The 57,671-nt window shown below is 34.4% G+C and carries 59 protein-coding genes and 1 other RNA gene (1 of these 60 running past the window's edge); 5 read left to right on the forward strand and 55 right to left on the reverse strand.

Features of this window, described 5'->3' with window-relative positions; genetic code table 11:
• The 29 genes from H964_RS02325 to nth all read right to left on the reverse strand — a co-directional run.
• Window positions 1-1,760 (reverse strand): DNA polymerase (locus tag H964_RS02325; protein WP_039764334.1); only part of this gene is annotated, 1,760 nt, incomplete at its 3' end.
• The gene (locus H964_RS02330; RefSeq protein WP_039764335.1) at window positions 1,757-3,055 is read right to left on the reverse strand and encodes a hypothetical protein; all 1,299 of its coding nucleotides are present in this window, start codon (window positions 3,053-3,055) and stop codon (window positions 1,757-1,759) included. The genes H964_RS02330 and H964_RS02325, both read right to left, overlap by 4 nt.
• Window positions 3,056-3,162: 107 nt before the next feature.
• A complete protein-coding gene (gene rd, locus H964_RS02335; RefSeq protein ID WP_011917510.1) occupies window positions 3,163-3,321 on the reverse strand; it encodes a rubredoxin in 159 nt (52 codons plus the stop codon).
• Window positions 3,322-3,401: 80 nt separating this feature from the next.
• Complete coding sequence (gene purD / locus H964_RS02340; protein WP_039764336.1) at window positions 3,402-4,664, reverse strand: phosphoribosylamine--glycine ligase; 1,263 nt, start codon at window positions 4,662-4,664, stop codon at window positions 3,402-3,404.
• A gap of 32 nt (window positions 4,665-4,696) precedes the next feature.
• On the reverse strand, window positions 4,697-6,238 hold the full coding sequence (gene purH, locus H964_RS02345; RefSeq protein ID WP_039764337.1) for a bifunctional phosphoribosylaminoimidazolecarboxamide formyltransferase/IMP cyclohydrolase: 1,542 nt from the start codon (window positions 6,236-6,238) through the stop codon (window positions 4,697-4,699).
• Window positions 6,235-6,891 carry a phosphoribosylglycinamide formyltransferase gene (gene purN / locus H964_RS02350; protein ID WP_039764338.1) on the reverse strand — a complete coding sequence of 219 codons (657 nt, stop codon included), beginning with the start codon at window positions 6,889-6,891 and terminating at the stop codon, window positions 6,235-6,237. The genes purH and purN overlap by 4 nt, the downstream gene beginning before the upstream one ends.
• Window positions 6,888-7,913 carry a phosphoribosylformylglycinamidine cyclo-ligase gene (gene purM / locus H964_RS02355; protein ID WP_039764339.1) on the reverse strand — a complete coding sequence of 342 codons (1,026 nt, stop codon included), beginning with the start codon at window positions 7,911-7,913 and terminating at the stop codon, window positions 6,888-6,890. Before purM ends, purN begins: the two co-directional genes overlap by 4 nt.
• Window positions 7,914-7,915: 2 nt before the next feature.
• The gene (purF, locus tag H964_RS02360) at window positions 7,916-9,340 is read right to left on the reverse strand and encodes an amidophosphoribosyltransferase (protein WP_039764340.1); all 1,425 of its coding nucleotides are present in this window, start codon (window positions 9,338-9,340) and stop codon (window positions 7,916-7,918) included.
• On the reverse strand, window positions 9,322-11,514 hold the full coding sequence (gene purL / locus H964_RS02365; RefSeq protein ID WP_039764341.1) for a phosphoribosylformylglycinamidine synthase subunit PurL: 2,193 nt from the start codon (window positions 11,512-11,514) through the stop codon (window positions 9,322-9,324). Before purL ends, purF begins: the two co-directional genes overlap by 19 nt.
• Before the next feature lie 6 nt (window positions 11,515-11,520).
• Window positions 11,521-12,216: a phosphoribosylformylglycinamidine synthase subunit PurQ gene (gene purQ, locus H964_RS02370; RefSeq protein ID WP_039764342.1), complete on the reverse strand. Its 696-nt coding sequence runs from the start codon at window positions 12,214-12,216 to the stop codon at window positions 11,521-11,523.
• Between the two features lie 3 nt (window positions 12,217-12,219).
• Window positions 12,220-12,468 (reverse strand): phosphoribosylformylglycinamidine synthase subunit PurS, encoded by a 249-nt coding sequence (purS, locus tag H964_RS02375; RefSeq protein WP_039764344.1) that lies wholly within the window; start codon window positions 12,466-12,468, stop codon window positions 12,220-12,222.
• Window positions 12,469-12,506: 38 nt separating this feature from the next.
• Complete coding sequence (gene purC, locus H964_RS02380) at window positions 12,507-13,217, reverse strand: phosphoribosylaminoimidazolesuccinocarboxamide synthase (protein WP_039764346.1); 711 nt, start codon at window positions 13,215-13,217, stop codon at window positions 12,507-12,509.
• A gap of 126 nt (window positions 13,218-13,343) precedes the next feature.
• Window positions 13,344-14,732, reverse strand: coding sequence for an NCS2 family permease (locus H964_RS02385; protein ID WP_039764347.1), 1,389 nt, complete (start codon window positions 14,730-14,732; stop codon window positions 13,344-13,346).
• 223 nt (window positions 14,733-14,955) lie between these two features.
• Window positions 14,956-16,179 (reverse strand): S1C family serine protease, encoded by a 1,224-nt coding sequence (locus tag H964_RS02390; RefSeq protein WP_039764349.1) that lies wholly within the window; start codon window positions 16,177-16,179, stop codon window positions 14,956-14,958.
• Between the two features lie 94 nt (window positions 16,180-16,273).
• Window positions 16,274-17,677 carry a sensor histidine kinase gene (locus tag H964_RS02395; protein WP_039764351.1) on the reverse strand — a complete coding sequence of 468 codons (1,404 nt, stop codon included), beginning with the start codon at window positions 17,675-17,677 and terminating at the stop codon, window positions 16,274-16,276.
• A gap of 25 nt (window positions 17,678-17,702) precedes the next feature.
• Entirely contained in the window at window positions 17,703-18,374 is a 672-nt protein-coding gene (locus H964_RS02400) for a response regulator transcription factor (RefSeq protein WP_039764352.1), read from the reverse strand.
• A 16-nt stretch (window positions 18,375-18,390) separates the two neighbouring features.
• Complete coding sequence (locus H964_RS02405) at window positions 18,391-19,368, reverse strand: AIR synthase family protein (protein ID WP_039764353.1); 978 nt, start codon at window positions 19,366-19,368, stop codon at window positions 18,391-18,393.
• 26 nt (window positions 19,369-19,394) lie between these two features.
• Window positions 19,395-19,754 carry a phage holin family protein gene (locus tag H964_RS02410; protein WP_039764354.1) on the reverse strand — a complete coding sequence of 120 codons (360 nt, stop codon included), beginning with the start codon at window positions 19,752-19,754 and terminating at the stop codon, window positions 19,395-19,397.
• Between the two features lie 46 nt (window positions 19,755-19,800).
• Window positions 19,801-20,337: a CDP-diacylglycerol--glycerol-3-phosphate 3-phosphatidyltransferase gene (gene pgsA / locus H964_RS02415; RefSeq protein WP_039764356.1), complete on the reverse strand. Its 537-nt coding sequence runs from the start codon at window positions 20,335-20,337 to the stop codon at window positions 19,801-19,803.
• 92 nt (window positions 20,338-20,429) lie between these two features.
• Window positions 20,430-21,074 (reverse strand): single-stranded DNA-binding protein, encoded by a 645-nt coding sequence (locus tag H964_RS02420; protein ID WP_039764358.1) that lies wholly within the window; start codon window positions 21,072-21,074, stop codon window positions 20,430-20,432.
• Window positions 21,075-21,144: 70 nt separating this feature from the next.
• Window positions 21,145-21,732: a hypothetical protein gene (locus H964_RS02425; RefSeq protein ID WP_039764360.1), complete on the reverse strand. Its 588-nt coding sequence runs from the start codon at window positions 21,730-21,732 to the stop codon at window positions 21,145-21,147.
• Between the two features lie 57 nt (window positions 21,733-21,789).
• Window positions 21,790-22,566 (reverse strand): polysaccharide deacetylase family protein, encoded by a 777-nt coding sequence (locus H964_RS02430; RefSeq protein ID WP_039764362.1) that lies wholly within the window; start codon window positions 22,564-22,566, stop codon window positions 21,790-21,792.
• Between the two features lie 80 nt (window positions 22,567-22,646).
• The gene (locus H964_RS02435) at window positions 22,647-23,090 is read right to left on the reverse strand and encodes a DivIVA domain-containing protein (RefSeq protein ID WP_039764612.1); all 444 of its coding nucleotides are present in this window, start codon (window positions 23,088-23,090) and stop codon (window positions 22,647-22,649) included.
• Between the two features lie 78 nt (window positions 23,091-23,168).
• A complete protein-coding gene (locus H964_RS02440) occupies window positions 23,169-23,861 on the reverse strand; it encodes a tRNA threonylcarbamoyladenosine dehydratase (protein ID WP_039764614.1) in 693 nt (230 codons plus the stop codon).
• Window positions 23,862-23,989: 128 nt separating this feature from the next.
• Window positions 23,990-24,198: non-coding RNA, 6S RNA (gene ssrS / locus H964_RS12060), on the reverse strand.
• Window positions 24,199-24,232: 34 nt separating this feature from the next.
• Window positions 24,233-25,228: an acyl-CoA dehydratase activase gene (locus tag H964_RS02445; protein ID WP_039764363.1), complete on the reverse strand. Its 996-nt coding sequence runs from the start codon at window positions 25,226-25,228 to the stop codon at window positions 24,233-24,235.
• Window positions 25,197-26,291: an acyl-CoA dehydratase activase-related protein gene (locus H964_RS02450; RefSeq protein ID WP_039764364.1), complete on the reverse strand. Its 1,095-nt coding sequence runs from the start codon at window positions 26,289-26,291 to the stop codon at window positions 25,197-25,199. The genes H964_RS02445 and H964_RS02450 overlap by 32 nt, the downstream gene beginning before the upstream one ends.
• Window positions 26,263-27,195 (reverse strand): acyl-CoA dehydratase activase-related protein, encoded by a 933-nt coding sequence (locus H964_RS02455; protein WP_039764365.1) that lies wholly within the window; start codon window positions 27,193-27,195, stop codon window positions 26,263-26,265. The genes H964_RS02450 and H964_RS02455 overlap by 29 nt, the downstream gene beginning before the upstream one ends.
• Before the next feature lie 173 nt (window positions 27,196-27,368).
• Window positions 27,369-28,025: an endonuclease III gene (gene nth / locus H964_RS02460; RefSeq protein WP_039764366.1), complete on the reverse strand. Its 657-nt coding sequence runs from the start codon at window positions 28,023-28,025 to the stop codon at window positions 27,369-27,371.
• A 65-nt stretch (window positions 28,026-28,090) separates the two neighbouring features.
• Here nth and H964_RS02465 point away from each other — a divergent pair, with 65 nt between their 5' ends.
• Window positions 28,091-28,579 (forward strand): GNAT family N-acetyltransferase, encoded by a 489-nt coding sequence (locus H964_RS02465; protein ID WP_039764367.1) that lies wholly within the window; start codon window positions 28,091-28,093, stop codon window positions 28,577-28,579.
• Here the strand turns inward: H964_RS02465 and murJ are convergent.
• From murJ to pstB, 14 genes are all read right to left on the reverse strand, one after another.
• On the reverse strand, window positions 28,557-30,128 hold the full coding sequence (gene murJ, locus H964_RS02470; RefSeq protein WP_039764368.1) for a murein biosynthesis integral membrane protein MurJ: 1,572 nt from the start codon (window positions 30,126-30,128) through the stop codon (window positions 28,557-28,559). The two genes, H964_RS02465 and murJ, sit on opposite strands and share 23 nt — an antisense overlap.
• 21 nt (window positions 30,129-30,149) lie before the next feature.
• Window positions 30,150-31,229 carry a mannose-1-phosphate guanylyltransferase gene (locus tag H964_RS02475; RefSeq protein ID WP_039764370.1) on the reverse strand — a complete coding sequence of 360 codons (1,080 nt, stop codon included), beginning with the start codon at window positions 31,227-31,229 and terminating at the stop codon, window positions 30,150-30,152.
• A gap of 106 nt (window positions 31,230-31,335) precedes the next feature.
• The gene (gene hisIE, locus H964_RS02480) at window positions 31,336-31,953 is read right to left on the reverse strand and encodes a bifunctional phosphoribosyl-AMP cyclohydrolase/phosphoribosyl-ATP diphosphatase HisIE (protein ID WP_039764372.1); all 618 of its coding nucleotides are present in this window, start codon (window positions 31,951-31,953) and stop codon (window positions 31,336-31,338) included.
• A 1-nt stretch (window position 31,954) separates the two neighbouring features.
• On the reverse strand, window positions 31,955-32,707 hold the full coding sequence (gene hisF, locus H964_RS02485; RefSeq protein WP_039764375.1) for an imidazole glycerol phosphate synthase subunit HisF: 753 nt from the start codon (window positions 32,705-32,707) through the stop codon (window positions 31,955-31,957).
• A gap of 25 nt (window positions 32,708-32,732) precedes the next feature.
• A complete protein-coding gene (hisA, locus tag H964_RS02490; RefSeq protein ID WP_039764376.1) occupies window positions 32,733-33,446 on the reverse strand; it encodes a 1-(5-phosphoribosyl)-5-[(5-phosphoribosylamino)methylideneamino]imidazole-4-carboxamide isomerase in 714 nt (237 codons plus the stop codon).
• Window positions 33,443-34,048, reverse strand: coding sequence for an imidazole glycerol phosphate synthase subunit HisH (gene hisH / locus H964_RS02495; protein ID WP_039764377.1), 606 nt, complete (start codon window positions 34,046-34,048; stop codon window positions 33,443-33,445). The genes hisA and hisH overlap by 4 nt, the downstream gene beginning before the upstream one ends.
• Before the next feature lie 2 nt (window positions 34,049-34,050).
• Complete coding sequence (hisB, locus tag H964_RS02500; RefSeq protein ID WP_039764378.1) at window positions 34,051-34,635, reverse strand: imidazoleglycerol-phosphate dehydratase HisB; 585 nt, start codon at window positions 34,633-34,635, stop codon at window positions 34,051-34,053.
• A 2-nt stretch (window positions 34,636-34,637) separates the two neighbouring features.
• On the reverse strand, window positions 34,638-35,687 hold the full coding sequence (hisC, locus tag H964_RS02505; protein WP_039764379.1) for a histidinol-phosphate transaminase: 1,050 nt from the start codon (window positions 35,685-35,687) through the stop codon (window positions 34,638-34,640).
• A complete protein-coding gene (hisD, locus tag H964_RS02510; RefSeq protein ID WP_039764616.1) occupies window positions 35,680-36,975 on the reverse strand; it encodes a histidinol dehydrogenase in 1,296 nt (431 codons plus the stop codon). The genes hisC and hisD overlap by 8 nt, the downstream gene beginning before the upstream one ends.
• Complete coding sequence (gene hisG, locus H964_RS02515) at window positions 36,972-37,601, reverse strand: ATP phosphoribosyltransferase (RefSeq protein ID WP_039764381.1); 630 nt, start codon at window positions 37,599-37,601, stop codon at window positions 36,972-36,974. Before hisG ends, hisD begins: the two co-directional genes overlap by 4 nt.
• Window positions 37,598-38,770 (reverse strand): ATP phosphoribosyltransferase regulatory subunit, encoded by a 1,173-nt coding sequence (locus tag H964_RS02520; protein WP_039764619.1) that lies wholly within the window; start codon window positions 38,768-38,770, stop codon window positions 37,598-37,600. Before H964_RS02520 ends, hisG begins: the two co-directional genes overlap by 4 nt.
• Window positions 38,771-38,891: 121 nt before the next feature.
• A complete protein-coding gene (locus H964_RS02525; RefSeq protein WP_039764382.1) occupies window positions 38,892-39,422 on the reverse strand; it encodes a QueT transporter family protein in 531 nt (176 codons plus the stop codon).
• 14 nt (window positions 39,423-39,436) lie between these two features.
• A complete protein-coding gene (gene phoU, locus H964_RS02530) occupies window positions 39,437-40,099 on the reverse strand; it encodes a phosphate signaling complex protein PhoU (RefSeq protein ID WP_039764383.1) in 663 nt (220 codons plus the stop codon).
• 27 nt (window positions 40,100-40,126) lie between these two features.
• Window positions 40,127-40,876: a phosphate ABC transporter ATP-binding protein PstB gene (pstB, locus tag H964_RS02535; RefSeq protein WP_039764384.1), complete on the reverse strand. Its 750-nt coding sequence runs from the start codon at window positions 40,874-40,876 to the stop codon at window positions 40,127-40,129.
• 222 nt (window positions 40,877-41,098) lie between these two features.
• Between pstB and H964_RS02540 the strand changes: the two genes are divergently transcribed.
• Together H964_RS02540 and H964_RS02545 are read left to right on the forward strand one after the other, a co-directional pair.
• Window positions 41,099-41,725 (forward strand): DUF47 domain-containing protein, encoded by a 627-nt coding sequence (locus tag H964_RS02540; RefSeq protein WP_039764385.1) that lies wholly within the window; start codon window positions 41,099-41,101, stop codon window positions 41,723-41,725.
• Window positions 41,718-42,716, forward strand: coding sequence for an inorganic phosphate transporter (locus H964_RS02545; RefSeq protein ID WP_039764386.1), 999 nt, complete (start codon window positions 41,718-41,720; stop codon window positions 42,714-42,716). Before H964_RS02540 ends, H964_RS02545 begins: the two co-directional genes overlap by 8 nt.
• Window positions 42,717-42,766: 50 nt before the next feature.
• Here the strand turns inward: H964_RS02545 and pnpS are convergent, their stop codons facing one another.
• The 6 genes from pnpS to H964_RS02575 form a co-directional block, all read right to left on the reverse strand.
• The gene (gene pnpS / locus H964_RS02550; protein ID WP_039764387.1) at window positions 42,767-44,464 is read right to left on the reverse strand and encodes a two-component system histidine kinase PnpS; all 1,698 of its coding nucleotides are present in this window, start codon (window positions 44,462-44,464) and stop codon (window positions 42,767-42,769) included.
• Between the two features lie 3 nt (window positions 44,465-44,467).
• Complete coding sequence (locus H964_RS02555) at window positions 44,468-45,166, reverse strand: response regulator transcription factor (RefSeq protein WP_039764389.1); 699 nt, start codon at window positions 45,164-45,166, stop codon at window positions 44,468-44,470.
• On the reverse strand, window positions 45,163-45,957 hold the full coding sequence (gene pgeF / locus H964_RS02560) for a peptidoglycan editing factor PgeF (protein WP_039764390.1): 795 nt from the start codon (window positions 45,955-45,957) through the stop codon (window positions 45,163-45,165). The genes H964_RS02555 and pgeF overlap by 4 nt, the downstream gene beginning before the upstream one ends.
• Before the next feature lie 52 nt (window positions 45,958-46,009).
• On the reverse strand, window positions 46,010-46,663 hold the full coding sequence (gene fsa / locus H964_RS02565) for a fructose-6-phosphate aldolase (RefSeq protein WP_039764392.1): 654 nt from the start codon (window positions 46,661-46,663) through the stop codon (window positions 46,010-46,012).
• Between the two features lie 76 nt (window positions 46,664-46,739).
• Window positions 46,740-48,035 (reverse strand): bifunctional folylpolyglutamate synthase/dihydrofolate synthase, encoded by a 1,296-nt coding sequence (locus H964_RS02570; RefSeq protein ID WP_237738170.1) that lies wholly within the window; start codon window positions 48,033-48,035, stop codon window positions 46,740-46,742.
• A 7-nt stretch (window positions 48,036-48,042) separates the two neighbouring features.
• A complete protein-coding gene (locus H964_RS02575; protein ID WP_039764393.1) occupies window positions 48,043-50,667 on the reverse strand; it encodes a valine--tRNA ligase in 2,625 nt (874 codons plus the stop codon).
• 153 nt (window positions 50,668-50,820) lie between these two features.
• On the opposite strand from H964_RS02575, the gene H964_RS02580 reads away from it, so the two are divergent.
• Window positions 50,821-51,198: a desulfoferrodoxin gene (locus H964_RS02580; RefSeq protein ID WP_039764395.1), complete on the forward strand. Its 378-nt coding sequence runs from the start codon at window positions 50,821-50,823 to the stop codon at window positions 51,196-51,198.
• Between the two features lie 50 nt (window positions 51,199-51,248).
• On the opposite strand, the gene H964_RS02585 is transcribed toward H964_RS02580, so the two are convergent.
• Both H964_RS02585 and pta read right to left on the reverse strand, forming a co-directional pair.
• Window positions 51,249-52,448 carry an acetate kinase gene (locus tag H964_RS02585; RefSeq protein ID WP_039764396.1) on the reverse strand — a complete coding sequence of 400 codons (1,200 nt, stop codon included), beginning with the start codon at window positions 52,446-52,448 and terminating at the stop codon, window positions 51,249-51,251.
• A gap of 23 nt (window positions 52,449-52,471) precedes the next feature.
• On the reverse strand, window positions 52,472-53,470 hold the full coding sequence (gene pta, locus H964_RS02590; protein ID WP_039764398.1) for a phosphate acetyltransferase: 999 nt from the start codon (window positions 53,468-53,470) through the stop codon (window positions 52,472-52,474).
• A gap of 204 nt (window positions 53,471-53,674) precedes the next feature.
• Between pta and lexA the strand changes: the two genes are divergently transcribed.
• Window positions 53,675-54,283 (forward strand): transcriptional repressor LexA, encoded by a 609-nt coding sequence (lexA, locus tag H964_RS02595; protein WP_039764399.1) that lies wholly within the window; start codon window positions 53,675-53,677, stop codon window positions 54,281-54,283.
• Window positions 54,284-54,287: 4 nt separating this feature from the next.
• Here lexA and H964_RS02600 read toward each other — a convergent pair whose 3' ends face one another.
• The 4 genes from H964_RS02600 to mutL form a co-directional block, all read right to left on the reverse strand.
• Complete coding sequence (locus H964_RS02600; protein ID WP_051109290.1) at window positions 54,288-55,562, reverse strand: methionine gamma-lyase family protein; 1,275 nt, start codon at window positions 55,560-55,562, stop codon at window positions 54,288-54,290.
• Between the two features lie 101 nt (window positions 55,563-55,663).
• Window positions 55,664-55,963 (reverse strand): RNA chaperone Hfq, encoded by a 300-nt coding sequence (gene hfq, locus H964_RS02605; RefSeq protein WP_039764400.1) that lies wholly within the window; start codon window positions 55,961-55,963, stop codon window positions 55,664-55,666.
• 64 nt (window positions 55,964-56,027) lie between these two features.
• Complete coding sequence (gene miaA, locus H964_RS02610) at window positions 56,028-56,966, reverse strand: tRNA (adenosine(37)-N6)-dimethylallyltransferase MiaA (protein ID WP_039764625.1); 939 nt, start codon at window positions 56,964-56,966, stop codon at window positions 56,028-56,030.
• Window positions 56,967-57,004: 38 nt separating this feature from the next.
• Window positions 57,005-57,671, reverse strand: partial view of a DNA mismatch repair endonuclease MutL gene (gene mutL / locus H964_RS02615; protein WP_039764401.1) — the end only. It continues 1,133 nt past the right edge of the window; the window shows 667 of its 1,800 coding nt (coding positions 1,134-1,800); its start codon lies beyond the right edge, outside the window; it ends in the stop codon at window positions 57,005-57,007.

Below are 57,671 nucleotides of genomic sequence, written 5' to 3' on the forward strand. Positions count from 1 at the left end.
GTTGCTGTACCTGTTTGAATAAAATTAGAATGTACTCTTCCAGTTACAGGATTGATTGCTTGCATAAGGCCTTGACAGTAAGTTGTCAGTATTTTCGTATACATTCTATAATCCAAGATAAGAGGTACTATCTCATGTTTGTCATATAGCTCTTCTAACACCTCGGCATCTGTTGAATATCCTGTTTTAGTCTTTTTTACAACTGGAAGTTTTAGTTTTTCGAACAACACATATGAGAGTTGTTTAGGTGAGTTTATGTTAAACCACTCACCTGCTATCTGATAAATCTGTGTTTCTAACTTTAAAAGCTTGCTCTCAATCTCTTTTGTATACTCCTGCAAGGTGTTTTTGTCAACTTTAAAACCGATTTTTTCCATCTCATATAAAATAGGAACAAGAGGAATTTCTATATTTTCATAGACGTATTGGCATGAGTTCAAATCAATGAGCTTCGAAAGCTCGTCCCAAAGATTTCTTAATAAAATTGTAGCACCAGCCCATCTATTCTCTTTTATTATAGCTATATCAGTGTTGAGATAAGAAATAAATAATGTTTCTAAGTCGTATGAACTACGTGTACTGTCTAAAACATATGAAGCTAACATGACATCATTACAATTTTTTAGCTGGTAAGTATCACCAAAATCTACTCTATGGAGTATATTTTTTAAATCATACACAACCTTTTGAATACCTTGGTCCTTTAGTAGCTTTTCAACAATTCCTTTGTCAGCTGTTGTAAAGACAGCGGAACTGAGTTGATCATAGATGTAAAAAAGTCTTTCATCACCTGAGCATAACAAATAAATTTCTTTGCCCTTTATTTCAGAGATATCACATAGTTTTTTCATATTAAATTTTGGAAGCTGAACGGCTTGTTTTATCTCCTCAATCTCCTCTGAAAAACCAAGTCTTTTTATGAAACTTTTAAACTCAAGCTGAAGTAAAATTTGATACAGTTTTTTCTTATCCCATTCTCTTGTTTTTAACTCTTCAAGAGTTACTTCAATTGGTAAATCGCATATAATAGTTGCCAACTTTTTTGACAAAAACGCCATATCTTTACCTGCTTCTAACTTTTCTCGTAGAGAGTCTTTGATGTTTTTTAGATTTTGGTATATATTCTCTAAGGTCTGGTATTCTTCTAAAAGCTTTATAGCCGTTTTGCCCCCAATTCCCTTAACACCAGGGATGTTGTCTGATGCATCGCCCACTAAAGCTTTGTAGTCAACAACTTGATGCGCAAAGACACCATATTTTTCTTTTACATTTTCAACAGTATACAAATCTTCAGTTGTTTTGTCAAACCTCGTTGTGACTATCTTGACAATTACATTTTTATCAAGTAGCTGAAGGGTATCTCTGTCTCCAGTTATTATCACAATCTCTAAATTCTGGTTTTTGAGTCTATTTACAAGTGTGCCTATAACGTCATCAGCTTCATATCCTTCATATTCCAATATAGGAATGTTAAGAGCGCTAATTATTTCTCTCACATAAGGTATCTGTATTTGTAGAGAATCTGGCATTGGCTTTCGATTGGCTTTGTACTCTTCATATTCACTTTTTCGTGCAGCTCTGCCTTTTTTGTCAAACGCTACTGCTACATAATCTGGCCTTTCTGAATCTAAGTATTTTAAAAGTACATTTAAAAAACCATATATAGCGTTTGTAGGAATATTACTGGACGTTGTCAATTCTGGTAAGGCAAAAAAGGCCCTATAAAGAATACTATTCCCATCAAAAATGACCAATTTCATTTTTTATCTACCCTTTCAGTTAGTTTAATTGTGTCTTCCTTTCTGTATGAATAGTTATTCATATAAAAGTATCCCTCATTAAAATTATAATTCAAAATCAACAGACTTTTTAAATCCTCCGCTATTCTTTGATAATCCAAACGTTCATAATATTTAAAAAGCGTTTTATAAAGTTCATAACAAATATAAATTGTCATTGTTTCTTGAGGAAAGAGAAGATTGTCAAATCGCGTTTCAAAGTTCTCAATATTGATTAAAGTTCTGTCAGAAAAAAATTTATATGGTCTTACGATATTGTATTCAATTTCTTCTATTATTCTTTGTAAATGTGTAGCTGGCTCTTCTCCTCCCAAAAGGCAAAGCTGAAAATACAAAAATAAAATATAAGGCAGTTGATAATATGTCCTCAATCCAGTTAACATAATATTTTTATGGTAAAAGTTATAGTAAACATTTTGGTTTAAAATGAGTTCTTCTATCTGTTTTTTGAGATAAGCTAAGTCCTTAGCTGCTACCTTATAACTTTTTAAAAGGTTTAAATAATACATACTTGATGTCTGTAGTGTAGATGTATAGACAGAGTAAAAATTAGTTAGGTTCTTGGGGAAATATAGAAAAAATAGCTTATATATTCTACTCGGTATTATAGCAGACATTTTATACTTTTTAGCAATGTCATTTCCTGAGTATTTGGCGATATCTACTGCTTTAAATAAATTTTTAGATGGTTTTTGGAGAACTTCATATTTTATATCACAATGCTTTACAATATTATTTGATTTTAAAATACACTCATTTAGTGAATTTCTTTCAAAAATCTCAATGTTTATATTAATTTTTGAACCTTCTTTAACAGGTACAGATGTCAACAAATTTTGATAGTAAAAGTATGTTATATCATCGTCAATTGCAAATGAGTTGAAAAATCCTATATACAAAAAACCATCTTTTACTTTGGTACAAAACCTAAAGTACACATTGTTTATAGTTGAAGACCCAGAGATTTTTAATAGAAAATACTTCTTTCCCTTTTTCAAAACTACTATCTGGGAATTAGAATGTGAAAAGACAAGACCATTTTGGCCTTTTTGAAGTTTTGGCATGAACAAGACTTCAAAATCTTTTATATTTACTGCCACTGCTATGTTATTTATTTGGGTAGGTTTGTTGAAATTTATATTTACACTTAAATTGTTTTGATAAAATAAAAACTCATATGAGGTCTTTTCAAGTTTTTCCCCTAATCTTTTTATTTGTCCATCAATTTCTATATAACTGTGATTTTCAAGTACCATTCTTTCCCTTGTTCCTCTGTCCGTTTATATTAACTATTATACATCATAAAAATGCCCTAAGTCATCAAACTTTAAAACGACTTAGGGCACAAGTCTTAGAAGCTTTTTTATTTTTTCTCGAACATATCCTTACCAACGCCACAAATAGGACAAACCCAATCATCAGGTAAGTCTTCAAACTTTGTTCCTGGTTGAATGCCGTTTTCTGGATCACCTTTTTGTGGATCATACTCATAGCCGCATATAGTACAAACCCAAATATCCAATTTAGACCTCCACTCCTTACTTTTAAAAATTTTTTGACAAATTATTTATACCTCACTTCAAACCTTCCTAAACAGGTGGTTTAAAAAATTTCTTTATCACCTATATCAGTTCTGTAAAACATATTCCCAAAGTTAATCTTCTTAATTTCCTCATACACCTTTGCTTTTGCATCTTTTAACGTCTTGTCAACTCTTACAATGTTTAGTACTCTGCCACCTGCTGTTTTTATCTTGCCATCCTCAATCTTTGTGTTGGCGTGAAATACCACTGTGTCACTTTCAACCTTTTCAAGTCCTTCAATAACAAAACCAGTCTCGTACTTTTCTGGATAGCCTTTTGAAGCAAGCACAACACAAATTGAATAGTAATCTGAAAACCTCGCCTCAACGCCCTTCAAGTTGCCTTCTGTAGCTTTTACCATAATCTCTAAAAGTTCACTTTTCATGAGTGGTAAAATAGCTTGTGCTTCAGGGTCACCGAATCTGGAGTTGAACTCTAAAACCATTGGTCCTTCTTCTGTCAGAATTAATCCTCCATACAAAATACCCTTAAACGGTCTCCCTTCTTTCCTCATTCCATATATCGCTTTTAGCATAATATTCTCAATGATGTCTTCAAAAAGCTTTTTATCAACAAGCCTTGATGGAGAAAAGGCTCCCATTCCACCTGTATTTGGTCCTTTGTCACCGTCAAACGCTTTTTTATGGTCTCGTGCAACTGTCAAAGGCACAATGTCTTTACCGTCTGAGATTACAAAAACTGATATTTCTTCACCTTTTAAATAGTCTTCAATGACAATCTTTTCTCCTGCTTTACCAAATACCTTTTCTTTCATCATAAGATTGAGGGCATTCAAAGCCTCAAGTTTGTCTTGAGCAATTATCACTCCTTTGCCCAATGCAAGACCATCTGCCTTTATTACAAGAGGATACTTGTCGTTTTGATTTACAAAAGTTAAAGCCTCTTCATAGCTGTAGAACACATTGTATCTTGCTGTCTTTATACCGTACTTTTTCATCAGGTCTTTTGCGAACACCTTACTACTTTCTATCATTGCAGCATCTTTTGTTGGACCAAATGTCTTTATTCCAAACGATTCAAGATAATCAACAATTCCGTCTGCAAGTGGATTGTCCGGACCGACAATTACAAAGTCTATCTCTTTTTCTATGCAAAAGTCTTTTAGCTTACTAAATTTATTTACCTTTATATCAACACAAGTTGCAATTTCACAAATCCCTGCATTTCCAGGTGCACAGAACACGTCTTTGTAACCTTCAGTATAAATCTTCCATGCGATGGCATGTTCACGCCCACCATTTCCTACAATCAGGATTCTCATCTTTTGAAACACCTCTTTTTTAGTGTCTAAAATTAGTGCCTAAAATGCCTTATACCCGTAAATATCATAGCAATGTTATATTTGTTTGCAGCATCAATTGACTCTTTATCTCTAATAGACCCGCCAGGCTGAATAATAGCTGTAATTCCCGCTTTGCCTGCTGCTTCAACACTATCAGAAAATGGGAAGAAAGCATCTGACGCAAGTACTGCTCCATTCAAATCAAATCTTGAACGTGAGATTGCATGTTCAACAGCCCAGATTCTATTTGTCTGTCCCATACCTATCCCCAATGTCATTTTGTCCTTTGCAATAACTATTGCATTTGACTTTACATGTTTTACAACCTTCCAGGCAAATATCAAGTCTTCTATTTCCTTTTCTGTTGGCCTTCTTTCTGTTACAACTTGGTAATCTTCATTGAGCAATTTCCTGTCCTTTTCCTGCACAAGCATTCCACCATTTACTGACTTAACATCATAATATACATCAGTTTTATCCAAAGTTAGAAGTTTCAATATCCGAAGTTCTTTTTTTGTAGAAAGCAAAGATAGTGCATCTTCATCAAAGTCAGGAGCAATCACTATCTCAAGGAATATCTTTTTTAGCTCCTCAGCTGTTTGTCTATCTACCTTCCTATTAAATGCTACAATTCCCCCAAATATAGACACTGGGTCGCTATTGTATACTTTCTTATATGCCTCAAAGATATTGTCACCTGATGCAACACCACAGGGATTATTGTGTTTTATTGCAACACATGTTGGCTCATCAAACTCTTTTAAAAGTTCAATAGCACTATCACTGTCAAGAATATTGTTATACGAAAGATCCTTACCATGAAGCTGCTCAGCATTTGCTATATTGGACTTTTCAATAAACGGCAAAGTTATTTTATAAAAACTTGCCTGCTGATGAGGATTCTCACCATATCTTAGTTGCTTAGCCTTCTCAAGTGGAACTGTAAGTTGCTTTGGGAAAGAATTATCTTTTCTTACAAATCTGAAGTAGTTAAAAATCATAGAATCGTAGTACGAAGTGTATTCAAATACCTTTGTTGCAAGATAAAACCTTGTATCAAATGAGACATCACCATTTTCCTTTATCTCTTTTAATACAAGTCCATAGTCAGCAGGGTCTATTATGACAGTTGTATATTTGAAATTCTTGGCTGCAGCGCGAAGCATGGTAGGACCACCAATGTCAATATTTTCTATCACATCTTCAAATGCCACATTTTCTTTTAAAATGGTCTCTTTGAAAGGATAGAGGTTGACAACAACCATGTCAATTGGTGATATGTTTAGCTCGTTTAATGTCTTGACATGCTCCCTGTTGTCCTTTATTGCAAGAATTCCTGCATGAATATTTGGGTGAAGTGTCTTTACTCTTCCGTCTAAAATCTCTGGAAAATTTGTAACATCACTTATATTTATTACATCAACGCCATTTTCTTTTAGATACTTCATTGTTCCGCCGGTTGAAATAATTTCGTATCCGAGATTTTTTAGTTCTTTAGCAAACTCCAAAATACCATCTTTGTTATAAACACTTATAATAGCTTTCTTAGTCATGTCTCAATTCCCACCTTCTTTAAGATTTCTTTGTCTTTAATAATAACCTTTCTTCCAATGACTTCTATTTTATCCTCACAAAGAAGTTTAATCGCTACAGGGTATATCTTCCACTCCACCTCTTCTAAAACCCTTTTTTGCAAACTTTCAGGGGTGTCATCATCTCTTACATATATGGCCTTTTGCAATATTATGGGTCCGCCGTCTGTAGTAGAATCAACAAAATGGACTGTAGCACCTGTCACTTTCATTCCATATTCTATCACACTTTTGTGGACATTGAGTCCATACATTCCTTTGCCGCCAAAGGCAGGAAGAAGGGATGGATGTATATTCACAATACGATTTTTGAACTCTTCTACAAAATACTCTGAGAAAATATACAAAAATCCTGCCAAGATAATGTAATCAACTTTCCTTTCCTTCAGAAATTTGACAAGATACTTTTCGTATTCAATTTCACTTGGAAAATCCTTTTTAGAGATATAATATGCTTCTATTCGGTTTTGTCTTGCCCTCTCAAGTGCATAAGCATTCTTTTTATTTGAGATTACACAAGAGATTTGTGCACAAATCTCGCCATTTTTGATAGCATCTATAATTGCCTGTAGATTAGAACCTGAACCTGATACAAACACAGCTAACTTCTTCATCTTAGAACAACTCCGCCTTCGCCTTTTTCAATTGTACCTATTATATACGAACTAATATTTTCTTCTTTTAAAATCTTTATCGCTGTCTCAACATCGTCTTTAGAAACTATTAAAACCATGCCAATACCCATATTGAATGTGGAAAACATTTCATTTTCATCAACTTTACCATACTCCTGAATTAACTTAAATATAGGCAAAATATCCCATGATCCTTTTTCAATTACTGCCACAAACCCTTTTGGAAAAGCTCTTGGTATGTTTTCAAAAAATCCTCCGCCTGTGATATGAGCAATTCCTTTCACCTTTACTTTTTCTAACACTTTTAAAACCGGCTTTACATAGATTCTCGTCGGCTTTAAAAGCTCTTCACCAAGGCTTAAACCCAGTTCTTCAGAAACCTTTGTAAGGACTTTAGGATTCTCATCTATGCCAAAGACCTTTCTCACAAGCGAATAACCGTTACTATGAACACCACTTGAGGCAAGCCCAATTAGAATATCTCCTTCCTTTACATCTTGACCACAAATTGCTAAATCTTTTTTCACAAGACCTACTGCAAAACCTGCTAAATCATACTCTTCCTCCCGATAAAAACCAGGCATTTCAGCAGTCTCACCACCAACAAGTGAACATCCTGCTATTTTGCAGCCCTCTGCAACACCTTTTACTATGGTTGCTACCTTTTCACTTTTCAGCTTACCACAAGCAATGTAATCTAAAAAGAAAAGAGGTTTTGCTCCGTGGCACAAGATATCATTCACACACATTGCAACACAATCAATTCCAACAGTATCATGCTTGTCCATGTAAAAAGCAATCTTTAGCTTTGTCCCTACTCCATCTGTTCCTGAAACCAAGATATAATCTGAATTCTCTATATTTAACAAATACATACTTCCAAATGAGCCAATATCAGTTATAACATTTGAATCAAATGTCTCTTTTGCTATGTTTTTTATAAGGTTTACTGCTTTATAACCCTCTTCAATATTAACACCTGCATCCTTGTAGGTGGTCATTTTCAAACACCCTCTTCGAAGATATATTTATTAAAATTCTCTGGTAATTCGGTAACATACTTACCACTAAAACAAGCTGTACAAAAGTTTTGCAGCTTATTGTCAAATACGCTATTTAGGCCTTCTAAACTGAGATATTCGAGCGAATCAGCACCTAAAATCTTGGCAATTTCCTGAGGAGTGTAGTTTGCTGCAATTAGCTCATTCCTATCTGGTGTATCAATCCCATAGTAACATGGAAAGAGGACAGGCGGTGAGCTTATCCTAAGGTGTACCTCACGCGCACCTGCGTCTCTTAACATTTTTATTATCTTCCTTGAGGTTGTGCCCCTAACTATTGAGTCATCAATTAGCACAACCCTCTTTCCAGCTACATTGCTTTTTAGTGGATTTAGCTTGAGCCTGACAGCTATCTCTCTTTGGCTTTGTTGAGGCTTAATAAATGTCCTTCCTATATACCTATTTTTTATAAATCCTTCTGAAAATGGTATCTTTGCCTCCTCTGCATAGCCAATAGCAGCCGTTGTACCTGAGTCTGGAACTCCAATTACAATATCACACTCAACATAAGATTCTCTACAAAGCTGTTTACCAAGTTTTTTTCTGATTTCATAAACACTAATACCGTCAAGATACGAATCGGCTCTCGCAAAGTAGATAAATTCAAATACGCACAAGTGTTTGAAACTTTTCCCATATTTTATACTCTTAATTCCATCCTTAGTTACACTAACTATTTCACCTGGCTCCACATCTCTTATATACTCAGCGCCTACTGTATCTAAAGCACATGTTTCTGACGCAAAACAAATATTGTTGTTTATTTTGCCCATAACAAGCGGCCGCAGCCCATATGGGTCTCTTACCGCAATCAGTTTGTTTGGCGTCAATATCAAAAGTGAATACGCGCCTTTTATCTCATCCATTGTTTTGAGTATGGCCTCTTCTATATTCTCCGACTTTATTCTGTTTCGTGAAATCAAATTGGCAATTACTTCAGAATCAATGGTAGTTTGGAAAATAGCACCTTCTTGTTCAAGTTCCTCTCTGATAATATGTGCATTTACTAAATTTCCATTGTGAGCAAGTGCCATATGGCCTTTTCTGTATTTTACAACAAGTGGTTGAGCATTTTCTCTATTACTTTTTCCTGTTGTTGAGTATCGAACATGACCGATTGCTGAGTGCCCTTTGAGGTGGTTTAAAACCACCTCATTAAATACTTCATTAACCAGTCCATTGTCTTTGTGATAGATGATATTCCCTGAATCATTTACAGCAATACCGCTACTTTCTTGACCTCTATGCTGAAGAGCATATAGCCCAAAATAGGTAATTTTGGCACTATCTTGCTTTTTATCAGTACGGTATATTCCAAATATACCACAGTGGTCTTTAAAGGACTCTTCTAATTCTTTAAAACACATGGTATTGCCTCCTGATATATCCTCTCAACTTCATTCAAATCTAATTTTAGTTTTTTGTCATTTATTTGCCCAAGTATTTCAAACTTCTCTGTTACTTCACCAACTATTTCTAATTCAATACCGTTTAAAATTTCCCTTATCCTTGGAAGATTCTCTTCTTTAAATGTCACTAAGAATCGCCCTGGTGTCTCGCTAAATAGGTAAAAGTCTTCCCTCAAAGAAGTATTTACTTTAATCCCTGCACCTTTTTTACCTTTTAAAGCACTTTCTAAAAGAGCAATTACAAATCCACCATCTGAGATATCATGAACAGATTTAAATAAACCTTGATTGATACATTCTAAGACCTTGTCACATGTTTCTCTGTGTTTTTTTAAATCAAGCTTTGGTACTCTTCCAGAAACAATTCCATGGTAAAAACTTAAATACTCTGACGCACCTATATCATCTAAAGTCCTGCCTATTATCGCAATGACATCTCCCTCTTCCTTGAAGGATATGTCTACAGCCTTCTCAACATCTTCAATAACTCCTACCATTCCAATTACTGGTGTTGGATAAATCGCACCTTCTTCAGATTGGTTGTAAAAAGACACATTTCCACCTGTAACTGGTGTTCCAAAATATTCACATGCAACTCTTAACCCTTCAATTGTTTTTACAAATTGGTAGTAAATTTCTGGATAGAGTGGATTTCCAAAATTTAACCCATCTGTAATAGCAAGAGGTTTTGCACCTACCGCTACTATATTCCTATAGCTTTCTGCCAAAACAAGCTGAACTCCTTCATAAGGATTTAAATAGCAATACCGTCCGTTGCTATCAATTGTAACAGCAATACCTTTCTTAGTACCTTTGACTCTCAACAAACTTGCATCATGCCCTGGTCTTATAATTGTATCAGTTCTTACCATGTAATCGTACTGCCTATAAATATATTCCTTACTTGCAAGGTTTGGATTGGAAATCATCTTCAATATGGCCTCATTTAAATCTTGAGGCTGAGGAAGGGAATAAATGTCAAACTGTTGGGATATTTTTACAATCTCTGGTTCTTTTGTCTCTCTTACATAAGCTGGTGCATGGGCAAGTGCTTTTGCAGGAACCTCTGCAACAACATTTCCATTGTCAAGGATTCTTAACATCCCATCATCCGTGACTCTTCCTATCTTGACAGCATGAAGTCCCCATTTTTCAAATATCTTATAAACTTCTTCTTCCTTTTCCTTTTTTACAATAACAAGCATTCTCTCTTGCGACTCAGAAAGCATAACCTCAATTGGGTTCATACCCTCTTCTCTTTTTGGAACAAGCGCTACATCTATTTCAATTCCTGTTCCCGCTCTTGCAGCTGTCTCACATGTAGATGAGGTCAAACCGGCTGCACCCATGTCTTGAATTCCAACAACAGCATCTGTTTGGAAAAGTTCTAAGCATGCCTCAAGCAGCAGCTTTTCCATAAACGGGTCGCCAACTTGCACAGCAGACCTTCTTTCTTCTGACTCCTGTGTAAGGTCAGTTGATGCGAATGTAGCACCACCCATACCATCTCTTCCTGTTGTATGCCCAACATAAAAGACAGAATTGCCAACTCCCTCTGCAACACCTTTAAAAATTTTGTCCTTTTTCATAATACCAACGCACATAACATTTACAAGGATATTGTTTTTATAGATGGGGTCAAAAGTTGTCTCTCCACCAACTGTTGGAATACCTACACAATTACCATAACCTGCAATTCCTGAAACAACTCCTTCAAATAAGTACTTAGTTCTACTATCTTCAAGTTTACCAAACTTTAGTGAGTCCAAAAGCGCAATTGGCCTTGCACCCATTGTGAATATATCACGAATTATACCCCCTACACCAGTGGCTGCTCCTTCATATGGCTCAACAGCTGACGGATGATTGTGGCTTTCAACCTTAAAACACACTGCATATCCATCACCAATGTCAACAATACCCGCATTTTCTCCTGGTCCTTGTAAAATATGCTCCCCTTTTGTGGGAAGATGTTTTAAAAGCGCCTTTGAATTTTTGTATCCGCAGTGTTCAGACCACATAACACCAAAAAGATTAAGTTCTAATTCATTTGGTTCTCTTCCTAAAATATCTATAATCATTTTGTATTCTTCATATGTCAACCCAACCTCTTCATATAGGTGTTTTTTCAAAATATCTCACCTCGACCTCAGATAATTGATGATGCTCAAAAATACTCTTTTCCCATCCTCACAACCCAAAAGCTTTTCACTACTTCTCTCTGGATGGGGCATGAGTCCAAATACATTCTTTTCCTTGTTGCATATCCCTGCAATGTTCAAAATGGAACCATTTGGGTTTGTGTCTTCATTTACATTGCCATTTTTGTCACAGTACTGTAGGACTATTTGTTCATTCTCTATCATTTCTTGTAAAGTAGCTTCATCTACCACATAATTCCCTTCACCGTGAGCAATTGGCAGGTTTATTACTTCATTTTCTTTATAAAGGTTAGTAAACGGAGTTTTGTTGTTAACAACTTTAACATACTGGTCGGAACATATAAATTTTAAGTTTTTGTTTCTGATTAGAGCACCTGGCAAAAGATGACTTTCTGTCAAAATCTGAAACCCATTGCAAATCCCTATAACAAGACCTCCATTTTGAGCAAATTCTTCTATTCTCGGCATCACTTTTGAAAACCGTGCTATTGCCCCTGCTCTTAAATAATCTCCATAGGAAAAACCACCGGGCAGAATTATGCAGTCAAAATCCAATTTTTCATTATAATCATGCCATATATATTCAACATGTTCATTTATTACATCTTTGATAACATGATAGCAGTCACTGTCACAATTTGAGCCAGGAAAGACAACAACACCAAACTTCATTGTCTACTCCTCCGAAATATTAAACTTATACTCTTCCATTACTGGATTACATAGAAGCTTTTCGCACATGAGTTTTACCTCTTCTTTTGCCTTTTCAATGTCATTTTCATTTAAGTATACAACTATATACTTGCCCATCCTAACCTTTTCAACATTCTCAAATCCCAAACTCTTTAAAGAGTTCAAAACAGCAATGCCTGGGGGATCTGAAATAGATTTCTTTAAATATACAAAAATCTCTGCTTTAAGCACCTTTTTATTGCATCTCCTTTCTTTAAAAAACTTGTATTTTACAACCCAAGTCTTTTCAAAACCTCTTTGTAAGCCTCTTCAACATTTCCAAGGTCTCTTCTGAATCTATCCTTGTCTAATTTCTCTTTTGTGTTCATATCCCAAAATCTACATGTATCTGGTGAGATTTCATCGGCTAATATTATACTGCCTTTGTATCTTCCAAATTCCAGCTTAAAATCAATCAAATCAATATTTACCTCTTTCAAATACTCCCTCAGAATCTGATTGATTTTAAACGAATATTCCACAACTTTGTTAATTTCCTCTTCTGTTGCAAGTTCTAAAGCCAAGATATGATACTCATTTATTTGAGGGTCATGAAGTGCATCATTTTTATAGCAAAACTCTAAAACTGGCCTTTTTAGGGCTGTTCCTTCTTCAAGCCCAAGCCTTTTGCAAAGTGAACCTGCAGCAATATTTCTCACAATGACCTCTACAGGAATTATCTCCACTTTCTTTACAGCTGTCCTTCTTTCGTCTATCTGCTCAATAAAATGTGTAGGAATACCTTTAGATTCTAATAATTTGAAAAAATGGTTTGAAATTTTGTTGTTTACTATACCTTTTTCATTAATTATACCTCTTTTTGTACCATCAAAAGCAGTTGCATCATCCTTATATTCAATTATAACAATGTCATCAACGTCTGTCTCATAAATCTTTTTTGCCTTTCCCTCATATAACAATCCTTTCATTTGATAACTCATAATTATAAAACCTCCTAAAGTTCTGTTGACAAATATTAGACTCTTATTATTGATATTTCAAAATGTATAATTATTCAAAATTCTAAGTTTTAAAAGGGGAGCATTATCTTTGCTCCCCTTTTTTTTCTAATGGGCGATGACCATAAATCTTAAGATGAACAGAATAGCAAGCACATAAGTAATTGGGTGAACCTCTTTTGCTTTTCCTCTTAAAAGTTTGACTAAAACGTAGAATATAATACCAGCTGAAATACCATTTGCAATACTGTAAGTAAATGGCATTATCACTATTGTCAGAAATGCTGGTAGAGCTTCTTCAAAGTCGTTAAAATCAATCTTCTTTATTGAGCTTATCATCATAACACCAACAGCGACAAGTGCTGGAGCTGTAGCCTGGGATGGAACAAGCCCGATAAACGGAGCAATAATCAGTGCAAGGATAAACAGAAGTCCTGTCACAAGAGAAGTAAGACCAGTTCTTCCACCTTCCTCTATACCTGCAGCACTTTCGATATAGGTTGTTACAGTAGAGGTACCAAATATAGCTCCAACAATTGTAGCTATCGCATCTGACATAAGTGCTCTGTCCATATTAGGAATATCACCTTTTTCGTCAAGCATACCTGCTTTGTCAGCAAGTCCAACAAAGGTACCAATACTATCAAACATGTCAATGAGTGTAAATGTCAAAATTATTGCAAACAAGCTCAAAAGTACAGCTCCAATTCCTCCACCTTGGTTATGCGCAGAAAACAGTCCTGCAAAATCAAAGTTGAAAGCAGAAACCTTGAATGCTTCTAAACTAAATTTAAACTTTGAAAGGTCAACAATTTTCAGTGGAAAGCTGATTATTGTGGTAATTATAATTCCAATTATTATTGCACCTTTTACTCTTCTTGCAATCAAAATTCCAATTATCAAAAGTCCAATTACAGCAACAAGTGCACCACGTGAAGCTATTATACTCTTGTTTATATCAGGATTATTTGTAAAAGAATTGAATGCTGCAGTAAAATCACCAAATTTTGGCAGTTTCGAACCTGGGTCAATAACCACTATCCCACTGTTGATAAACCCTATAAAAGCAATAAACAGTCCTATACCTGCAGTCATTGCATGTTTTAAAGATTGTGGAATTGACTTCACTATTGCTTGTCGCAAACCTACAGCAGTTATTAGAACAAATATTATACCTGATATAAACACTGCAGCAAGAGCTTGTTGAGGAGTGTATTTCATCTGGAGGCACACTGTATATGTGAAAAATGCATTAAGCCCCATTCCCGGTGCCAAAGCAAATGGAAGATTTGCATAGAGTGCCATTATAAGTGTACCGACAGCAGCCCCAATACATGTTGCAAAAAACACTGCCTGCTTGTCAAGACCAGTTGTACTGAGGATTGTGGGGTTGACAAATATTATGTAAGCCATTGTTATAAACGTTGTAAAACCTGCTATTACTTCTGTTTTTACATCAGTCTTTCTTTCTTTCAGCTTAAATAAGTTTTCTAACACAAATCATACCACCTTTCTTCGAACATTTTTATAATTGTAAATCCGAATGTTTGGACATTACAAATACATATTATCAAAGCAATTACCGTAGTGTCAATAATTAATTGTGAACAAATTTAAAAAAGTTATTTATAATATTCGGAATGATTATTTACAAAAAAAGAGACCATCATCTTTCCTCTGGTGATGGTCTCTTTTTTGGCAATTTATTATACACTTATTGTTAATCATTTGTATTTATTGGTGCACCAAGTGTTACTTTAAAATCTTTAGTTTGTCCATCACGCAATACCCTTATAGTAATCACATCTCCAATCTTATGAGTAGAAAGTATTGATTGAATATCTGAAAATGTAGTTACCTTTTTACCATCTATCTGGAGAATTAAATCTCCTTCTTTTAGTCCCGCCTTTGCTGCACCAGTGCCTGAATATACTTTAGAGATATATAAACCTACAATATTTCCAGCTCTGTCGTAGTACTCCATAACAGAAATACCTATTGTTGGCCTTAAAACTTTTTTGTATTTAATCAAGTCATTTACAATTGGCTTTACATAGTTTATTGGTATAGCAAACCCCATTCCTTCAACGCCTGTTTGAGATATCTTAGCAGTGTTTATACCTATTACCTGTCCACTGCTATTTACAAGTGCTCCACCACTGTTTCCGGGGTTTATTGCCGCATCTGTTTGTATCAAGGGTATCTGTATACCATTTCCCACGTCAAGTTTTCTATTGACAGCACTTACAACACCAAATGTAACAGTACCAGCAAACTCCTGACCTAACGGATTCCCTATTGCAACAACAAACTCACCCACCTTAACCTTTGAAGAGTCTCCAAGTGGTGCAACAGATGTTACATATTTTTGATCAATCTTTATAACTGCAATGTCACTGAGTGCATCTGTTCCAACAATTGTTGCTGGAACTTCCTTTTCACCCGATAGAATTACTGAAATGCTGCGTGCACCTGATACAACATGGTTATTTGTAACAATATAACCATCTTTGCTTATAATAACACCTGAGCCCTCACCAATTGTAACCTCTTGTGTCTCATCAGTCCACCAGTTGTATGCAGTGCCTTTGTTTTTGATACCTACAACAGCTGGTCCAACTTTTTTAGCAACATCTGTAACAAATGAATCGTTACCTGAATTTAGAACCACTGTTTTAGTAACAGGTGCTGAGTTATTTGAACTTTCCAAGTTAAGACCGCTTATAGCTGAGTTTACATCGTTTTTGAAGTTAGCAAAGTTAACACCAAAATATCCCATAAATATTATTGAAACCAGTAGAGCACCAATCAAGCCGCCAATGAAGCCTGCAAATAAGTACCCTTTTAAAGATTTCTTTTTCTTTATAGTTCTTGGAACCTCAAAGTTAATAGGACTATAAGAAGGTTGATAATTTGGTGTTTCGAAATCAAATTTATCAGACATCTTATCCTCACCTCTTATACTTTATTTTTTCACTTATAATTTTACCCCTTGTTTTTGAAAAAATTTTTAACGAACTGTTAACAAATAATAAAAATTATTTTAAATCAAGAGTAAATGTAAATTTTGTACCCACACCCTCTTCACTTTCAACCCAGATATTCTGCTTATGGAGCTTTATAATCTCCTTTACTATAGAAAGTCCCAAACCTACGCCCTTTTCAAGGCTGCGCGACTCATCAACCTTGTAAAATCTTTCCCATATGAGTTTTTGAAGCTTTTCAGGTATGCCAATGCCCGTGTCTTGAATTGTGATATATGCTTTGCCATTTTCAACTTCGGAATATACATATATCTTACCCCCGACTTTATTGTACTTTATCGCATTATCCAAAAGGTTGTGAACTACCCTGCTAATCAAATCCCTATCTGCCTTAACCACAAGATTTTCATCTACTTCCAAAAATACTTCTATCTTTTTCTCTTCAATTCGCTTTTCAAACTTAATCAGTTCTTCTGCTATAACAGAATAAATCTTAAATGTGCTCAAATTTAAATTTATCTTCCCCCACTCAAGTCTTGACAATTCTAAAAGTTGATTTATTAAGTTGTTAAGTTTTATAACCTCTTCTTTCACTAAGTTTAAATAAAAATCTCTTTTGTCATCAGGAATTGTCCTATCAAGTATACCTTCAATAAAACCTCTTATAGATGTAAGTGGAGATCTTAGCTCATGAGAAACATTTGATATAAAACTTTTCCTCATCATCTCTAAGTTTTCTAACTTTTCTGTCATGTAATTAAAAGAAGCTATAAGCTCCCCAATCTCATCACTGCTGTTAAGTGGCATAAGAATCTTTTCTGAAAAATCTCCTTCTGCAATTTTTCTTGAAACACTTGCAAGCTTTTTTATTGGGGTGATAATTTTCTGTGTAAGCGTATAGGTTATAATCAACACAAGAATTACCTCAAACAATGTAATAAGCCATATTATTCTATTGTACATCCTAAGTGTTTGCCGAATATCGTCTGTTGATGTGATAAGCAAAAGTCCAGAAACTACTTGATTATTTATTACAACAGGATACCCAATTATAAGATATTCTTTTTTTACGATAGCCCCTATTAATGTCTTCTCAACAGCGATATTACCACTGAATACCTTATCTCTAATCCTTTGAAGAATTGAATCATTTATAAAAACTTGTTCATCTGAATTTAGTACAACATTTGCATTTCTGTTTATCATTAATATTGAGGCATTTAAATAGTCACGTAAAAAATTTATCTCAAATCTAAGCCTATCCCTTTCTAAAAAGCCTGTGATATACCAAAGAGCAAGACCTGTTGCAATCTTTTCAGCTTCACGGACAAGCTGAGTTTGTTTTTGTGATATAAAATAATTTTCAGTAAGATTGTTAAGTATTGTTCCAAATATTAGAAAACCCATGACAATTATAACCGTGTAGATAGTAACAAACTTAAAGTATATAGATTTCAATTTAATTCACACCCTTAAGGCAAATTTAAATTTCAAATTTATAACCAACACCCCAAACAGTTTTGATACGCCAAGGGTATTTATCTTTTTCTATTTTTTCCCTAATCCTTTTAATATGGACATCAACAGTTCTGGTATCGCCCAAAAAATTATAACCCCATATGTGGTCAAGAAGTTGTTCACGTGTAAATACCTTATTAGGATGAGATGCTAAAAAATATAAAAGCTCTATCTCTTTTGGCGGCATCTCTATAATCTTGTCCTCTAGCTTTACCTCGTATGTAGTTAAATTGATGGTAAGGTTAGGATAAACAACCACTTTTTCGTCGTTCACTTCACCTTGAGTTCTTCTTAACACAGCTTTTATTCTTGCAATGAGCTCTTTTGGGTCAAATGGCTTGACAATATAATCATCTGCTCCAAGCTCTAAACCCAACACTTTATCAAATGTTTCACCTTTTGCAGTGAGCATTATAATTGGAATATTACTGATTTTTCTGATTTCTCTGCATACTTCATACCCATCTTTTTTAGGGAGCATAATATCCAGTATGACTAAATCCGGCATCTCGTGTTTAAACATGGTTATACCATCGCTGCCATTGTGGGCGATTACAACTTCAAAACCTTCTTTTTCTAAATACAGTTTAATAACCTCACAAATCTTTACATCATCATCAATGACTAATATCTTCATTTCATTCCTACCCCTTCTACACCACTTTATAGATTTCATCAATTGGTAGTTCATCTATAAGTATAATCTCACCGTTTGAACTTATAAACTCTATCTTTGGTTCTTCAATAATCTCTCCGACAACGCAGCAATCAATCCCTTTCTCTTTGAGCTCATAGAGAAGCTCATTTTCTTTATCAGTAGTAATCAGCATACTTCCACTTGAGATAAGTTTATACGGATTTAAATTATAAAAAGAAGAAACCTTCTTAACACTACTACTCAACACAATTTTTTCCTCATAGATTCTCGCACCTTTTCCTGAAGCCTTACAAACCTCAAAAATTGCCCCAAAAAGGCCACCTTCAGTGATGTCGTGCATAGAACTTGCATATTTTCTCGCAACCAAGCCTTCTTCAATCACACTCAGCTTGTTGATATAATTCTCTATTTCTGAAACTTCCTCTGGAGTTAAAAATGTTTTTAGCTTTTCTTTTTTTTCATTATATAGTATAAATGTGCCTTCTATCCCCAATGTCTTTGTGATGATAATCTTATCACCCACTTTTGCTTTACTGGTAGAGATGAGCATGTCCCTTTGTACCTTACCAAAACCTGTTGACACAATCAATGGCTTTGTAACAACGGGCGATACTTCACTGTGACCACCTAAAAGTTGTATATTAAACCTTTTGCAAGCCTCTTTTATATCCTGCAAAATTTGAATAAACTCCTCTTGGCTACTTTCTGGTGGCATAAGGACGGTACATAGCACTCCTATTGGCTCAGCACCTGCTGCAGCCAAATCGTTGCAAACCACAACAACTGAAAGATATCCAATCATACTGCCTGCTGCTGTTATTGGATCCATTGTGATAACAGCAATATCACTTTTAATATCAACTGCCGCTGAGTCTTCTCCAATAGCTGGTGCAAGAAGAATGTCACTTCTTTCCGGTTTTTGGTCAAACACATGCTCCTCTAATATTTCAATAGGAATTTTTCCTATTTTCAAACAAAAGACCCCCTTTTTGGTCAAAATTAAAATACTCTGTCAGGTAAAAATATATCAAACATTCCAACTACAAAAGAGGTTATTAAATTTGCAACAAAAGGTACCTTTATTCCAGGGACTGACATATTGGCAAAATATAAGATAGCAAAAGTTACCAAAAAAGCAATAATCCCTCTTCCTATCGGTGTTCTGTACAATGTAGTAATCCTCTCAATTATATATGTTACCACAGATATCGCAGCAATTAAAGCTATTCCAGCCATCCAGTTGCTAAAAACAAAATTTGGATAAAGTATTTGCATTAAGAGCATCATAAAAGATGCAACAACAAACCTTACTATAATGCCAAGCCAGCTTGCATATCTTCTTTCTCTTTTTTCACTCATAACAAAAGCACCTCCCTATTTGTAGCTTTTCACGTTCGTTAATTTCTTATTCATTGGAGGTGCTCTTGAGCTTTTTATATTCACTTAGATATTTCACTGTGTATACTATAAGTGCAAATATTGCAAATACCACTGCTATCACTAAAATGTAAAGTGATATTTTCATCTTCAAGAGAAGAGATATTATAGCAATGTAAAACAAAACAGTGGCAATCTTTCCATATATGTTGGCCGAAACTACAATTTTTATTTTTCCATATAAAATGACTGAGCCTACAATCATAAAGAGTTCTTTAAACAGTATAATGTAAAAAACAATAGAAGGAACATAACCCTTGTAGGCCAAGCACCATAAAACGGTAAGTATCATAAGCTTATCAGCCAGTGGGTCAAACAGCTTTCCAAATTCTGTTACCATATTATAACGACGAGCAATAAACCCGTCTAAGACGTCAGTAAGACCTGAGAGCAAAAATACTCCTATTGCTATCAAATAGTTGTATTTAACGCTTGAGAAAAAGACTAAAACAAAAAGAGGAATTAAAAAGAATCTTAAAATAGTAAGCACATTGGGAAGGTTCAATAAATACACCTCTTTATTCTCTTTTGTCACTTTTTAAGATTTTATCACATTTTTATGAGAATATCCATATCAAAAAGGCCTTTTTGAAATGCTTAGCTTTTTTGCTGCTCATTTTCTACCTTTTCGAGCTTGAATATAGAGACTTCATAGGCAGTTCTTGTCTCAACTTCGCCAGTTTCTAATCTTTTCTGATAATCTCTACTCTGGACTCTTCCCCATACTTTTATATTATCACCTATTTGGAAGGTACTTGCATATTTTGCATTTCTACCCCACGCAATACAGGGAATATAATCTGATTTGCCATAAAGCCTGTTTACAGCCAGTAATATGTCAGTTATCTCTCTGCCCAATGGAGTTGTTCTATATTGAGGTTTTTTACATACATACCCATTTAGGAATATCTCATTTATATTTCTGGTTGGGTCAATGGTCTCTACATTTTTTATATCTCTTGCAAAAATAGTGAGAATAAGCCTATTACCAATATTTGAAGGATTATTATAAGACCTAAACTGGCCAATTACTTCTATAAGGCTTCCTTCATCAAGGTTTACGTTAATCAAAAGTCTCTCTGAAATTGTAACAAGCAATACATCCTTTTGCTGAGAAAGCCTTGGTACTTCAAGCTTAAATGTGAAAAATTTCTCACCAAAACTCTCATGGCTAAAATTAAGTGGAGTTGCTACCTTGCCACATAAGTAAACTCTATTATTATCTAAAGGATTTTGAGGCATAATTAATCTCATCCCTTCGTATTTTTTTAGCTTATTTTTATCCTATTCAAAAAGTTGCGTTTTTAGACTTTCAAATTAATTGAAACAAAACCTTCAATGTAGTAATAAGAGGATACACATACAAAAGTTCATAGTCTATTAAGGTATATACGCAATGTTCTGTTATTTCTTTCTCAATAACAAAATTTCCTTCAATATCTTCAACAGCTCTTTGAAAAAATAGATTAAAAGTTACTTTATTGTCGTGTCCATATTCTAAATGGGTAATGTTTACAGTGTTTTGTGGCGAAAAACCTATATCTATAATCTTTGAACTGATACCATTGAGATTTCTATTAGCTGTGTCATCTGAAAAAAGCAAAACCACTTGTTGTTTATTTAACACACTTGACAGCCCATCTAAAAGCTCATTTTGTAAGATAATTATTATATCACAAATCTTTGCAGTCTGCTCTGGACAATCTGAGTACAAAATGATATAATCAAAAAGCAATTTGAGTTGTGATACTAATAATACAAGGTTTTCTTTTTTATTACGGTTCTTTGCCAAATCTATCTCTAATATTTTTTTACCCTTTTTTTTGATAACATCAACAAAGTTATTTTTAAATAACTCTTTTAATTGCACACTGTTTGACAGTACATACACTCTTGTCATAACATTTCCTCGTTTAAAATGAAGTGTATATATTAGTGTGACCCGTGCGGTTTTAATTTATTTAACTGTATTTTCTAACTTTCTTTGTATACCTTGGTGATCAATATAATAGTTATTTTTGTATATTAATTCAGAAACTGTTACAAACTGGTATCCTCTTTTTGAAAGCTCACCTAATATCTTTGGAAGTGCATACTTTGTGTTCTTTGCGTTATTGTGAAATAAAATTATTGATCCACTCTTTACTTTCCTTAATACTCTTTGTGCTATATCATCTTCAGGCAAGTCTTTCCAATCAAGTGAATCAACATCCCATTGGATTACATAATAGCCTAAGGAAGTGAGGGTCTTGATTAGAGTATTGTTATAATCGCCATAGGGAGCTCTGAATACAACTGGTCTTTTGCCAATTAGCTTTGAAATCTTTTCTTCACAACTTTTTATGTCTTCTATAATAGCTGTTTCTGATAGTTTAGACATGTGTAAATGTTTGTCAGAGTGACTTCCAATCTCATGTCCCTCTTTGCAAATCTCAAGTACATCCTTCGGGTATCTCTCTACCCAAAAACCGACCAAGAAAAACGTAGCTTTTGCTTTATACTGTTTTAAAATTTTGAGAAGATCTTTTGTATCGTCATTACCCCAAGCAGCATCAAATGTAATTGCAATTTTATTATCATTTCTTGCAACACAATAGATGGGAAGAAGTTTTTTCTGGTTTATAACTTCTATTGCAACTTCTGAATAAATGTAAATACAACTTGCAAGAAACACTATAAGGATAAAATAAAATAACACTCTCACAATCCTTGAGATATTAATGACCTTTATCATCCTTCACTTTAAAATAATTTTTCTACAGTAAGTTTATGAAAGATAGGAAAACAATATGCAAAAGAGGAGAGCTCAATATTTCAATCTGAACTCTCCTCTTCTTCGCCTTTATTTCCTGTTTCATTTTCAAACTTGCTTATCACAGACTGAAGCTCGCTCTTTATCCTTTTTATTTCTTCTTTTAAACCTTGCAATGTCTTTTCATGCTCTTCAATCTCCTCAAGCAACGCTTTCTTTTTATTTTCTCCTTCTTCTATAGCCTTTGAAACAATACTCTCTGCCTTTTCCTGGGCAATAATCAGTAGCTCTGCAATTTTAATCTTTTGTTCATTTAATTTTGAAAATTCCTCTTCAAGCTTGCTAAGCTTCTTTTTCAATTCCTCATTTTCTTTTTGAAGTTCTACAATTGTCTCTTGTTTCTCTTTTATTTCCTTTTCGTATGTTTTCTCAAGGTTATTGAGATATTCAATTACAGAACTTGGCTTGAATCCTCTAAACGCTCTTGCAAATTTGTAGGTACTCATTTTCTTATGTATCCTCCATTTTACAATCCTTTTTTGATATTTTAACACAAAAAACAGCTCTTTGTACAACAAATTTGGTTACCACCCAAGTAGATCCTTCACAACCTCATAAGCCATTAAAAATCCGGCAACAGGTGGAACAAATGAAATACTGCCTGGCACATGAGCCTTTTGCGTCTTTTCCTTTAAAAACTTGTAATCAGGCTTGAGAGGTTTCTCTTCGGAGTAGACCACTTTTAGTTTTTTTATTCCTTCCTTTCTCAGTATACTTCTTATCTTTTTAGCAAGTGGACAGTTTTTTGTAGAGTAGATATCAGAAATTCTCAGTAAAGATGGATTTAACCTATTCCCCATGCCCATACTACTGATAATTTTTATCTCTCTTGAAATTGCAAATTTAATTAATGCAATCTTTGCAGAGACATCATCAATTGCATCAACTATGTAATCTATCTTTGTATTGCCAAGTAACTTTTCAACATTTTCTGGATTAATTTCTTTCGGAATTTTCAACACATTTACAAAAGGATTTATATCTAAAGCTCTTTCATATGCAATATCAACCTTTGATTTACCTATATTTGATATAGTAGCTATTAATTGTCTATTTAAATTTGAAACTGAAACCTTATCCTTGTCGAGTATCACAAAATTTTGTATTCCGCATCTTACAAGTGCTTCAAAAGCAAAGCTTCCAACTCCACCAAGACCACATACAGCAATGTTTACGTTTGACAATTTCTTAAGTCCATCCTCCCCTATTAGCATCATTGTCCTTTGAAATATATCCACTGTATCCACTTCAACTCTCCTTTCAAATTCAAAAATGAGAATTAAGATAAAAATAAAAGACCCATTTAAATTCATGGGCCTTTGTACACTTTCTTTTCATTTTGTTCAGGAACTCCACCATGCCGTCCTCAGGGAGTTTCCCAGACCCTGCCTCAGCAGGTGGGTATCCTGCCAATAGCTTTGCATTACTTCCTGTTTGTCACCCAAACAAAATCTTGGGTGGGAAGCCTATGCGCCACTATTGGACTCTGGATTCCCTTTTATGATGGTGTTGGCCTGGAACTTCACCATCTTGTAACGCACACGGCAGAGTTCCTTTTTGGGCTACTTTCTTTTCTAATTTAAATATATCACAGATTCTTCGACTTTTCAACATGGTGATTTTTGCTACTTGAGTATCTCTGACACCTGTCACCCCACGTAGCAACTAAGTTATTATTGTTGTAAAATTCTACTACTTCACAGTTATTAGAACACCCTTTGCATTCAAATCCCCTTGTTTCAAACTTACTGTTGTTGATACAATCAAACCCTTTAAAGTTACTTATAAGCCCCTTTGTCTTCTCCTTTGCTAAAAGGGCTATACCTATTGCTCCCATGACATTAAAATACTGAGGAACAACAATCTCTTTTTGCAAAACCTGTTCAAACGCCTTTTTCATTGCGATGTTTGCAGCAACTCCACCTTGAAATATAATAGGCTCTTCAATTGTCTTACCTTTTGCAACGTTTGAGATATAATTTCTTGCAAGCGCTAAACAAAGTCCAAAAAGGATATCTTCGGAAAGATGTCCAAGCTGTTGTTTGTGAATCATGTCAGATTCTGCAAACACAGCACACCTTCCCGCAATCCTCACAGGATTTTTAGATTTTATTGCTATCTCTCCAAGCCTTTCTATAGGAATGTTTAGCCTCTCTGCTTGCCTATCCAAAAATGAACCTGTCCCTGCAGCACAGATAGTGTTCATTGCAAAGTCAACTACAATTTCGTTTTTTATCAAAATTATCTTTGAGTCCTGTCCACCTATCTCAATTACTGTTCTCACATTTGGAATAAAGTGAATTGCTGCCTTTGCATGTGCTGTAATCTCATTTTTTACAGTATCTGCTCCAACCATTATTGCAGCAAGATTACGACCAGATCCTGTTGCCCCAACTCCTGAGATTTTTAACCTCTCCCCATACTTCTGATAAAGCTGTGCAAGCACTTTTTGCAAAACTTCAATTGGTCTGCCCTCTGTTCTTACATATATACTTTCTACAATGTTGTTATTCTCGTTAAGCAATACCACGTTTGTACTAACAGAGCCTATATCAATTCCAAGAAAGCAGTTTAGCTTGTCCACTTTTTTCACTCCTTGACTCGATTAAATCTAAAAAGGCCTCTAAACGCGTTTTTAGCCCCACATCACTTTCCATTTCATCTACAACAATGTGCAATAGAGGCACTCTAAATTCATTTCTGAGATCGGCCAATATAGACTTTGCTACAATCTCTGGCATACATGTGAGAGGAAAGACATGAACAATACCGGCAAAATGCTTACTTTCAAACCATTTCGCGTAGGCAATTGTCTCTCTTGCATGACCACCAATCATATTCTTCATTATGTCTTTTGAATGTCTTTTCACAACTATGTCTCTTTTTCTTAGCAATGGATATATCAAATGATTGTCGATCCAGTATGAAATATATAAATTTCTCTCCACCTCATATCCCATCTCACCAATTATTTTTTCAATATTGAGATTTGCAAAGTCATCTATAATAGTATATATCTCTCCTACAATTCCAATCTTTTTTACATTCTCATCTACTACATACACATTATCTAAAAGTACAGTAGTTGCTTCTGTTAACTTTTTCATCTGTTCAATACCTTTTGTTTTCAAAGCCTCAATTCTAAATCGATTATATATCCTATCAACATTTCCTTTTACCATTTCCCTGGGTCTTAGAAAATGCACTCTTTTTTCAATCCTGTCAATCATCTTTGCCAAACTATAGATTTTAGGCAAAATACCAATTAAGTTTTTTTGGGCAAAAACCTTCCCTGCTTCAGATAAAAAATTTTCAATTCCATAATGAAGTGGTTCAATTACAATCATTTGGACGTCAAATCCAGCGTCTTTTAAAATCTCCTTTTGAAGTGCACCATAGTATCCAAACCTGCACGGACCACATCCACCAAACATCACAATTGTATCAGCACCCATTTCAATTGCCTGAACAAAGTTTCCTATGTTGAGCTTAAATGGCATACATATAAATTCAGGTGAGTAGTTTTTCCCAATCTCCAAAGTCTTTCTGTTATTCAGTGGCGGGACAATGACTTCAAATCCAAGCTCTTCAAAAAGTGGTTTTGCAATCATATAGAGATTACCCATGTGTGGAAATGTAATCTTCATTCTCTCTCCTCCATCCAATCATGTCAATAAAAGCTTCTATTCTTGTCTGAATTCCGACGTTGGCAGAGTGTTCATCTAAGGTAATACAAAGATAAGGCAAATTCAATATCTTGCAACTTCTCCTAATTACCTCTTCTAAAATGGAATCCATTCCACAGCCAAATGTCATAAGATATACAACACCGTCAAGTTTTAAATTTTTCTGAGCCCAATAAAAATATTCATAAATGTTTTGAGCAGTTGACCAAAAGAAAGGTTTTGGTAAGTCAAGTGAAACGTCTTTGTCTGAGATGTGGTGGTATAAAGGATAGATTGGGTTATAGCCACTTGATTCTATAATTTGCAGAATATCTTTGTTGAGATTATTGTCAAAGATGACATAACTGTGTCCTAAGACTAAAATATTCTTTTTGTCTTTTACGGTTGGCGGCAAATATTCTAAAAGTTTATTATTAGTAAAGCCTTCTACAATCTTTTTCAATTGTCTTTTATCATTTGTAAAATGTTTGCCCAGTTCTACTAAAAAATCATTTACATAAGACATCCCATTTCTTAAGTTTAGTTCTGGTGAGATTATCCTCATGTTAGTATAATGTGTTTTTACTAAGTCAGGAATTCCAATAATTTTCGGACATGAATATGTTCTATACCTAAGTGAGGTCAGCCTTGGCAGTAAAATAGCATCGACTTTTTGGTATTTTGCTAAGTATTCAACGTGACCAATGAACACCTTTGCGGGCATACAAATCTCTTCTATACTATTTTGTACTCCAAACTCTACCATCTCGTTTGTTGTAGGCCCAGAGAAGATTACTTCTGACTCATCGGATATTTTTGAGAGAAAATTAGCCAAAAATTTTTCCATTCCGATATAACAAAAGCTATTTGGAATTCCTATTTTCATGTTTCTCTTCTCCTTTTTAATCTTCTATTTCTAATCGACTATTTACATATTATCCCCATATTCACCTTAGAAAATACAAAAAAATAAGGGACTGCCCCAAAAGATGAACTGACAGCCCCTTACCTTCAATATTTAGAGGTTTATTCACTTTTTCTGCATTGTAGGTTATGGTTTTAAATATTTAGAATTATGTCATTAGACAACCTCTTGTAAAAGTCGCATACATTGTTTATAATGCATTCTCTGCACTTGGGTTTTCTTGCTTTGCATGTAGCCCTTCCATGATAAACCATAAGATTGCTAAATATAGTGTACATGTCAAATGGAACTATTTTTCTCAGTTCAAACTCTATCTTATCAGGGTCTTTACTTTTCACAAAACCAATTCTGTTTGAAAGTCTCATACAATGTGTGTCAACTATTATGGAAGGTACTCCAAAGATGTTTGCCATTATGACATTTGCTGTTTTTCTTCCCACACCCTTCAGCTTTGTTAACGCTTCAATGCTATCTGGCAAAACGCCATTGTACTTTTCTATGAGAATCTTTGCTGTTTCTTTTATACTCTTTGCTTTGTTTTTATAAAACCCAACAGGTTTTATATCTCTTTCCAATTCTTCTAAATTAGCATTTGCAAAGTGTTCAAGCGTAGGATACTTTTTGAAAAGCTTAGGCGTTATCTTATTTACACGTTCATCAGTACTCTGGGCTGCTAAAATTGTTGCTATTAAAAGCTCATATGGTTTATCATAATCTAAGGTACACTTTGGCTCTGGGTAGATCTCTAAAAGTTTTTCTATTACGTATATTGCCTTTTGTGTTTTTGTAATCTTTGTTCACTCCCTATTTGTTTTTTAGATATTTAAAAATGACCAAAAAAGGAGGAGATTTAAAGATGATTATCAGGAAGGCTACAATCACTGACATACCACAAATTTTATCAATTTATAACTACGAAGTTTTAAACTCATCCTCAACATTTGATACTCAGCCAAAATCTACCGAGGACTTTTTAAAACTCTTTGACCTACACAGTTTTAAATACCCAATTTATGTAGTTGAAGATAGTTCAAAATTTATAATTGGTTATGGTTGTCTATCACCTTTTTCTGATAAAGAGGGATATTCTATTACTGTAGAAGATTCTATATATATCCACCATCTTCACAGAGGAAAAGGTATTGGCAAAATGCTTTTAAAATTTTTGATTGAAAATGGAAGAGAAAATGGATTTAAAAATATTATTGCCAAAATCTGTGCTGAAAATCAACCAAGTCTTAACTTACACAAATCCTTAGGATTTGTTGAGGTTGGGAAACTATATAATGTAGGTTATAAATTTGGCAGATATTTAGATGTTGTCATTTTGCAACTAAATCTCTGAATTTGCTTAACACAAGCTTTGAGTTTTCAAAGAGCCACTTGACTTCATTTACCTTTAAAAGATAAATCACAACTGAATATGAAATTACTCCACAAAATATTTGGATTGCTAAATTTATTGTTCGTGTTAAAAACAAATGAGGTGTTGTTATATATACAAATTTCTTTGCAAGAATAATAGCTATTAACATACACACTGATGCAAAAATTGCTTTTAAAAGGACAATTAACGAACTTTTTAAACCTATTTTCCCTACTCTCTTAATTAAGCTCCTTAAAAGTAAAAATACCGACACATATGCCACAATACTTGTCCCAAGAGCTAAACCTCTGTGCTGTAAAAACTTCACAAGAATTACATTTAAAATAATGTTAACAGCAACAGCAAATATCCCGTTTTTCATAGGTGTCAACGTATCTTGGATTGAATAAAATGTCCTGCTAAGTATATCTCTTACTGCATACCCTAAATACCCTAAGGAGAAAAACATAAGTGCGCCACTTGTGAGATATGTAGACTTTTTATTAAACGCTCCTCTTTCGTAGACAACTTGGACTATTTCATTGCTAAGAATAAAAACTCCAAATGTAATTGGAATCATTATCAAAATTAGAGAGTTAATTGACAGTATCAAATACTTTTTGAACTCTTCCTGTTGATTACTTGAAAAAAACCGTGAGAGATAAGGGTAAATAACTGCTGAAATTGAAGCACTAAAGATGCCATAAACTAAGCCGTTGAGTTTATCAGCATAGTTTAATGCTGAAATACTTCCTTCTTGCAAATATGAAGCTAAATACCTATCCACAAAAGAGTTTAATGATATTACAGACGAACCAATGAAAACTGGCAAGACAAGTTTAAACATCTTTTGTAGATATTCATCGTTTATATTAAAATCAAGTTCCCATTTAAAGCCTTTTTTCTTGGCAAATGGTATTTGAAATATCACCATTGAAAGATATCCTAAAACAAAGGCAATTGCAACAGCGTATATATCGAACAAATCTTTGAGGAAAGCAGAAAGAATGATTATTGCATTAAAGGGAAGTCCCACCAATACTGGAATAACAAAATTTTCATTTGATTGTAGAAAACCTTGGAATATATAATTAGCTCCTAAAAAGATTATATAAAAGAAAGTAATCCTCATAAGCTGTGAAGTAAGCTGCTTTTTTGGCAAATCAAAACCCTTAAATATTATGTCAACTATAAAAGGTGAAAAAATAAAGCCAATAATTGCAATAAAAAAAGCAGAAGCAACAATTAAAAAAAGGGCTTTATTTACAAACCTATTTGCTCTTTGTCTTCCTTCTTTTACTACTATTTCATTGTAAATTGGTATAAATGTTGTTGAAAACGAGGCCAATATACTTGCAAAAAAAACGCCCGGCAACAGCTGGGCAGCAATTAGTGAATCCAATTTATAGCTTGTTCCGTAAAACGCCCCTAACACAACCTCACGAAAAAATCCAAATAACTTTGACAATATTGTTGCCATTACCACCAAAAAGGTTGCTTTTGTAATCCTTTTTGTATTATCAGACATACAAGACCGCCTTTCTTACTTTTATATGAACTTGTCCAATTTCTTTTCTTTGAGCATCTCAACAATCTTTTTCACATCCTGAGCTCTGTTTTTTGCACAAACCAAAACAGCATCCTCTGTCTCTGCAATAATAACGTCTGAAACATTGATGGTAGCAATAAGTCTATTATTCCCGTAAATTATACAGTCGCGTGTATCTATACCAACATGCAACGCCTTGATAATGTTTCCGTCCTCATCTGGTGGAAAGATTGCACCCAATGAGTCCCATGAACCCACATCATTCCAACCAAAATCCCCAGGTACAACAACAACCTCATCGGCTCTTTCCATTATACCATAGTCAATTGAGATATCCTGCAAACTTGGATATATCTCACTTACATATTTGAATTCCTCTTCTGACCATAGGTATTCATATATAGAGTAAAATTTATTGTATATCCTTGGCAAAAATCTGTTAAAATTCTGGATAATTGTGTCAAGCTTCCATATAAACATACCACTGTTCCACAGATAGTTACCACTCTTTATATAAGATTTTGCCTTGTCAAATGATGGTTTTTCCACAAATTCCAAAACCTCATATGCTTTTTTGTCATACTTGTCCTGCGAGTCTTTATCAAACTTGATATATCCATATCCCGTTGAAGGGAATGTTGGATTAATTCCAATTGTTATTAGTTTATCAGTCTTTTCTGCAATCTCAATACAGGTATTTAAAACCTCCGCAAATCCGTCATTGTCCTTTATATAGTGGTCAGAAGGGAATACACACATAATTCCATCTTCATGTAACTTTTTAATTTTCAGTGCTGCATATAAAATACATGCAGCTGTATTTCTGCCTATTGGCTCATAGATGATATTGTCCCTATCAACCTCGCTATCTAAAACCTTTTCTATCATCTCTTTCTGGTTTATATTTGTTACAATAAATATATTTTTCTTTGGAATTACCCTAGATATTCTATCAATAGTCTCATTTATTAATATGTCATTTCCAGAGAGGTTTAAAAACTGCTTAGGTGACGAACTCCTTGATAAAGGCCAGAACCTTGTGCCACCACCACCTGCCATAACTACTGCAAATTTCTGCATTTTTAAACCCCTCCTTCAAGCAAAATAAGATAAACTTTAACATTTATATTATACAATATTTTTCAGGTTTTAAAACAGAAAAGATCCAAAGTCTTAAAAAACTTAACTACTTTCTTCTCTGTTCTAAACTCTTGAATATATCAGTCCAGTCCAAATCAAAATATGAAAGTAGTACACTCAAATGATAGATGAGGTCTGAAACTTCATATATAACCTCTTCCTTTGACCCATTCTTAGCAGCTATTACTACCTCTGTAGTCTCTTCGCCAACTTTTTTGAGAATTTTGTCAAGGCCTTTTTCGAACAAATAACAGGTGTATGAACCTTCAACTTTATTTTTCTTTCTGTCATTTATTGTTTCAATCAGTTTAAAAAGAATATCAACTTTACTTTTCTTGTCTTCTCCAAAAATGTTTGTAAAAAAACAGGTTTTATTTCCAGTATGACATGCCACACCTGTTTGCTCAACAATTGCTAATATAGCATCGCCATCACAATCAAGATACAACGCCTTTACTTTCTGAAAATTTCCAGATGTCTCGCCTTTTTTCCATATTTTATTTCTACTTCTGCTAAAATAGTGCATATATCCTGTCTCAATTGTAAGGTTTATACTCTCTTCATTCATGTAAGCTAACATCAAAATTTCATTTGTATTGAAATCTTGGACAATCACAGGAATAAGTCCGTTCTTGTCAAATTTGAGTGCTGATAAATCCAACATCTTATGTTCTCACCTCAATATTATGATTTTTCAAAAATCGCTTCAGATCACTAATTAAAATCTCACCAAAATGAAAAATTGACGCAGCCAGTGCTGCCTCAGCACCTACTTTGAAAACTTCTAAAAAGTCCTGAGGTCTGCCAGCACCTCCTGAAGCAATAACAGGAATATTAACAGCTGAGCACACAGCTTCTGTTAACTCTAAATCATAGCCAGCTTTTGTTCCATCTCTGTCCATTGAAGTCAAAAGGATTTCACCAGCTCCTCTTTTTTCCACTTCTTTCGCCCATTTTATAGCATCAAGACCTGTATCAATCCTGCCCCCGTTTATATACACATGAAAACCATCTTTGTGTCTCTTTGCATCTATTGCAACAACAATACACTGAGAACCGAAGATTTTTGCAGATTCATTTATCAAATCAGGATTTTTCACAGCTGCTGAGTTTATTGAAACTTTATCAGCACCTGCTAACAGTAAATTTCGGATATCTTCTATATTCCTTATACCTCCTCCTACTGTAAAAGGAATGAATACTCTTTCTGCAACCTTTTTTACAACATCAATCATTATCTTCCTTTCTTCATGTGAGGCTGTAATGTCCAAAAATACAAGCTCATCTGCACCAAGCTGGTTATATTTTTGGGCACATTCAACAGGATCTCCAGCCTCAACAAGGTTTATAAAATTTATGCCTTTCACAACTCTTCCTCTATTAACATCAAGACAAGGAATAATTCTCTTTGCAACCATAAGCCATCTTCTCCTTTTTTGCTTTTCAAACTAAATTGATTATCTCATTTAGCTTAACGTGCCCTGTGTAAAGAGCCTTGCCTATAATTACACCATCAACACCTATACCTTTTAATTTTAAAATATCATCCTTGGAAGAAATTCCACCTGAAGATATTAAAAATCCATCAAATAAACTTCGAATATATTTTGCAGCTTCAAAGTTGTGACCTTTTAACATTCCGTCAGTTTTTATGTCAGTATATATAAGTTTTTGAAAACCCAACTTTTTAATATGCAAAATCCCTTCTTCTATTGAAATTTGAGTTGCTTCTTGCCAGCCAGAAAGCTTTACAAATCCATCTTCAAAGTCAAGTGACGCTATAAACTTTTCATTCCCAAACTTTTTTAGAGCATCTTTTACAAACTCAGGATTTTTAAAGATAATAGAACCCAAAATGATATAGTCAATTCCTGCCAAAAGGTAATCATTTATTGTCTTTTTATCTCTTATACCTCCACCACATTCTATAGTCAAACTTGTACCTTCTTTTATTCTCTTTATTACTTCAAAATTAACTGGACTCCCTTTCTTTGCACCGCCTAAATCAATTACATGAAGGTAACGCGCGCCCTCTTTTTCAAAGTACCTTGCCTGCTCAACAGGATCTGAATTGTATTCATGGATTTTATTGTAATCTCCTTGGGTAAGTCTTACACACTTACCATCAATTATGTCTATTGCAGGTATTACAATCATATCAATCCCCCAAAATTTCTTAAGATTTCAAGCCCAACCTCACCACTTTTTTCTGGATGAAATTGTGTCGCAAGGATATTTCCTTTTTCAATAGAAGAGTCAAACTCTATTCCATGTTCACATGTAGATGAGACTATCTCTTTGTCCTTGTTGTCAACATAGTATGAGTGAACAAAGTAAACATACTGTCCATCTAACCCTTTTAAAAGTTTTGAGCTATTTTTCACTTTTATCTTATTCCACCCCATATGAGGAATCTTAATAGTGTCCTTTTTAGGAAACCTTTTTACACTGCCTTTTAAAACCTTTAGCCCTTCACAATTTCCCTCTTCACTGAATTCATAAAGAAGTTGATACCCCAAGCATATCCCAAGGAAAATAGCATCATTTAGCTTTCTTTTCAGAATACCAACCAAGTCAAGCTTTTCAAGGTTCTTATAAGCTACATCAAACGCACCTACTCCAGGCAATACGATTGCTTCACACATTTCTACTTCATCTTTGTTTGAAGTGACAATAGGACTAAATCCCAAGTATTCAAAAGCCTTTTGTACACTCCTCAAATTACCCATTCCATAGTCTACAATGCAAATCCTTTTCAAATTCACAGCACTCCTTTTGAGGAAGGTATTTTGTCATCAACAATTGTACAAGCATCTTTTAAAACTCTGCCAAACGCTTTGAAAATTGCCTCACAAATGTGATGATCGTTCTCACCTGATATTTTCTTTATGTGAAGAGTTACTTTGGCAGAAGAGACAAACGCTCTGAAAAATTCAACCACCATTTGGGATGTCATCTCACCAATTTTTGGTAACCTAAAATCTACATCAAAAGCTAAATAAGGCCTTCCAGAGATATCAATAGCAACCATAACAAGCGCTTCATCCATTGGCAAGATTATATGAGAATATCTTTTTATGCCTCTCTTGTCCGAAACGGCTTTTAAAAATGCCTGCCCTAACACTATCCCCACATCTTCAATTGTGTGATGGTCGTCAATATAAAGGTCACCTTTTGCTTCAAGCTGAATGTTAAATTTGCCATGATGGGAAAATAGCTGTAGCATATGGTCAAAAAAACCTATCCCTGTTGAAATTTTATAATCTCCATCGCCGTCAATGTTCAAAACTATCCTGATTTCTGTCTCTTTAGTTTTTCTTTGGACTTCAGCAATGCGCGGGTTCATGGTTATTTACCTCTCTTGTAACTGATAAGGTTTTCTAATATTATATCATTATCTTTAGGTTTGCCCAATGTAATTCTGAGAAGCTTTTTGTTCCCCATGTTAAACTTTTTGACAAGAATCTTTTTTTCCTTCAAATAGTCAAAAATGGAGTCAGCTTCCTCATCTACTATTGATATAAAATTTGCCTGGGATGGCAAAATAAAGTAAAATTCTTGTAAGCTTCTCGTCATCCTTAGCCTTTCACTTTTTATAAGCTCAATGTTATCTTTTAGTTTGTTAAAATTTTCTAAGACTGTTATTGCAATTTGTTGTGTCAAGGTATTTACATTATAAGGTGGTTTGACTTTATGTAAATTTTCAATAATCTTCTCATTTGCAATCCCATACCCACATCTTATTCCTGCAAATCCTATTTTAGAAAATGTCTTTAACAGTATCACATTTTTATTTTTGAGAACTAAATCAAGATAATCAATATCACAGTATTCACCATACGCATTGTCAATTACAATTAGTCTTTCTGGAAAAGACTCTGCAATCAGCTTGACTTTTTCATATTCCAATGCTATACCTGTTGGGTTGTTTGGTGTATCAATGAAAACTACTTTAATTTTGTCATTTTGACCTATCTTTTTAATAACCTTTTCGACATCGATTTCCCAATTTTGTGTAATATCTATAAAACTATGGTTTACATCAAATAGCTCAGCTGTAATTTTGTACATTGTAAAGGACGGATAGAGTGTGAAGATAAAATCATCCTTTTCACAAGCGGCTTGGATAATGAGTTGAATAAGCTGGTCTGAGCCGTTTCCGATTATAAAGTTTTCTTTTTCAAGACCGTAGAACTTTGCAAGTTCTTCTTTTAAAGGCTGCGAATTTATCTCCGGATAAAAACACAAACTTTTAATATGTTCTTGCAAAGCATAATTTATAAGAACTTTTAGATCTTCAGGATAGTCCAAGAGGTTTTCATTTGCATCAGCTTTTACAAGATGCTCAAAAATTGGGGTTGAGTAATTAGAAAATGAATCTAATTTTGCTCTAAACATCTTCTAACCTCACTTTCAAAGAGTTTGCGTGAAATAAAAACCTTTCTTTTTCTGCAATTTCAATTGCAAATGGTGCATCCTTTAAAAATTGTTCTTTCGAATATTTTATCAAACTAATTCTCTTGACAAAATCATAAACGCCAAGAGGCGAGAAAAATCGAGCAGTACCAGATGTAGGCAGCACATGATTTGGTCCTGCGATATAGTCACCAATTGGTTCCGGTGAAAATTCTCCAACAAAGATTGCACCTGCATTCTTTATTTTAAAGATTAAATCTTCTGGATTTTTGCAGCAAAGCTCAAGATGCTCAGGACAAATTCTATTTGCAATCTCAACCGCATCATCTAAATCCTCAACTATTATTATTACACCATTTCTTTCAATAGACTGAGCAGCTATTTGGTTTGGATTTGCTTTTAACATCTCATCTACTTTTTTATTTACCTCAAGGGCGAGGTCTTGAGAAGTTGTTATTAAAATACTTCTTGCCATTGTGTCATGCTCTGCCTGAGATAGCAAATCTGCTGCCACATATTTGGGGTTTGCAAAGCTGTCTGCAATAATCAAAACCTCACTCGGACCTGCAATGGAGTCAATGTCCACATTTCCAAACAAAATTTTTTTAGCAATAGCAACATAAATATTTCCTGGTCCAACAATTTTATCTACTTTTGGAATCAACTCTGTCCCAAAAGCAAGTGCAGCAATTGCTTGCGCTCCTCCAACTTTAAAAATTTTATTTACTCCACATATTTTGGCAGCTGCCAAGGTATATTTATTTATCTTCTTCTCTTTGTCTGGAGGAGTCACCATAATTATTTCCTTTACACCTGCTACCTTTGCAGGTATAGAATTCATCAAAACGGTTGAAGGGTATGAACCATTACCACCTGGTACATAAATTCCAACTCTTTCTAATGGCCGTACTATCTGACCTAAAATTGTATCATCTTTAGTAAAAATCCAAGTCTCTTCTTTTTGTTTTAAGTGATATTGATAGATATTTTCATAAGTCAATTTTAAAGCTTGCACAAATTTCTCATCCTCTTTTTGGCATTCAAAAAAAGCTCTATCAATTTCTTCCTCTTTTACAATTAAATCCTCAAGATCAAATTCTTTACAGTCAAAAAGTCTTGTATAACCCAAAACAGCTTCATCTTTTTTTAATTTCACGTCTGCAATTATTTTTTTAACTTTGTCTTCTATCTCCTCAACAGCCTGATAACCAATAGAATTTAAATTGCTTAAAAATTGTTCTAATTCTTTATTATCTTTTAATATCTTCACTGCAATATCATCCTTTCTAAACAATTTACAACTCCTTCTATTTCACTCTTTAATTTAAGACTTGCTCTGTTTATAATCAAACGCGCACTTATATCATAGAGCTTTTCATACACCTCAAGTCCATTTTCTCTGAGAGTTCTCCCACTCTCAACAATGTCCACTATCATGTCAGAAAGTCCCAAAATAGGAGCAAGCTCTACAGAACCATTGAGCTTTATTATCTGCACATCTTCGCCAAGGACATTTTCAAAATATTCTTTTGTTATATTAGGAAACTTTGTAGCTATTATCTTTTCTGACTTTTTTAAAAGCTCTTCTCTCAAGCCTTTTGGACCTGCTAATGCAATAAAGCACTTTCCAATTTTCAGATCTAAGAGCTCATATACCTTTTTGTTTACCTCAAGTAAAACATCTTTGCCTACAATTCCCATGTCAGCAATTCCATATTCTACATATGTGGGAACATCAAAGGGTTTTACCATTAAAAATCGAAGATTACCACGTGGGTCCTCAAGTACAAGTTTCCTTGTCTCTTGAGAGATATCGATGGAAATAAGAGAAGATCTTTGAAACAACTCTGTTACCTCTTCGGTTAATCTTCCTTTTGGCAATGCTATTGTTATCATTTCTGATCCTCCACATCATATCTTTTTATTCCCTCTTCATCAATATAGTAAAATTCACCTATTTTGAGTTCTTTGCTTATATTGAAAGCTTGTTGAATATCAATTGGATTGCTACAAAAATAAACCTCTTTTTCAAGCCTCAAAAGTTTTTCAATTGCAATCTCAAAAAATCCTTCTTTATAAAATAAAGCAGCTTTGTAAAGGTTAACTTCTGTCTCACTGCTTCTCATCATCCAGTTTAAAATTCTGTCCACTCCCAATGCAAACCCAATAGCATACAATTTCTTACCAAATATTTCACATAAGTTGTCATACCTTCCACCATTCAAAACTGGATACCCTAATTTAGGAAGATAGCCAGAAAATATTATTCCTGTGTAATAGTTTAAATGTTTTACCATTCCAAAGTCAATTGAAATGTATTTTTCATACCCCAGGTTAGTCAGTTTATCAAATATTTCCTTTAACCTTTCTATCGCTGCTTTTGAAATTTCATTCTTAGCAAATTTATAAGCGTCGTCTATTTTATCTTTTTTGCCATAAAGTCGAGTAAGGTTTCTAAAAACATCTATTACTTTCTCTGAAATTCCTTTCTTTATTAAGAAATTTTCGATTCCAATATAATCTTTTTTATCTACCAACTTACACAAAATTTCTGCTGAAGCATCGTCTATTTCGTAGTCAGTTGCTATTCCTTTAAAAAAGTTGACCTCTCCAATATCAATTGTGAAATTGTCAACTCCAAGCTGCAAAAGACTTTCAATTGCCAAAATCAAAATTTCTAAATCTATGTAATAACTGTCTGATGTATGAAAGTTTTCAACCCCAGCTTGGTAAAACTCTCTTAGGTCTCCAGCCTCCTGTTGCAGAAACTGAAAGGCTCTTCCAAAGTAGCAGTATTTAATGGGATAAATTTCCCCTCCATTTTTAGCTCCAATCTCTGCTACTTTTGGTGTAAATTCACTTCTTAGAGATATAATTGTTCCATCACTGTCCATAAATTTTATTGAATTTTGCCCATTTAAACTTCTTGATTTTTCATATTCTTCAAACATAGACGGTTCTATTAGTTGATAGCCAAATTTTTTAAATAAATACAATGTCTTTCTTCGTATTTCTTCTAACAGCTCACTTGTCAAAGGATAGTAATCCACAAATTTTTTACTCATTTTTCTTCCCTTCTTTGCTTTATCATGATGAAGTGATGAATAAATATCACGATATATTATATTACAAAAGCCGAAAAAAAGCAACAAAAAAGTGGAGCCAAAAATGGCCCCACTTTTGTATTCAGAGTAGTTTTTTACCTCTGAGCTGTTTTTCAACAGCTATGAACAAGGGTAGTCCTAAAATATACGTTGCAATTGCCTCACCGGTTCCGATGGAAATTACAGTAAATAGATATCTCAAAATAGGGTTCAAGCTTTTTAACCACTCTATTTTCAAGCTGTTTATAAAATAGTACCAAATATAACTCGAAACTACTATAGCATTCACAATTATTGTCGGCAAGGGTAAAAATGCTCTTTTCTTAATTTTAGTTGTTATTATAGCAGCAATCAAAGTAGCCAAAGATCCAAATATAACATCATATATTCCAGTTATGCTCATTACCATTCCATAAAGATTTGCTAAAAAGCAGCCTACAAAAAGTCCAATAGTTGCGGATACTGGCATCAGAGCAGGAAGAAGAGTCAAAGCCTCAGAAATTCTTACTTGTATGGGTCCGTAAGATATCGCAGGTAAAAATGAGGTCAAAACAAAATAAAGTGCAGCAATCAATGCTGCCCTTGCAATAACCAGAAGGTTAATTTTTTTCATCAATTTGGCTCCTCCTACTTTGTCTCCCAATCGTGCTTGTGCATTCCTGTTATTTTATAAACCACCCATTCAGCTATATTGGTTGAGTGGTCTGCTATCCTCTCTAAATATTTTATAACAAGTAAAAATTGTATACACTGTGAAATAGCATCTGAATTTTCTTTCATTATCTGTTCTAATTCATCTATTAAACTTTGATACATCTGGTCTACTACGTCATCTCTTTTCACAACAGATTTTGCAAGATCTATATCAGAATTTACGTAAGAATCAAGCGCATCTTTTAACATAGAACGAGTAATATCTGCCATCTTTGGAATATCAATAAGAGGCTTTATATACGATTCTTTTGCTAATTTAATTGTTATTTGGGAAATATCTTCTGCATGGTCCGCAATTCTCTCAATGTCTGTGGCAATCCTCATAGCAGTGATTATAAGCCTCAGGTCGCTTGCAAGAGGCTGCTGAGTTGCAATTACGATAGCACACTTTTTCTCTATCTCTTCAGTAAGAGTATCAATCTTGTCATCATTTTCAATAATCTTTTGCGCAAGATCAATATCTTTAGTCTTTAAGGCATGTATTGCTTTGTCAATTGCCTCCTCAGCCATTGCCCCCATCTTCAGGATATCTAAGTGTAACTCTTTTAGTTCATTTTCAAATGTTGGTCTTGTCATCTTTTAAAAATCACCTCGCACTTATTATTATCCGAATCTGCCTGTTATATAATCCTCAGTTCTCTTATCCTTTGGTGTGTTAAAAATAGTAATTGTCCTATCATATTCGATAAGTTCACCATTTAGGAAAAATCCTGTCCAGTCAGATATTCTTGCCGCTTGTTGCATATTGTGAGTGACTATTACAATTGTATAATTTTTCTTGAGTTCCTCTAACAGCTCTTCTATTTTTAAAGTGGAAATTGGGTCAAGTGCAGAAGTTGGTTCATCAAGTAAAATGACCTCAGGTTCCACTGCCAAAACTCTTGCAATACACAGTCTTTGCTGCTGACCTCCAGATAATGAAAACGCACTTTTTTTTAGCCTATCTTTTACCTCTTCCCAAAGGTATGCTTTTCTTAAACTTCTTTCTACAATCTCATCAAGTATCTCTTTTTTCTTAATCCCATGTATTCTTGGCCCATACGCTATATTGTCATATATACTCATTGGGAAAGGATTTGGCTTTTGAAATACCATTCCAATCTTTTTTCTGAGGCTTATAACATCAATGTCTTTATAAATATCCTTGTTTTCAAAATAGACCTTACCTTCTATTCTCACATTTTCAATAAGGTCATTCATGCGGTTAAGAGTTCTCAAAAATGTAGATTTTCCACAACCAGATGGACCAATTAAGGCGGTAATGGATTTTTCATTTATCTTTATGTTTATATTTTTAAGAGCATGGTTGTCACCGTAATATAAATTTAAATCTTTTGTCTCTATAATAGCCATGTTTAAACAACCTCTCCCTACCCATTTTGATACTACAATTAATTGATTATACACTCATGATTTTAAATTTTTATTTAATGTATGTTAAAACTGTGTTAAATATTATATAATATTCTTTGTGCAATGTAAAAACTTTTTATAAGATTCTTCCCATTGAAGCACAGACGCCTTTTTTATTAAAATGGACTTTGTGACAAAACTTTAAAAAGGGGTTGTAGAAGAATGTGGAGTATTATCCCAAAAGAAAATCAATTTTTTGTTCTCCTGAACAATGCAATTGAAAATGCTTATCAATCAGCAGTAATGTTAAATCAACTCATTAATAATCTTTCAAATATGAGTAAATACCTTGCAGAGCTCGAAAAAGCTGAGAATAGAGGCGATGATATTACACATCAGGTAATTGAACTTCTCAACAGAACTTTCATTACCCCTCTTGACAGAGAGGATTTGTTTGCAATCATAAAAGAAATTGACAACATTGTTGATGCACTTGAGACGGTAGCACACAGATTCGAAATTTACAATGTTAACCAAATAAAGCCTGAAGCTAAGATTCTTTCTGAAATGATAATTAATTGCACAAAAGAGTTAAAAAGTGTTGTGGAAAACCTAAAAGATTTGAAAAACACAAAATCAATTAAAGAAAAGATAATCGAGGTCAATAGAATTGAGGATGAGGGTGATATTGTCTATAGGAATGCAATAAAGAAATTGTTTTCAGAAAACAGGGACAAGCCTATTGAGGTCATCATCTGGAAAGAAATATTTGGATTTTTAGAAGATACCTTAGATGCCTGTGAAGATGTTGCAAATGTAATAGAAGGAGTCATGACAAAAAATGCATAGTATTCCACTAAATCTTCTTTTAATAATCATCCTGGCTTTGACTTTTGATTTTATAAACGGGTTTCATGATACGGCAAACGCCATTGCAACATCTGTTTCAACACGTGTTTTGACACCAAGAACTGCAATACTTATGTCAGCAGTTTTTAACTTCTTTGGTGCAATGATTAACACAGAGGTTGCAAAAACTATAGGCCATGGAATAGTGGACCCAAAGTTTGTAACAGAATACCTCGTGCTTGCGGCTGTTATCGCAGCAATTGTTTGGGATTTACTTACCTGGTGGTGGGGAATACCTTCCTCTTCATCACATGCAATAATAGGTGGTCTGATTGGCGCTGCAATTGTTACTACAAAGTCACTTTCTGATATAAACTGGATAGGATTTGTTAAAAAAATAGTACTGCCACTCATTATCTCGCCTGTGTTGGGTTTTGTTTTTGGATACTTGTTTATGATGATTCTTTACATAGTATTTGCTAAGGTTCATCCTAATATTGTAAATAAATATTTTTCAAAACTACAAATACTCTCTGCAATGTGGATGGCATATAGTCACGGTTCAAATGATGCTCAAAAATCAATGGGAATAATTACAATGGCACTTGTGAGCGCAGGGATTTTAAATAACTTTGTTGTACCTGATTGGGTAAAATTCGCTTGCGCACTTGCAATGGCACTTGGTACTTCTTTTGGTGGCTGGAGAATAATAAAGACGATGGGTATTAAGATAATAAAGTTAGCACCCATCAATGGCTTTGCTGCGGAGACAGGAGCAGCACTTACAATTCAGTTTGCAACCCATATTGGTGCACCTGTCTCAACAACACATGTAATTTCATCTTCAATTATGGGAGTTGGTGCATGTAAAAAATTCTCAGCAGTAAGATGGGGAATTGCAAAAAATATTGTGATTGCTTGGATTTTGACAATCCCTATGTGCAGTTTAATTGGCGGAGTGATTGCATGGGTTATTAATCTAATTGTTTAACACACAAAGAAAAGGGCAACATTAGAAAAGTGATAGTAATGTTGCCCTTTTTATATTACGATAGTAAATTCACTTCCTTTGCCAACTTCACTTGTCACGTAAATCTTTCCATTGTAAAGTTCAACAATGTGTTTGACTATTGAAAGTCCTAAACCTGTACCTCCGAGTTTTCGGGAACGCCCTTTATCCACTCGATAAAATCTTTCGAATATTCTTTCTATCTCATCTTGTGGAATACCAATACCTGTATCTTTTACTCTTATCGTTATTTTCTCGTCTAATCTCTCTACCTCTATAGTAACCTCACCATTTTCCTTGTTATATACAATTGCGTTGTCTATGAGGTTTATGAAAATCTGTTTTAACCAATCTTTGTGAATCTTTACTTTAAGCTTATCATCCAACTTAAGGTGCATCTTTACATTTTTGCCCTCAGCTTTAAATCTTAAAAGCTCAACACATTCCTCTACTACTTCTTTCACATTGACCTCATCTTCGGTAACCTGGATTTTTGCATTTTCTATTTCAGACAAATACAGCAAGTCATTTATTAGTCGAACAAGTCTTTCAACTTCTACCTCGATAATGTTAAGAAATTTTTCAGCAACTTCTCTATCTTCAATTGCACCATCCTTCAGTGTCTCTACAAAACCTTTTATAGAAGTTAAAGGAGTTTTTAGTTCATGAGAAACATTTGCAACAAAATCAGACCTGATTTTTTCAAGTTTTTTAATGAATGTAATATCACTTACAATTAACAACATTCCTTCTTTATCTTCATCAAATTTTACTCTTTTTTTAGTAACTTTAAGTATTTTATTTTGACCATTAATTGTTATCTCAAATTCTTTTTCAAAGGCATTTTCATTATACAGGAATTCAAAAAGTTCATATATTCGAATGCACTCAAGTAAACTTGTACCATTTTTAAGCTTTGTCGCAAATATCTCTTCAGCCTGTTGGTTGAACATAAGTATCCTCTTCTTGTTGTCAAAAAAAATTATTCCAAGTTCGATTGAGTTTAACAAAGCACTAAGCCTATAGTTGAGACTATTTACTTCGTTAATCTTCTCTTCTAAAAGGTGATATAATCTCGTAAAGCTAAGACTCAGCCACTTCAAATCCTCTTTTTCATTGAGTTCAACTATATCAAATTTTTTTAGTTCATCTGTAATGAGTGAAATTAACCCCTTGAGAGGTTGATACAAAAGCGAAGATATGCCAATTGTAAGTATCATCCCAAAAACTATACATATCAGCCCAAACTTTAGTGTCTGAATCAAAGCCTTTTTCAGAATCACATCAATTTTATCAAGTAAAACAGAGACTCGAATAAATATAGGTTTGTTGCCAATTTCTACCTTCTTTGCCGCATAGAGAAAAAAATTATTAAGTGTCTTGCTTTTTCGCATCGAGAAGCAAATCTTTCCCGGATATTTATTTGCCTCTACAATTTCAGGTCTTTTTGAATGATTTTCCATTTTATTCTTATCAGCTTCAGAATCATAAAGCACAATCCCTTTATTGTCAACAATTGTAACTCTAAAATAACTTTTTTTGTACACTTTATAAAGTGATTGAATATCAAAGTTATTTATATATCTTTCAACCTCGCTTACCATTACTTCAAGCTGCTTCTTATTTTCTTCAAGATAAATATTTTTATACACCTCATATGAAAAAATTCCCTGTAAAAAGCTTATAATAACTATAACTAAAATGGTGTAACCAAATATCTTTGTTCTCATTTCTTAGTCAGACCCTTCTCTAAATCTGTAGCCAACCCCTCTTACTGTTTCAATATACTTGGGATTTTTTTCGTCATCTTCAAGTTTTTTTCTCAAAAATCTTATATGCACATCAACTGTTCGAGTATCACCATCAAACTCATATCCCCATACTCTTTGTAAAATGAAATCTCTGTCCAAAACTCTCCCTCTGTTTTCTATCAGCAGCTTCAAAAGCTCAAATTCCTTAAAAGAAAGATTAACTTCTTGATTTCTTTTCTTCACACTTCTTTTTGTAAAATCCACCTCAATATCACCAAATCTAATCTTTTCTTCAACCTCAGGTTTTAAGCTTTCAATTCTCCTGAAAAGTGCCTTTACCCTTGCAACAAGTTCTTTTACACTAAATGGCTTTGTTATGTAATCATCTGCTCCAAGCTCAAGACCTAATATTCTGTCAATTTCTTCCGACTTTGCAGAAAGTAAGATAACAGGAAGGTTTTTTGTTTCTTTGTTAAATCTAATCTCTTTTAAAACCTCATATCCGTCCTTATCACTCATCATTATATCAAGTATCACCAGGTCAATCCTGTTATTTTTGATAATATCCAAAGCTGTGTTGCCATTTTCAGCTTCAAAAGTATTATAGCATTCTTTTTGAAGATTGAATTTAATTAGTTCCACGATATGAGGTTCATCATCCACAATCAAGATATTTCTCATCTTCCCACCATCCTCATGAGGGCAACCATACTTCCTAATTTCTCTGGACTTTTAAAATCTCTTCTGTATGAAAAGAACAAATCCTCTTTTTCATAAGTACACATGTCTGACACTATAATCTGTTCTTTCTTTAATCCATTTCCTAACAAATCTTTTTCAATAGCCTTTTTCAAATCTAAATAAAATTTCCCTTCACGGTATATACAAATATCATTGCCAAACTCTTGTAAAAATGCATCATATACATCTTTGCCTACTTCAAAATGCTCTTTACATATACCAGGGCCAATTGTTACAACTAAGCTTGAAACATTGGATTTAAATTGCAAAATCAATATGTCTATAGCCCTTTTTGATATGTGCTGCAAACTTCCTCTCCAACCAGAGTGAATTAAGGAAATTATTCTCTTTTCTTTATCAAAAATGTAAACCGGAATGCAGTCCGCGTGAAATGTCATAAGTGTAATTCCACTTTTTTGAGTTATAAGTCCATCTGCCTCATTCTCTTGATTATATTCAAAAAAATCAAATCCTTTTTCAACAACTATTATATCATTTTTATGCACTTGTTTTGCATAGTAAATATTTCTATAATCAATCTCTAAGTTTTTAAAAAGAATGCGGAAATTTTTGTCAATTTCTTCTTTTGAATTTGCCCATTTGTAACCGAGGTTAAAATCATTTGAATTAATATATCTTCTTGTTGTAAAAAACGCATCTACACCATACTTTTGTAACTCAGAGACTCTAAGAATTTCAAGCCCGTTTATACATATCTTTTCAAACGCCATCTTCTACCTCCAATTAAAATCAAAAAAATAGCAACCTGCAAAGAGGTTGCCTTTAGTTTTTCTTGGGTACCTTTTCCCAATCCTTTAAGAATCTTTCTATCCCAACATCAGTTAATGCATGCTTTGTCATTTGTTCAAGTACCTTAAATGGAACTGTTGCGATGTGTGCTCCCGCTTTTGCAGCTTCAATCACATGAATAGGATGTCTTATGCTTGCTGCAATTATCTCTGTTTTTATGTCTGGATAATTTCTGAATATCTGAACAATCTCTTTGATAAGCTCAATTCCATTTTGTCCTATGTCATCAAGTCTTCCCACAAATGGAGAGACATAAGTTGCTCCAGCCTTAGCTGCTAAAAGTGCTTGTGCTGCCGAGAATATGAGTGTGACATTTGTCTTTATACCCTCTTTTGACAAGACTGATACAGCCTTAAGACCCTCTGCTGTCATTGGAATTTTGATTACAACATTTTTATGGATTTTTGCTAAATCTCTTGCCTCTTCAATCATACCTTCGGCTTTGAGTGAAATGACTTCGGCTGAGATTGGACCGTCTACAATTGAACAAATCTCATTTACAACCTCTTTAAAATCTCTACCCTCTTTTGCAATTAGAGACGGATTTGTTGTAACACCACAAATTATTCCCCAAGAGTAAGCTTCCTTAATCTCATTTATATTAGCAGTGTCAATAAAAAGTTTCATGTTGATCTAACACCTCTCTCTAAGTTAAGATTTTTTCGACTATTATTTTATACCAATTGCTGTATAATTACAATAACTAAAAAATGCTTTTAAGATATGTTCTTGCAGGTCCCACTAAGTACAAAGACCCACAAATTAGAATGGCTGAATCTTTTTCTGCTTTTTTTAAGCTTACATCAATTGCCTCTTTGAAATCTTTTATAAAGTCAAAACCATAATCTAAAGCAATTTTTTTTGCCTCATTATCAAGAAAAGCTCTTTTTTGATATGGTACCAACGTAAATATCACATCTGATGTTACTTCCTTTATCTCAGAGAGCATCTTTTGGTACTCTTTGTCTTTGAGTACCCCCACAACTGCACTAATTTTTTTGTCTTTCAGATACTGCTTACAGCTGTCAACAAGTACCTTCATGCCGTCTATGTTGTGAGCACCGTCTAAAATCACAAGAGGTTCTTTTGATATAATTTCAAATCTGCCATTCCATTTGGCATTTAAAAGTCCTTTTACAAGGGCACCAGTACCTATATTATATTTATCACTCAAGTATTCAAATGCGTATATGCAGTTGAGGGCATTCTCAACCTGATGCACCCCTAAAAGCTTAATTTCAAGGTTTTTATATATTCCTTTTGGAGTAATACAATCAAATACAATACTGTCAAAAGTATTTCTTACAATTTTGTAATCACTTCTCACCTCAACCAAATTGGCATTCTTTTGCTTACACACTTTTGAGATAACATCAATTGCTTCTTTATAACGTTGCAGCCCTAAGATTACAGTAGAGCCTTTTTTAATAATGCCAGCCTTTTCATATGCTATTTGCTCAATTGTCTGCCCTAAGATATCCATATGGTCATAGCCAATAGAGGTTATAATACAAAGCTCTGGACTTTCAATTACATTTGTTGCATCAAGTCTTCCGCCAAGCCCAACTTCTAATACAACAAAATCCACATTCATCCTTTTAAAATACTCAAAGGCTATTGCGGTGACTATCTCAAATTCAGTTGGATGGTTAAATCCCTGACTTATCATTAAATCAATCTTATCTTTTACATACTTTGTTATTCCCGCAAGTTCCTCGTCACTTATAGGAAGGTTATTTATTCTAATTCTCTCATTAAAAAATTCTAAATAAGGTGAGGTGTAGAGCCCCACCTTAAACCCCGCTTCAATCAACATTTGATTTATAAAAGCACATGTTGATCCTTTACCATTTGTTCCCGCAATGTGAATAATTTTTAAATCCTTGTGAGGATTCCCCATCAGTTCAAGCAATCTTTTTATGTTTTCAAGGCCCAGCTTCATACCAAACTTATATGTTCCATGGATATATTCAAGTGCTTCTTCATAAGTCATTGACATGACACAATCACCTTAAGTTTTTAATTCTCTCAAGTTGCTCTTCAACAGATTTTAGCATCTGTTTGTATTTCTCATACTTCTGTTTTTCTTCATTTACAACCTTTTGAGGAGCCTTTTGTAAAAAGTTTTGATTTCCAAGTAACTTTTCAGAACGTTCAACCTCTTTTAGTAGTCTTTCTCTTTCTTCAGTAAGTCTTTTAAGCTCCATCTCAATGTCAATTATCTCTTTTAGTTTAATATATGCAACACCCCAGGAAAGAACAAGTGAAACACTATCCTCTGGAATGTCTTCAGATGCTACTACCTCTTCAATATTTGCAAGTTTTTTTACATAAATCTCCCATAGCTGTTTTTGCTGTATCATTGAGTTGTCATCAGTCTTTATATAGACCTTTGGCTTTATATTTGCAGGTATATTTTTCTCAACTCTTAAGTTTCTGATGCTTCTTATAAGTTCAATCAACTTTTCAACTACTGAAATATCTTCAACATAGTTATATCCCATTGGCTCAGGCCACTTAGATATAACAAGGCTTTCTTCATTATGTGGAAGATTTAAATAAATCTCTTCTGTTACAAATGGCATAAATGGATGCAAGAGCTTTAAAACATTCGTGAGCACTGTTAGAAGGACATACTGTACTTCTTTGTTATTCTCTGCCTCTTTGTTGTAAAGGATTGGTTTTGACATCTCAATATACCAGTCGCAAAACTCATCCCAGATAAAATCATAAAGTTTTTGAGCTGCAATACCAATTTCAAACTTTTCAAGATTTTCAGTGACCTCTTTAATAAGAGTATCTAACCTTGACAGAATCCACCTTTCAGTAAATGTAAATTTACTCTCATCAGGCTTGTAATTTGTATCAATGTCAAGGTTCATTATTACAAACCTTGCCGCATTCCAAATCTTGTTTGCGAAGTTCCTGTTTGCCTCAACCTTTTCCATATGAAATCTGGTATCATTGCCAGGTGAAATTCCTGTGACAAGTGTAAATCGCAGTGCATCTGCACCATATTTTTCTATTATCTCAAGCGGATCTATGCCATTTCCAAGTGATTTGCTCATCTTTCTACCTTGGGCATCTCTCACAATTCCGTGAATTAACACATACTTAAACGGCTCTTTTCCCATGTGCTCAACTGCTGAGAAAATCATTCTCGCAACCCAGAAAAATATGATGTCATATGCAGTAACCAGGACATCTGTTGGATAGAAATACTTCAAATCTTCTGTCTCTTCTGGCCAGCCTAATGTTGAAAACGGCCATAGTGCTGATGAAAACCATGTATCAAGAGTGTCTTCATCCTGATATACATTCGTAGAACCACACTTTGAGCATACCTTTACTTCCTCACGACTTACCATCATATTGTCACAATCTTTACAATAGTATGCAGGAATTCTGTGACCCCACCAAAGCTGTCTTGAAATACACCAATCCTTTATATTTTCCATCCAATTAAAGTATATCTTTTCAAATCTTTCTGGAATGAATTTTATCTTTCCTTCTTTTACAACCCTTATGGCAGGTTCTGCTAAAGGCTTCATCTTGACAAACCATTGCTTTGACACAAGCGGTTCAATTACTGTTGAGCACCTGTAACAGTGGCCTACATTGTGAGTATAGTCTTCTTCTTTGACAAGAAGTCCAAGTTCTTTTAGGTCATTTACAATATTCTTTCTTGCCTCATACCTATCCTGTCCCGCGTACTTACCAGTATTTTCGTTCATATACCCTTTTGTATCAATTACTTGTATCATTGGAAGATTATGTCTTTGCCCTATTTCAAAGTCGTTCGGGTCATGAGCAGGTGTAATCTTTACAACACCTGTTCCAAATTCCATATCTACATACTCGTCTGCAATAATTGGTATTTCCCTATTCACAAGCGGCAGCACAACCGTTTTTCCAATCAAGTGTTTGTATCTTTCATCATTAGGATTTACTGCAACAGCAGTGTCACCAAGCATTGTCTCTGGTCTTGTTGTTGCAATAACTACGAAAAAAGAATTGTCCTTTGCAGGGTACTTGATGTGCCAAAGTTTGCCCTTCTTTTCTTCATACTCCACCTCAGCATCCGAAATTGTTGTCTTGCAGGTAGGACACCAGTTAATTATTTTTTCACCTTTATAAATTAAACCCTTCTCATAAAGTCTTACAAAAACTTCTTTTACTGCATTAGAAAGCCCTTCATCCATTGTAAATCGTTCTCTATCCCAGTCACAAGAAGCTCCAAGTTTTTTAAGCTGCTCAATTATTCTTCCGCCATAGACCCTCTTCCACTCCCAAGCACGCTCTAAAAACTTTTCTCTTCCTATCATCTCTTTTGTGAGACCTTCTTCTTTCATCTTCTCAACAATCTTTGCTTCTGTTGCAATACTTGCATGGTCAGTTCCAGGAACCCAAAGTGCGCAATATCCCTGCATTCTTTTAAATCTTATCAAAATATCCTGAATGGTGTTATTTAGAGCGTGTCCCATATGTAGTTGCCCTGTAATATTTGGAGGTGGGATTACTATTGTAAAAGGCTTCTTTGACCAGTCAATCTTTGCATGAAAGTATTTCTTTTCAAGCCACATCTTATATAGCCTGTCTTCAACCTCTTGCGGGTTGTAAACTTTTTGCACCTTCTTTCATCCTCCTTTCAAAGTTTTAATTTCACTTTTTATATTATTTCAAAATTATTTTTATTTCAAACTTTATGTTTTTGAATCTGAATTTGTGGGTATAAAGTAATTGTAATTGAAAAATTTAAATTTTACAAGGGAGGTCACTTCAAGATGGTTAAAAGAGGCAACATTTATAAATGCGAAATTTGTGGGAATATTGTAGAGGTCTTATCTGCTGGCGGCGGACAATTGGTATGTTGTGGTCAGCCAATGACCTTACTTGAGGCAAATACAGTTGATGCGAGTTTAGAGAAACATGTACCAGTTATTGAAAAAACAGAAGAGGGTATTTTGGTAAAAGTTGGAGAGGTTCCGCACCCAATGGAAGAAAAACACTACATTATGTGGATTGATCTCGTAGCAGACGATGTTGTGCACAGAAAATTTTTAAAGCCTGGTGATCAACCAAAAGCACTATTTAATGTATTTGCTAATAGGCTGGTTGCATATGAATATTGCAATCTCCACGGGCTTTGGAAAAAGGAATAAAAAAGACAGGGCTGCTGAAATTTAGGCAAAGCAGCCCTTTTTTCTTCAATTTATTTTTCTAACAATCTCTTTGTCTCTCTTGCAATCATTAGCTCTTCGTTTGTTGGGACTATTAAAACCTTTACCTTGCTCTCTGGTTTGTTAATTTCAAATACCTTGCCTTTCTCTGCGTTAAAGTTTTTTTCTTTATCATACAAAACACCCATGTATTCTAAATCAGTTACACACTTTTCTCGAACAACTGGATTGTTCTCACCAATTCCTGCTGTGAATACTATTGCATCAACACCGCCTAAAACTGCAGCATATTCTCCAATATATTTCTTTACCCTATAGCAGAACATATCGATCGCAAGCTGAGCCCGTTCATTTCCTTCGTTTGCAGCTTTCTCTAAATCTCTAAAGTCACTACTTACACCAGAAATCCCTAGCACCCCAGATTTCTTGTTCAGCAAATCATTCATCTGCTTTACATCCATATTCTCTTTCTCCATAAGATACAAAATAACAGCAGGGTCAATTGTGCCACTTCTTGTACCCATTGCAAGCCCAGCTAAGGGTGTAAAGCCCATGCTTGTGTCAACTGATTTACCATACTTTATTGCACAAACACTTGAACCATTTCCAAGGTGGCATGTTATAAGCTTTAGTTCCTCTAAAGGTCTCTTTAAGTACTCAGCTGCCTTTATCGCAACATATTTGTGTGATGTACCATGAAATCCGTATTTTCTAATCTTGTACTTCTCATACACCTCATATGGAAGTGAATACATGTAAGCATACTTTGGCATTGTCTGGTGAAAAGCTGTGTCAAATACAGCAACGTTTGGCTTTCCTGGAATTTCTTTCTCACACGCTTCAATTCCCGTAAGGTTTGCAGGGTTGTGAAGGGGAGCAAGCTCTATACACTCTTTTATTGCCTTTTTTACATCTTCATTGACAACAACAGCATCACTAAAATACTCCCCACCATGAACAACTCTGTGGCCAATTGCATCAATCTCATCCATTGACTTTATTATCCCCATCTGAGGATGTGTTAACATCTCCAAAACAAGTTTTATTGCCACATTATGGTCTTTTACTTCTTGCTCTTTTATAATCTCCTGCTCATTTTTTTGGTGCCTTATAAACGCCCCCGGCAAACCAATTCTGTCAACAACACCTTTACATAAAGCTACTTCTGTTTCAGTATCAATAAACTGGTATTTTAATGACGAGCTCCCTGAATTTAATACTAATACCTTCATCATTATCCTACCCCTTTAAATTTTTATTTCATCATTGCCTGAGCAGCAGTGATAGCAACAACACCAACAATGTCTTCTGCTTTGCAACCTCTTGACAAGTCATTTACAGGTTTTGCTATTCCCTGGGTAATAGGTCCATACGCCTCAGCTTTTGCAAGTCTCTCTGTCAGCTTGTATGCAATATTGCCGGCATCAAGGTCAGGGAAGATTAACACATTTGCCTGCCCTGCAACAGGGCTGCCTGGTGCTTTTAACTTTGCAACAGAAGGTACAAGTGCTGCGTCTGCCTGAAGTTCACCATCTATCAAAAGATCTGGTGCTTTCTCTTTTGCAATCCTTGTTGCCTCAACAACTTTGTCAACCATCTCTGACTTTGCAGAACCCTTTGTTGAATATGAGAGCATTGCAACCTTTGGAGTCTTTCCAACCAAGGCTTCAAAGCTCTTCGCAGAGGTTATGGCAATATCAGCAAGCTCTTCAGCATTGGGATTTGGATTTAGGCCCGCGTCAGCATACAAAAATACACCATTTTCTCCATATTCGCAGTTTGGAACAACCATAATAAAAAAGCTTGAAACAAGCTTTACACCCGGTGCTGTTTTTAAGATTTGAAGTGCTGGGCGCAGTGTATCCGCAGTTGAGTGAATTGCACCAGATACCATTCCATCTGCTAAACCCTTGTACACCAGCATAACGCCAAAGTACATTGGGTCTTTCATGATCTTTCTCGCATCTTCAAGTGTCACACCTTTGTTTTTTCTCAGTTCATAAAAATCATTCACAAACTCATCAAACCTATCAAAATTGTCTGGGTCAATAAAGATTGCATCATCCACATTTGCACCAAACTTTGTCGCTTCTTTTTTAATCTCATCTTCCTTACCAATTAAAACAATCTTTGCAATCTTCTCTTTCAACACAATACTTGCGGCTTTTAAATTTCTCTCTTCATAGCTTTCAGGAAGTACAATTGTTTTTATATTTGACTTTGCCTTTTCTATTATTGTATCGATAAATGCCATTTTTAAAAAGCCCCTTTCGTTTATTATTTAACATTTCACACCTTATATATTATAAACTAAATTGTATCTTGTATACAAGAAGTATTTTAAGAATAATTTAAAAATTCTTAGCAAAGAAAAATACTAAACAACCGTTTGAAGAATGTATGTTTTTGTGTTATAATCTATTTAAAATAAAATAACATTGAAAAGGAGATACTTTAAATGAAGAAACAGCTTACAAAAAAGCAAGAAGAGATATTAGAGTTTATAAAAAAGAGAATTAAAGAAAAAGGCTATCCACCTGCTGTGAGAGAGATATGTGAGGCAACGGGCTTAAAATCGACTTCAACTGTACATGGGCACTTAACCCGCTTAGAGAAAAAAGGCTATATAAGGCGCGATCCTTCAAAACCAAGAGCAATTGAGATCGTAGATGACGATTTTTATGTCCACAGAAATGTCATTCAGCTCCCTCTTGTTGGGAAAGTCACTGCAGGTGAACCCATCTTAGCTGTTGAAAACATCGAAGATACCATAACCCTACCCTATGACTTGGTTGGAACAGAAGATGCATTTCTGCTTCGAGTTAGAGGAGATAGTATGATTGAGGCAGGAATTTTTGACAATGATATTATAATTGTAAGAAGACAAAATGTAGCCGAAAATGGAGATATTGTTGTTGCGTTAATTGACGATGAAGCAACTGTTAAAAGATTTTTCAAAGAGAGCAATCATATCCGACTGCAACCAGAAAATAAGGCAATGGAACCCATAATTGTAAAAGACGTGAAAATTCTTGGAAAGGTAATAGGCCTTATTAGGAGGATGTAAGAATTTACATCCTCCTAAGTCTCTCAATAGCCTTTAAAATCCCCACAACTCCAATTTCAAATGAAGAGCTACCTTGAAGATAAGCAACGAAAGGTTCTCTGATTGGTGCATCACATGAAAGTTCCAATGAAGTACCCTGCACAAATCCACCTGCTGCCATTATTACCTTGTGAGAATATCCTGGCATATCCCATGGCTCGGGTAAAACATTGCTGTCAACAGGGCAGCCTTTTTGAATCCCCTGACAAAAGCTAATTAATTCTTTTTCATTTCCAAACACAATTGACTGAATTATGTCTGTTCTATACTGGTTGTACCGTGGTAAAACCTTAAAGCCTAATCTTTCCATAATATAAGCTGTAAAAACTGCAACCTTTAAACTCTCAGCAACAATATGAGGTGCAAATAGAAGCCCTTGTAATATCTCTCTGTTAAAGCCAAGTGAAGGTCCTACTTCTTTGCCCATACCAGGGGTGTTGAGCCTGTCTGCACACATCTCAATCAACTCTTTTTTGCCGGCAATATAACCTCCACATGATGCAATTGTTCCACCCGGGTTTTTAATGAGTGAACCTGCTATTAAATCTGCTCCAACCTCTGTTGGTTCAAGCTTTTCCACAAACTCACCATAACAGTTGTCAACCATTACAATGGTATCAGGACTGATTCTCTTTATAAACCGTGTCACTTCTTTTATCTTTTCAAGAGAGATTGACTCTCTTAAAGAGTACCCTCTTGAGCGCTGAATAAAAACTGCCTTTATTTTTCTTTCTTTTAGCACTTTTTCAATTTTGTCAAAGTCAAAGCTATTATTTTTTAAGTCAATCTCTTCATACCTTATGCCAAAATCAATAAGAGTACCATGACCTCCACTTTTTATCCCAATGACCTTTTGAAGCGTGTCATAAGGCTGTCCACAAATAGACAAAAGTACATCGCTCGGTCGCAGCACTCCAAATAGCATTGTTGAGATTGCCTGAGTACCTGAAACAAACTGAATTCTCACAAGCGAATCCTCACAGCCAAATACATCAGAATATATTCTTTCAATTACATCTCTACCACTGTCTGAATAGCCATAACCATCTGTTTTGTTCAAATGTGTATAAGAAAGTTTATTTTTTTGAAATGCGTTTAAGATTTTAAGCTGGTTGTACGATTTTATTTTCTCTATCTCTTCAAAAATCTCTTTTACACTTTCAAGTGCTTGCTGTGCTATATTGATTAGTCCCTTGTCAAAATTAAAAAATCTACCCAAAGCCTCAAAGTCAACCTTCAATTTTTGCCCCGCCCCTCTTACTTACTTGCTTTAAAAAATTAAAGAAAGCTCATGATTTTAAAGTCTCATGAGCTTTCTTTAAAGAGATTTTTTACGCTTTTTTATTTTGACTCTTGATTTTGGTTAGTGTTACTTTGCTGAGAAGCTGTATTTTGCGCTTGTGAGTTTTGAGCTTGAGCCATGTAGTTTATTGGCTTTGATGGCAGAATAGAAGAAATTGCATGTTTGTAAATGAGCTGTTGTTTATTATTCTCTGTTTCTACTACCAATGTAAAGTTATCAAAACCTTTGATAACTCCTTTCAATTGGAATCCGCTCAGTAAAAAGATCGTAACGTTGACTTTTTCTTTTCGAAGCTGGTTCAAAAATAAATCCTGCAAGTTCAAATTTCCTTTTGCCACCTTATGTATTCCTCCCCAAACTTAAAAGTTTTTTATATTATAATTTTTATATGTTTTTCTTAAATTATACCACACTTTTGCAAAGTTCAAAACATTTTTTCACAATTTCTTTAAACTCAAGGTTACCTACATCCAAGAATATAAAATCTCCTTGGTATTTAAACCAAATACTTTGTCTCTTTGCAAACTGTCTTGTTCTTAGCTTCAGCTCTTCTTTTGCCTCCTCTAAAGTAATTTTTCCTTCAATGTATGGAATTATTTGCTTATATCCAAGTCCCTGCATAGACTTCAAATCTTTTGAATACCCCATATCAAGTAGCATCTTCACCTCATCAACAAGTCCCATTTTAAACATCTTCTCAACTCTTGCATCGATTCTTTCACGAAGAGCTGACCTTTCCATCACAAAACATAACGGCAATATATTATACCTTTCGGAACCCTTTTTTCTTACTTTATCTAAAAAATCTGTTGGTTTCTTGCCAGTAAGAAAGTAAATTTCCAAATACCTTATAACTCTTTTTACATTATTCGGATGAACAGACTGTGCAGCTTTGCTATCAATTTTTCTAAGCATTTCATAAAGATACATATTTCCTTTTTCTTCGAGCTCTTTGTAAAGGTTTTGACGTACTTGTTTTGAATCTCCCATCTCGGGAAATTCAATCTCATCTACAATTGACTTTATATAAAACCCTGTACCACCAACAAGAAGTGGGATTTTACCTTTTTGATAAATCTCATCTATCGCCTTCGTTGCATCTTTTTGGAATAATGCCACATTGTAATCTTCATCAGGGTACACAATATCAATCACATAGTGTTTTACTATTTGTCTTTGCTCTTTGGTTGGTTTAGCAGTGCCAATGTCCATATACTTATAGACACACATAGAATCTGCAGAGACAATTTCGCCATCTATCAGCTGAGCAAGCTCAATTGCAACATCCGTCTTTCCAGTTGCAGTAAGACCTGCAATTACAATCAAAGGAATTTTTTGCATCTTCTTTATTTCACCTTTTTCCCAAAATCTTATTTTTATCAAACAATCCTTTTGAACATCTTTTCAATATCCCTTTTTTGAATTTCAACAACAACAGGCCTTCCATGAGGACAGTTGAATATCTTCTTCTCAACAAGAACAAGCTTTACTATTTCTTCTTTTTCTAAATCTGAAATATTCATATTGCCTTTAACTGCTGCTCTGCATGCTATCTTTTTGAGCAATTCCTCTGAAAAGTGGGTTATACCCTCTGCTACTGATTCATTGTAAATCATCTCAATTATATCAAGTATGAAAAACTTATCAACTGCACCTTCAAACAAAAGTGGATATGTTCTTACCACTATTTCATTTTTCCCAAAATCACCTATTTCAAAACCAAGTTTTTCGAAAAAGTGGACATTTTCTAAGACAAACTCTTTTTGAGAAATTGGAAGCTCAACTATAATTGGAGAGAGCAGTATCTGTCTTTGGATTTTATTCTGAAGAATTTCTTCTTTCAAAACTTCAAACAATCTTCTTTCATGAACAGCATGCTGGTCTATAAGATAAAGGCTATCCTCTTTTTGTACAATGATATAGGTATCAAAAGCATATCCCACTATCTTATAAGTCTCAACATTAAACTCTTCTGAAAATACAGTTATGACATCTTTGCTCTCTTTTTCTACCTCTACTTTCGAAAAATCAAGTTGTTCCTCAATT

Origin of the sequence: Caldicellulosiruptor sp. F32, assembly GCF_000404025.1 — a bacterium.
Lineage (GTDB): Bacteria > Bacillota > Thermoanaerobacteria > Caldicellulosiruptorales > Caldicellulosiruptoraceae > Caldicellulosiruptor > Caldicellulosiruptor saccharolyticus.

Excerpts from the sequence above, each read along its gene's own strand:
- H964_RS02330 (WP_039764335.1), bottom strand. The coding sequence starts at position 3,055 with ATGGTACTTGAAAATCACAGTTATATAGAAATTGATGGACAAATAAAA.
- purD (WP_039764336.1), bottom strand. The coding sequence starts at position 4,664 with ATGAGAATCCTGATTGTAGGAAATGGTGGGCGTGAACATGCCATCGCA.
- purH (WP_039764337.1), bottom strand. The coding sequence starts at position 6,238 with ATGACTAAGAAAGCTATTATAAGTGTTTATAACAAAGATGGTATTTTG.
- purN (WP_039764338.1), bottom strand. The coding sequence starts at position 6,891 with ATGAAGAAGTTAGCTGTGTTTGTATCAGGTTCAGGTTCTAATCTACAG.
- purM (WP_039764339.1), bottom strand. The coding sequence starts at position 7,913 with ATGACCACCTACAAGGATGCAGGTGTTAATATTGAAGAGGGTTATAAA.
- purF (WP_039764340.1), bottom strand. The coding sequence starts at position 9,340 with ATGTGTTTTAAAGAATTAGAAGAGTCCTTTAAAGACCACTGTGGTATA.
- purQ (WP_039764342.1), bottom strand. The coding sequence starts at position 12,216 with ATGAAGTTTGGTGTTGTTGTCTTTCCTGGCTCAAATTGTGACAGTGAC.
- purC (WP_039764346.1), bottom strand. The coding sequence starts at position 13,217 with ATGAGTTATCAAATGAAAGGATTGTTATATGAGGGAAAGGCAAAAAAG.
- H964_RS02390 (WP_039764349.1), bottom strand. The coding sequence starts at position 16,179 with ATGTCTGATAAATTTGATTTCGAAACACCAAATTATCAACCTTCTTAT.
- H964_RS02400 (WP_039764352.1), bottom strand. The coding sequence starts at position 18,374 with ATGAAGATATTAGTCATTGATGATGATGTAAAGATTTGTGAGGTTATT.
- H964_RS02410 (WP_039764354.1), bottom strand. The coding sequence starts at position 19,754 with ATGAGTGAAAAAAGAGAAAGAAGATATGCAAGCTGGCTTGGCATTATA.
- H964_RS02420 (WP_039764358.1), bottom strand. The coding sequence starts at position 21,074 with ATGCCTCAAAATCCTTTAGATAATAATAGAGTTTACTTATGTGGCAAG.
- H964_RS02425 (WP_039764360.1), bottom strand. The coding sequence starts at position 21,732 with ATGACAAGAGTGTATGTACTGTCAAACAGTGTGCAATTAAAAGAGTTA.
- H964_RS02430 (WP_039764362.1), bottom strand. The coding sequence starts at position 22,566 with ATGATAAAGGTCATTAATATCTCAAGGATTGTGAGAGTGTTATTTTAT.
- H964_RS02435 (WP_039764612.1), bottom strand. The coding sequence starts at position 23,090 with ATGAGTACCTACAAATTTGCAAGAGCGTTTAGAGGATTCAAGCCAAGT.
- H964_RS02440 (WP_039764614.1), bottom strand. The coding sequence starts at position 23,861 with ATGATGCTAATAGGGGAGGATGGACTTAAGAAATTGTCAAACGTAAAC.
- H964_RS02450 (WP_039764364.1), bottom strand. The coding sequence starts at position 26,291 with ATGAAGATTACATTTCCACACATGGGTAATCTCTATATGATTGCAAAA.
- H964_RS02455 (WP_039764365.1), bottom strand. The coding sequence starts at position 27,195 with ATGAAAATAGGAATTCCAAATAGCTTTTGTTATATCGGAATGGAAAAA.
- H964_RS02465 (WP_039764367.1), top strand. The coding sequence starts at position 28,091 with ATGATTATCAGGAAGGCTACAATCACTGACATACCACAAATTTTATCA.
- murJ (WP_039764368.1), bottom strand. The coding sequence starts at position 30,128 with ATGTCTGATAATACAAAAAGGATTACAAAAGCAACCTTTTTGGTGGTA.
- H964_RS02475 (WP_039764370.1), bottom strand. The coding sequence starts at position 31,229 with ATGCAGAAATTTGCAGTAGTTATGGCAGGTGGTGGTGGCACAAGGTTC.
- hisIE (WP_039764372.1), bottom strand. The coding sequence starts at position 31,953 with ATGTTGGATTTATCAGCACTCAAATTTGACAAGAACGGACTTATTCCT.
- hisF (WP_039764375.1), bottom strand. The coding sequence starts at position 32,707 with ATGGTTGCAAAGAGAATTATTCCTTGTCTTGATGTTAATAGAGGAAGA.
- hisA (WP_039764376.1), bottom strand. The coding sequence starts at position 33,446 with ATGATTGTAATACCTGCAATAGACATAATTGATGGTAAGTGTGTAAGA.
- hisB (WP_039764378.1), bottom strand. The coding sequence starts at position 34,635 with ATGAACCCGCGCATTGCTGAAGTCCAAAGAAAAACTAAAGAGACAGAA.
- hisC (WP_039764379.1), bottom strand. The coding sequence starts at position 35,687 with ATGTTTAGAGCAAAATTAGATTCATTTTCTAATTACTCAACCCCAATT.
- hisG (WP_039764381.1), bottom strand. The coding sequence starts at position 37,601 with ATGATAACAATAGCATTGCCAAAAGGAAGATTAACCGAAGAGGTAACA.
- H964_RS02520 (WP_039764619.1), bottom strand. The coding sequence starts at position 38,770 with ATGAGTAAAAAATTTGTGGATTACTATCCTTTGACAAGTGAGCTGTTA.
- H964_RS02525 (WP_039764382.1), bottom strand. The coding sequence starts at position 39,422 with ATGAAAAAAATTAACCTTCTGGTTATTGCAAGGGCAGCATTGATTGCT.
- phoU (WP_039764383.1), bottom strand. The coding sequence starts at position 40,099 with ATGACAAGACCAACATTTGAAAATGAACTAAAAGAGTTACACTTAGAT.
- pstB (WP_039764384.1), bottom strand. The coding sequence starts at position 40,876 with ATGGCTATTATAGAGACAAAAGATTTAAATTTATATTACGGTGACAAC.
- H964_RS02540 (WP_039764385.1), top strand. The coding sequence starts at position 41,099 with ATGTGGAGTATTATCCCAAAAGAAAATCAATTTTTTGTTCTCCTGAAC.
- H964_RS02545 (WP_039764386.1), top strand. The coding sequence starts at position 41,718 with ATGCATAGTATTCCACTAAATCTTCTTTTAATAATCATCCTGGCTTTG.
- pnpS (WP_039764387.1), bottom strand. The coding sequence starts at position 44,464 with ATGAGAACAAAGATATTTGGTTACACCATTTTAGTTATAGTTATTATA.
- H964_RS02555 (WP_039764389.1), bottom strand. The coding sequence starts at position 45,166 with ATGAGAAATATCTTGATTGTGGATGATGAACCTCATATCGTGGAACTA.
- pgeF (WP_039764390.1), bottom strand. The coding sequence starts at position 45,957 with ATGGCGTTTGAAAAGATATGTATAAACGGGCTTGAAATTCTTAGAGTC.
- fsa (WP_039764392.1), bottom strand. The coding sequence starts at position 46,663 with ATGAAACTTTTTATTGACACTGCTAATATAAATGAGATTAAGGAAGCT.
- H964_RS02570 (WP_237738170.1), bottom strand. The coding sequence starts at position 48,035 with ATGTCAATGACTTATGAAGAAGCACTTGAATATATCCATGGAACATAT.
- H964_RS02580 (WP_039764395.1), top strand. The coding sequence starts at position 50,821 with ATGGTTAAAAGAGGCAACATTTATAAATGCGAAATTTGTGGGAATATT.
- H964_RS02585 (WP_039764396.1), bottom strand. The coding sequence starts at position 52,448 with ATGAAGGTATTAGTATTAAATTCAGGGAGCTCGTCATTAAAATACCAG.
- pta (WP_039764398.1), bottom strand. The coding sequence starts at position 53,470 with ATGGCATTTATCGATACAATAATAGAAAAGGCAAAGTCAAATATAAAA.
- lexA (WP_039764399.1), top strand. The coding sequence starts at position 53,675 with ATGAAGAAACAGCTTACAAAAAAGCAAGAAGAGATATTAGAGTTTATA.
- miaA (WP_039764625.1), bottom strand. The coding sequence starts at position 56,966 with ATGCAAAAAATTCCTTTGATTGTAATTGCAGGTCTTACTGCAACTGGA.